55 protein-coding genes and 1 tRNA gene (1 of these 56 cut by a window edge) are annotated in these 56,491 nt (G+C 67.7%); 30 read left to right on the top strand and 26 right to left on the bottom strand.

What is annotated here, in order from left to right; translation table 11 throughout:
- From hemP to BFF94_RS34610, 3 genes are all read right to left on the bottom strand, one after another.
- A protein-coding gene (gene hemP / locus BFF94_RS34620) for a hemin uptake protein HemP (RefSeq protein ID WP_128846657.1) crosses the window boundary here: on the bottom strand, positions 1-224 show its 5' portion. The gene continues 22 nt to the left of window position 1, outside the view; only the first 224 of its 246 coding nucleotides appear in the window; it begins with the start codon at positions 222-224; the stop codon falls past the left edge of the window.
- A 138-nt stretch (positions 225-362) separates the two neighbouring features.
- Positions 363-845 carry an SRPBCC family protein gene (locus BFF94_RS34615; RefSeq protein ID WP_128846654.1) on the bottom strand — a complete coding sequence of 161 codons (483 nt, stop codon included), beginning with the start codon at positions 843-845 and terminating at the stop codon, positions 363-365.
- A gap of 99 nt (positions 846-944) precedes the next feature.
- Entirely contained in the window at positions 945-1,817 is an 873-nt protein-coding gene (locus tag BFF94_RS34610) for a pirin family protein (protein ID WP_128846651.1), read from the bottom strand.
- 122 nt (positions 1,818-1,939) lie between these two features.
- Between BFF94_RS34610 and BFF94_RS34605 the strand changes: the two genes are divergently transcribed.
- Positions 1,940-2,914: a LysR family transcriptional regulator gene (locus tag BFF94_RS34605; RefSeq protein WP_219140364.1), complete on the top strand. Its 975-nt coding sequence runs from the start codon at positions 1,940-1,942 to the stop codon at positions 2,912-2,914.
- Positions 2,915-3,269: 355 nt separating this feature from the next.
- Here BFF94_RS34605 and BFF94_RS34600 read toward each other — a convergent pair whose 3' ends face one another.
- From BFF94_RS34600 to BFF94_RS34560, 9 genes are all read right to left on the bottom strand, one after another.
- A complete protein-coding gene (locus tag BFF94_RS34600; protein ID WP_128846648.1) occupies positions 3,270-3,698 on the bottom strand; it encodes an ExbD/TolR family protein in 429 nt (142 codons plus the stop codon).
- A gap of 12 nt (positions 3,699-3,710) precedes the next feature.
- Positions 3,711-4,442, bottom strand: coding sequence for a MotA/TolQ/ExbB proton channel family protein (locus tag BFF94_RS34595; RefSeq protein ID WP_128846645.1), 732 nt, complete (start codon positions 4,440-4,442; stop codon positions 3,711-3,713).
- Positions 4,443-4,477: 35 nt separating this feature from the next.
- Complete coding sequence (locus BFF94_RS34590) at positions 4,478-5,209, bottom strand: energy transducer TonB (RefSeq protein WP_219140363.1); 732 nt, start codon at positions 5,207-5,209, stop codon at positions 4,478-4,480.
- A gap of 218 nt (positions 5,210-5,427) precedes the next feature.
- Positions 5,428-5,664 carry a (2Fe-2S)-binding protein gene (locus BFF94_RS34585; protein WP_039370093.1) on the bottom strand — a complete coding sequence of 79 codons (237 nt, stop codon included), beginning with the start codon at positions 5,662-5,664 and terminating at the stop codon, positions 5,428-5,430.
- Between the two features lie 150 nt (positions 5,665-5,814).
- Positions 5,815-6,678, bottom strand: coding sequence for a glutamate racemase (gene murI, locus BFF94_RS34580; protein ID WP_372454364.1), 864 nt, complete (start codon positions 6,676-6,678; stop codon positions 5,815-5,817).
- 28 nt (positions 6,679-6,706) lie between these two features.
- The gene (gene bfr, locus BFF94_RS34575; RefSeq protein ID WP_128841970.1) at positions 6,707-7,183 is read right to left on the bottom strand and encodes a bacterioferritin; all 477 of its coding nucleotides are present in this window, start codon (positions 7,181-7,183) and stop codon (positions 6,707-6,709) included.
- Positions 7,184-7,376: 193 nt separating this feature from the next.
- Positions 7,377-8,900, bottom strand: coding sequence for a fumarate hydratase (locus BFF94_RS34570; RefSeq protein WP_039322317.1), 1,524 nt, complete (start codon positions 8,898-8,900; stop codon positions 7,377-7,379).
- A 34-nt stretch (positions 8,901-8,934) separates the two neighbouring features.
- Positions 8,935-9,543 (bottom strand): TIGR00645 family protein, encoded by a 609-nt coding sequence (locus tag BFF94_RS34565; protein ID WP_128841969.1) that lies wholly within the window; start codon positions 9,541-9,543, stop codon positions 8,935-8,937.
- A 112-nt stretch (positions 9,544-9,655) separates the two neighbouring features.
- Positions 9,656-10,555 carry a DMT family transporter gene (locus tag BFF94_RS34560; protein WP_128841968.1) on the bottom strand — a complete coding sequence of 300 codons (900 nt, stop codon included), beginning with the start codon at positions 10,553-10,555 and terminating at the stop codon, positions 9,656-9,658.
- Positions 10,556-10,883: 328 nt separating this feature from the next.
- Here BFF94_RS34560 and acs point away from each other — a divergent pair, with 328 nt between their 5' ends.
- From acs to BFF94_RS34545, 3 genes are all read left to right on the top strand, one after another.
- Positions 10,884-12,866 carry an acetate--CoA ligase gene (gene acs, locus BFF94_RS34555; RefSeq protein ID WP_128841967.1) on the top strand — a complete coding sequence of 661 codons (1,983 nt, stop codon included), beginning with the start codon at positions 10,884-10,886 and terminating at the stop codon, positions 12,864-12,866.
- 85 nt (positions 12,867-12,951) lie between these two features.
- Complete coding sequence (locus tag BFF94_RS34550; RefSeq protein ID WP_128841966.1) at positions 12,952-13,305, top strand: DUF4212 domain-containing protein; 354 nt, start codon at positions 12,952-12,954, stop codon at positions 13,303-13,305.
- On the top strand, positions 13,299-15,314 hold the full coding sequence (locus BFF94_RS34545; RefSeq protein ID WP_219140362.1) for a sodium:solute symporter family protein: 2,016 nt from the start codon (positions 13,299-13,301) through the stop codon (positions 15,312-15,314). Before BFF94_RS34550 ends, BFF94_RS34545 begins: the two co-directional genes overlap by 7 nt.
- An 87-nt stretch (positions 15,315-15,401) precedes the next feature.
- Here BFF94_RS34545 and BFF94_RS34540 read toward each other — a convergent pair.
- Positions 15,402-15,492 (bottom strand) — tRNA-Ser (locus BFF94_RS34540).
- Between the two features lie 186 nt (positions 15,493-15,678).
- Between BFF94_RS34540 and BFF94_RS34535 the strand changes: the two genes are divergently transcribed.
- From BFF94_RS34535 to BFF94_RS34500, 8 genes are all read left to right on the top strand, one after another.
- Positions 15,679-16,308: a LysE family translocator gene (locus BFF94_RS34535; protein WP_128841965.1), complete on the top strand. Its 630-nt coding sequence runs from the start codon at positions 15,679-15,681 to the stop codon at positions 16,306-16,308.
- A 46-nt stretch (positions 16,309-16,354) separates the two neighbouring features.
- Positions 16,355-16,771, top strand: coding sequence for a hypothetical protein (locus BFF94_RS34530; protein WP_128841964.1), 417 nt, complete (start codon positions 16,355-16,357; stop codon positions 16,769-16,771).
- A 353-nt stretch (positions 16,772-17,124) separates the two neighbouring features.
- Positions 17,125-18,219, top strand: a complete 1,095-nt coding sequence (locus BFF94_RS34525) for a toxic anion resistance protein (RefSeq protein WP_128841963.1) — start codon at positions 17,125-17,127, stop codon at positions 18,217-18,219.
- A gap of 11 nt (positions 18,220-18,230) precedes the next feature.
- Positions 18,231-18,977: a VWA domain-containing protein gene (locus tag BFF94_RS34520; RefSeq protein ID WP_128841962.1), complete on the top strand. Its 747-nt coding sequence runs from the start codon at positions 18,231-18,233 to the stop codon at positions 18,975-18,977.
- Positions 18,978-19,022: 45 nt separating this feature from the next.
- Positions 19,023-20,039 (top strand): DUF475 domain-containing protein, encoded by a 1,017-nt coding sequence (locus BFF94_RS34515; RefSeq protein ID WP_128841961.1) that lies wholly within the window; start codon positions 19,023-19,025, stop codon positions 20,037-20,039.
- 100 nt (positions 20,040-20,139) lie between these two features.
- On the top strand, positions 20,140-20,796 hold the full coding sequence (locus BFF94_RS34510; protein ID WP_128841960.1) for a TerD family protein: 657 nt from the start codon (positions 20,140-20,142) through the stop codon (positions 20,794-20,796).
- 51 nt (positions 20,797-20,847) lie between these two features.
- Entirely contained in the window at positions 20,848-21,720 is an 873-nt protein-coding gene (locus BFF94_RS34505) for a hypothetical protein (RefSeq protein ID WP_219140361.1), read from the top strand.
- Between the two features lie 133 nt (positions 21,721-21,853).
- Entirely contained in the window at positions 21,854-22,474 is a 621-nt protein-coding gene (locus tag BFF94_RS34500; RefSeq protein ID WP_128842211.1) for an HAD family hydrolase, read from the top strand.
- Between the two features lie 15 nt (positions 22,475-22,489).
- Here BFF94_RS34500 and BFF94_RS34495 read toward each other — a convergent pair whose 3' ends face one another.
- The gene (locus BFF94_RS34495) at positions 22,490-23,608 is read right to left on the bottom strand and encodes a fatty acid desaturase (protein ID WP_128842210.1); all 1,119 of its coding nucleotides are present in this window, start codon (positions 23,606-23,608) and stop codon (positions 22,490-22,492) included.
- Positions 23,609-23,834: 226 nt separating this feature from the next.
- On the opposite strand from BFF94_RS34495, the gene BFF94_RS34490 reads away from it, so the two are divergent.
- Positions 23,835-24,872 (top strand): AraC family transcriptional regulator, encoded by a 1,038-nt coding sequence (locus BFF94_RS34490; protein ID WP_128842209.1) that lies wholly within the window; start codon positions 23,835-23,837, stop codon positions 24,870-24,872.
- Positions 24,873-24,920: 48 nt separating this feature from the next.
- On the opposite strand, the gene BFF94_RS34485 is transcribed toward BFF94_RS34490, so the two are convergent.
- The 5 genes from BFF94_RS34485 to cysD form a co-directional block, all read right to left on the bottom strand.
- Positions 24,921-25,970 (bottom strand): lactonase family protein, encoded by a 1,050-nt coding sequence (locus BFF94_RS34485; protein WP_128842208.1) that lies wholly within the window; start codon positions 25,968-25,970, stop codon positions 24,921-24,923.
- Entirely contained in the window at positions 25,957-27,324 is a 1,368-nt protein-coding gene (locus BFF94_RS34480; protein WP_128842207.1) for an MFS transporter, read from the bottom strand. The genes BFF94_RS34485 and BFF94_RS34480 overlap by 14 nt, the downstream gene beginning before the upstream one ends.
- A gap of 246 nt (positions 27,325-27,570) precedes the next feature.
- The gene (locus BFF94_RS34475) at positions 27,571-28,758 is read right to left on the bottom strand and encodes a helix-turn-helix transcriptional regulator (protein ID WP_128842205.1); all 1,188 of its coding nucleotides are present in this window, start codon (positions 28,756-28,758) and stop codon (positions 27,571-27,573) included.
- Positions 28,759-28,896: 138 nt separating this feature from the next.
- Positions 28,897-30,795, bottom strand: coding sequence for a sulfate adenylyltransferase subunit CysN (gene cysN, locus BFF94_RS34470; RefSeq protein WP_128842204.1), 1,899 nt, complete (start codon positions 30,793-30,795; stop codon positions 28,897-28,899).
- Positions 30,795-31,691, bottom strand: coding sequence for a sulfate adenylyltransferase subunit CysD (cysD, locus tag BFF94_RS34465; protein ID WP_128842203.1), 897 nt, complete (start codon positions 31,689-31,691; stop codon positions 30,795-30,797). The genes cysN and cysD overlap by 1 nt, the downstream gene beginning before the upstream one ends.
- Positions 31,692-31,905: 214 nt before the next feature.
- Here cysD and BFF94_RS34460 point away from each other — a divergent pair, with 214 nt between their 5' ends.
- The 4 genes from BFF94_RS34460 to BFF94_RS34445 are packed head-to-tail and all read left to right on the top strand — an operon-like array spanning position 31,906 to position 36,037.
- Positions 31,906-33,015, top strand: a complete 1,110-nt coding sequence (locus tag BFF94_RS34460) for a DUF1214 domain-containing protein (RefSeq protein WP_128842202.1) — start codon at positions 31,906-31,908, stop codon at positions 33,013-33,015.
- Positions 33,012-34,205 carry a sulfotransferase family protein gene (locus BFF94_RS34455; RefSeq protein ID WP_128842201.1) on the top strand — a complete coding sequence of 398 codons (1,194 nt, stop codon included), beginning with the start codon at positions 33,012-33,014 and terminating at the stop codon, positions 34,203-34,205. Before BFF94_RS34460 ends, BFF94_RS34455 begins: the two co-directional genes overlap by 4 nt.
- 42 nt (positions 34,206-34,247) lie before the next feature.
- Positions 34,248-35,039: an SDR family oxidoreductase gene (locus tag BFF94_RS34450; protein WP_128842200.1), complete on the top strand. Its 792-nt coding sequence runs from the start codon at positions 34,248-34,250 to the stop codon at positions 35,037-35,039.
- 17 nt (positions 35,040-35,056) lie between these two features.
- Complete coding sequence (locus tag BFF94_RS34445) at positions 35,057-36,037, top strand: acetyltransferase (RefSeq protein ID WP_219140360.1); 981 nt, start codon at positions 35,057-35,059, stop codon at positions 36,035-36,037.
- Positions 36,038-36,100: 63 nt separating this feature from the next.
- Here the strand turns inward: BFF94_RS34445 and BFF94_RS34440 are convergent, their stop codons facing one another.
- The 3 genes from BFF94_RS34440 to BFF94_RS34430 all read right to left on the bottom strand — a co-directional run bounded on the left by BFF94_RS34440 (position 36,101) and on the right by BFF94_RS34430 (position 37,403).
- Positions 36,101-36,553 (bottom strand): nuclear transport factor 2 family protein, encoded by a 453-nt coding sequence (locus BFF94_RS34440; protein ID WP_128849840.1) that lies wholly within the window; start codon positions 36,551-36,553, stop codon positions 36,101-36,103.
- Between the two features lie 13 nt (positions 36,554-36,566).
- On the bottom strand, positions 36,567-37,046 hold the full coding sequence (locus BFF94_RS34435; protein ID WP_128849838.1) for an SRPBCC domain-containing protein: 480 nt from the start codon (positions 37,044-37,046) through the stop codon (positions 36,567-36,569).
- A 207-nt stretch (positions 37,047-37,253) separates the two neighbouring features.
- Complete coding sequence (locus BFF94_RS34430; protein WP_162285591.1) at positions 37,254-37,403, bottom strand: hypothetical protein; 150 nt, start codon at positions 37,401-37,403, stop codon at positions 37,254-37,256.
- A gap of 36 nt (positions 37,404-37,439) precedes the next feature.
- Here BFF94_RS34430 and BFF94_RS34425 point away from each other — a divergent pair, with 36 nt between their 5' ends.
- On the top strand, positions 37,440-38,909 hold the full coding sequence (locus BFF94_RS34425; RefSeq protein WP_219140365.1) for a cryptochrome/photolyase family protein: 1,470 nt from the start codon (positions 37,440-37,442) through the stop codon (positions 38,907-38,909).
- Between the two features lie 28 nt (positions 38,910-38,937).
- Here BFF94_RS34425 and BFF94_RS38260 read toward each other — a convergent pair whose 3' ends face one another.
- From BFF94_RS38260 to BFF94_RS34415, 3 genes are all read right to left on the bottom strand, one after another.
- A complete protein-coding gene (locus BFF94_RS38260; protein WP_281426431.1) occupies positions 38,938-39,060 on the bottom strand; it encodes a hypothetical protein in 123 nt (40 codons plus the stop codon).
- A complete protein-coding gene (locus BFF94_RS34420; protein WP_219140359.1) occupies positions 39,051-40,283 on the bottom strand; it encodes an MFS transporter in 1,233 nt (410 codons plus the stop codon). The genes BFF94_RS38260 and BFF94_RS34420 overlap by 10 nt, the downstream gene beginning before the upstream one ends.
- A 183-nt stretch (positions 40,284-40,466) precedes the next feature.
- Positions 40,467-41,408, bottom strand: a complete 942-nt coding sequence (locus BFF94_RS34415) for a LysR substrate-binding domain-containing protein (RefSeq protein ID WP_219140358.1) — start codon at positions 41,406-41,408, stop codon at positions 40,467-40,469.
- 537 nt (positions 41,409-41,945) lie between these two features.
- On the opposite strand from BFF94_RS34415, the gene BFF94_RS34410 reads away from it, so the two are divergent.
- Positions 41,946-42,986 (top strand): alpha/beta hydrolase family protein, encoded by a 1,041-nt coding sequence (locus BFF94_RS34410; protein ID WP_128847475.1) that lies wholly within the window; start codon positions 41,946-41,948, stop codon positions 42,984-42,986.
- 124 nt (positions 42,987-43,110) lie between these two features.
- Positions 43,111-43,866: a 4'-phosphopantetheinyl transferase family protein gene (locus BFF94_RS34405; protein ID WP_219140357.1), complete on the top strand. Its 756-nt coding sequence runs from the start codon at positions 43,111-43,113 to the stop codon at positions 43,864-43,866.
- 21 nt (positions 43,867-43,887) lie between these two features.
- Here BFF94_RS34405 and BFF94_RS34400 read toward each other — a convergent pair whose 3' ends face one another.
- The gene (locus tag BFF94_RS34400; protein WP_128843070.1) at positions 43,888-44,808 is read right to left on the bottom strand and encodes a glutamate/aspartate ABC transporter substrate-binding protein; all 921 of its coding nucleotides are present in this window, start codon (positions 44,806-44,808) and stop codon (positions 43,888-43,890) included.
- Positions 44,809-45,022: 214 nt separating this feature from the next.
- Here BFF94_RS34400 and hutH point away from each other — a divergent pair, with 214 nt between their 5' ends.
- The 10 genes from hutH to BFF94_RS34350 all read left to right on the top strand — a co-directional run.
- Positions 45,023-46,546, top strand: a complete 1,524-nt coding sequence (gene hutH / locus BFF94_RS34395; RefSeq protein WP_128843069.1) for a histidine ammonia-lyase — start codon at positions 45,023-45,025, stop codon at positions 46,544-46,546.
- Between the two features lie 4 nt (positions 46,547-46,550).
- Positions 46,551-47,246: a histidine utilization transcriptional repressor HutC gene (gene hutC, locus BFF94_RS34390; RefSeq protein WP_128843068.1), complete on the top strand. Its 696-nt coding sequence runs from the start codon at positions 46,551-46,553 to the stop codon at positions 47,244-47,246.
- Positions 47,247-47,285: 39 nt separating this feature from the next.
- Positions 47,286-48,974, top strand: a complete 1,689-nt coding sequence (gene hutU, locus BFF94_RS34385) for a urocanate hydratase (protein ID WP_128843067.1) — start codon at positions 47,286-47,288, stop codon at positions 48,972-48,974.
- Positions 48,975-48,976: 2 nt separating this feature from the next.
- Positions 48,977-49,600, top strand: coding sequence for a HutD/Ves family protein (locus BFF94_RS34380; protein ID WP_128843066.1), 624 nt, complete (start codon positions 48,977-48,979; stop codon positions 49,598-49,600).
- A 4-nt stretch (positions 49,601-49,604) separates the two neighbouring features.
- Positions 49,605-50,828, top strand: coding sequence for an imidazolonepropionase (gene hutI, locus BFF94_RS34375; RefSeq protein WP_128843065.1), 1,224 nt, complete (start codon positions 49,605-49,607; stop codon positions 50,826-50,828).
- Between the two features lie 62 nt (positions 50,829-50,890).
- Complete coding sequence (locus BFF94_RS34370; protein ID WP_219140356.1) at positions 50,891-52,267, top strand: formimidoylglutamate deiminase; 1,377 nt, start codon at positions 50,891-50,893, stop codon at positions 52,265-52,267.
- Positions 52,268-52,326: 59 nt separating this feature from the next.
- On the top strand, positions 52,327-53,130 hold the full coding sequence (gene hutG / locus BFF94_RS34365) for an N-formylglutamate deformylase (RefSeq protein ID WP_128843063.1): 804 nt from the start codon (positions 52,327-52,329) through the stop codon (positions 53,128-53,130).
- A 744-nt stretch (positions 53,131-53,874) separates the two neighbouring features.
- Positions 53,875-54,681, top strand: coding sequence for a gamma-glutamyl-gamma-aminobutyrate hydrolase family protein (locus BFF94_RS34360; RefSeq protein ID WP_128843062.1), 807 nt, complete (start codon positions 53,875-53,877; stop codon positions 54,679-54,681).
- Between the two features lie 12 nt (positions 54,682-54,693).
- A complete protein-coding gene (locus BFF94_RS34355; protein WP_128843061.1) occupies positions 54,694-56,031 on the top strand; it encodes a glutamine synthetase family protein in 1,338 nt (445 codons plus the stop codon).
- Positions 56,032-56,059: 28 nt separating this feature from the next.
- Positions 56,060-56,491 (top strand): aminotransferase class III-fold pyridoxal phosphate-dependent enzyme (locus tag BFF94_RS34350; protein ID WP_219140355.1); only part of this gene is annotated, 432 nt, incomplete at its 3' end.

Raw genomic sequence — 56,491 nt, 5'->3', positions numbered from 1 at the left:
CCGAGCCGTGTGGCACGCAACTGATAAGTCTCTCCGTTATGCGCGATGCTGATGTGGCTGTGGCCTTGCAGCAGCGCATCGCTGCTGACGACTCGCGTGCCTGCATCGCGGCTGCCGGCGGGTTTCGCCGGCGTGGTGACCGCTGCCGTCTTCTGACGGCTGCTGGCTGCGGTGCCGGTCGTATGGCGCAAGGTCAGCGTGGTCGGGCGCGTGGTGTCGGTCATTCGGTTGATCGGTGACTGTCGATACGATGGAATGAATTCTAAATGATAATTATTCCCATTCGCAAAAACTCTTTATCGATCGAAATGGACGGTTTGATAGCTTGAATCAAAGGGGCGGCCCGCAGGCCGCCACCGGGTTCAGTGCAGCGGATCGGGGGCCTGGCGGCCCTGCGTGTATTCGCGGATCAGGCGGACCGTGTCGATATCCGATGTGCGGTACGCTTCCTTGACGATCCCGTGCGTCTGCCGCGCGTCTTCGCTGTCGTCCGTGACGACCAGCGTCGTGCGGTATTCGAAACGCAGGAACAGTTGGCTGTCGTCGCGCTCCTCGATCGTCATCGTCAGCGAGCCGCCGATCTCGCCATCGGCCGCGAGGATGTCGTAGCGGACCTGCTGGTTCGGCGTGAACGTGACGCGGTCGCGCACGGTCGCGTGACCGTAGTGCAGTTCACGCTCGAGCGTCGTGTCCGTCCGTTCGTGGACGACGCAGCTATCGAGGCCGAGCACGAACAGCTGCGGCTGTTCGGCGCGCAGCACGAGACCTTCCCAGAGCTGGTCGCGGGTGAGGGGCGGCACGGCCGGATCGTCGGAGTTGATCTGGATCAGATGTTCGAAGTTCAAGGGTGCGGGTTCCTTCTGGTGGCGGGCGACCACATGGTTCAAGAAGTCATTGTGACGCAAAACGGGCGGTTTCGCGGCACCTGCGCCCCCGTCCGGGCGTCATGCTTCGATGCACCCCATGCGGCCGGTCTGGTAGTCGACGACGGCCTGCCGGATCTCTTCTTCGGTATTCATCACGAACGGGCCGTAGCGGACGATCGGCTCGTTGAGCGGCACGCCGCCGATCAGCAACAGGTCGAGCGGCGTGTCGCCCGCGGCGAACGCGACCGTGTCGCCATCGTCGCCGTACACGATCATGTGCCGTGCGTCGACAGCCTGCCTGTCGGGCCCGTAGAGGCCCGTTCCGTCGATCGGATAGGCAAACACGCGATAGCCGGCCGGCACGGGCTGCGTGACCGCCGCGCCGGGTTCCAGCGAGAAATGCTGGTAGAGGATCGGTGTCCGCGTTTCGATCGCGGCCCGGACGCCGAACGCTTCGCCGGCGATGACGCGCACGCGCGCGCGACCGTCAGGCGACGTTGCGGTCGGGATGCGATCGGTCGGAATCTCCTGGTAGCGCGGCGCGATCAGCTTGTCGCGGCGCGGCAGGTTGACCCACAGCTGGAAGCCGTGGGAGCGGCCGCCCGCCTGCGCGAACGCCGGATCCGGCATCTCGCTGTGCACGACGCCGGCGCCGGCCGTCATCCACTGCACGTCGCCGGGGCCGAGCGTGCCGGCATGGCCGGACGAGTCGCGATGGCGGAAGCGCCCGTGGAGAACGTAGGTCACGGTCTCGAAGCCGCGATGCGGATGGTCGGGCGCGCCCTTGGCTTCGCCGGGGGCGTAGTCGACGGGGCCCATTTCGTCGAGCAGCAGGAACGGATCGAAATCCATCAGCAGCCGGGTCGGGAACGGGCGGTGAACCACGAAGCCGCCACCTTCGGTGGTGCGAAGCGCGGGGTACGTGCGGTCAAGCGAGCGAGCGGTCGTCATGGGGAGGCCCTCGAAATCATCGGAATAGCGTTATTTTTGAAACATAGCGCTATTATATTGGGCGTTTTGCCGTTCGATTTGCGACGCTTCGCAATGGATTGTTCTGAAATTGGAACGATGAGATGAGTATCGATGCACATAACCTGAACGACCTCATGTACTTTTCGCAGGTCGTCGAACATGGCGGTTTCTCGGCTGCGGAGCGCGTGCTGGGCATCTCGAAATCGCGCCTGTCGCGGCGCCTGACCGAGCTCGAGGCGGCGCTCGGCGTGCGGCTGCTGCAGCGCTCGACGCGCAAGCTTGCGCTGACCGAGGCGGGGGAGCTGTTCTATCAGCATTGCCAGGCGATGCTCGCCGAAGCGCAGGCCGCGATGAACGCGGTGCAGCAGCTGCGCGCGTCGCCGCGCGGCTCGGTGCGTGTCAGCGTGCCCGTCACGCTGTCGCAGACGATGCTGTCGCGCATCCTGCCCGAATTCCTGCGCCGCTATCCCGAGGTGAAGGTGCATGTCCGCGTGACGAATCGCGTGATCGACCTGTTCGAGGATTCGATCGACGTCGCGCTGCGCGTGCGTTCGGAGCCGCCGCAGAACGCGAACATCGTCGTGCGGCCGCTGTGGCGCACCGAACAGATGCTGGTCGGCGCGCCGAGCCTGCTGAGCCAGAATGCGCCGCCACTGGTGCCGGATGACCTGACCGGCTTCGAGACGCTCGATACGCCGAGCGTCGACGGGCGGCACGTGTTCAACCTGATCGCGCCGGACGGTACGCGTCACGTGCACGAGCACGACCCGCGGCTCGTGACGGCCGACCTGATGACGATCCGCGAGGCCGTGCTCGACGGCCTCGGCATCGCGGCGCTGCCGGAGATGATGTACGGCAACGCGCTGCGCGCGGGGCAACTGTCGCCCGTGATGCCGGGCTGGACGCTGCCGGTGCCGCAACTGTATGCGGTGTTCGTGTCGCGGCAGGGGATGCCGCCCGCGGTGCGTGCGTTCGTCGACTACCTGGTCGAGAAGCTCGATCACGGCGCCTATACGGATCCGGGGTGCCCGGAGCGCGCCAAGAAGGAAGCGGCGGCCGATGCTTCGGCGACCTGAACACGGCATGCGCGCCGACGCAAATTTGTTTTGTCATTGAAGCGTCGCCTGCAATCGCAAGTTTCAATCGCCGGAACCTTGAATGCGCGGGCGGGCGGGCCTATATTGAAATCCCATTTCGTGAAGGAAGTTCTGAGCGAAATCAGGTGGCCGCATATCTTGCGAGCCAGATAGGGCAGAACGCGCAGTCCGTGCAGACCACGGCAGAGTCGCATTTGCGTTGCTTGAGGCGCAACCGATACCGCCAAAGAGCCCGCAGCCCGAAGGCGCCCGTGTGCGCATGAAAAAAGGCCTTCATCTGGCGATGAAGGCCTTTTACTTTCTGCGCGACTGCGAGGGGCGGGGCGTGCGCGCGTTACTTCGCTTTCGCGCTCGGCTCCGTTACGAAGCCGAGCTTCGTCAGGCCGCCTGCCTGTGCATCCGACATCACTTCCGCGACGTGCTCGTATGCAACCTTGCGGTCCGCGCGCAGGTGCAACTCCGGCTGCGGCGTGCGTTTCGCCGCTTCCGCGATGCGCGCCTGCAGCTGTTCGCGCGTGACCGTATGGTCGTCCCACAGGATCGTGCCGTCGCCCTGGATCGCGACGTCGACCGTCTGCGGCTTTTCGTCGACGGGCTGGCTGCTGGCGTGCGGCAGGTCGATCTTCACCGCATGCTGCATCGCCGGGATCGTGACGAGGAAAATGATCAGGAGTACGAGCATGACGTCGACGAGCGGCGTCATGTTGATCTCGCTCATCACGGCATCGTCGTCATCGTCGCTGAAACCTGTGTTCATTGCCATGGTTCACCTCGCTCAGCTGGCGCGCGTCGCGAGACGCAGGCCGTCGCGCGTCGACGACGATGCGAGGCGCGCACCCGTCACGAAGTACGCGTGCAGGCCGTGCGCGAAGCGCCGCAGCTTGCTGACGACGCCCTTGTTCGCGCGGGTCAGTGCGTTGTAGCCGAGCACGGCGGGAATTGCGACGAACAGGCCGAAGGCCGTCATGATCAGCGATTCGCCGACCGGTCCCGCGACCTGATCGATCGATGTCTGGCCGGTTGCGCCGATCACGAGCAGCGCATGGTAGATCCCCCAGACGGTACCGAACAGGCCGACGAACGGCGCCGTGCTGCCGATCGACGCGAGGATCGCGAGACCGCTCTGCATGCGCGAGATGCCTTCGTCCATCGTGTCCTTCAGGCAGCGCGTGACCCAGTCCGACACGTCCATGCGATCGTGCAGGTGCGGTTGCGTCTGGTGGTGGTGATCGGCGGCTTCCTTGCCCGACAGCGCGAGCGCGAGGAACGGGTTGTCGTTCGGCGTCGAGGCGGCGAGCCCGAGCTTCTTGATGCCGTCGTCGAAATCGTCCGAATGCCAGAACGCCTGTTCGGCGTTCTTCGTGAGGCGGTTCAGGCGGATCACATTCCAGCCCTTGATGACGATCACGACCCACGACAGGACCGACATCACGAGCAGCGTGATCGCAATGGCGCGCGTGACGAAATCACCTTGCGCCCAGACGTGCGCGATACCGTAGCTTTGCATTTTTTGTTTCCTTTGAATCTTCCGGATGAGGCAGGTTAGTCAGTGAGCCCGAAGCTGTAGGGCTGTGTGCGGGCGGCGCGGATCGCCTGGCCGTTCTCGATGTACGGACGGCAGGTGGTCGAACGCATCGCGTCGAGTGCGGCATCGTCGAGGCGCGGGTAGCCGCTGCTCTTCTGCAGATTGATGCTTTCGATCTTGCCGGTCACGCCGACGACGAAATGAACATAGGCCGTGCCCGACTCGCCGCGGCGGCGCGACATCGACGGGTAGTCGGGCTTCACGAAGTTGCACTGCAGCGTCGGCACGTTCTTCGGCGCGCTGACCTGCATCGTTTCGCGAGCGGGGCCGGGCGTGGCGGCCGGTGCCGCAGGTGCGGGGGCGGCGGGAGCAGGCGTCGGATCGGCGGCCGGCGCGGGCGTTGGCGACGGGGCCGGCGATTGTGCAACCGGCTGGGGCGTCGGCTTCGCGGCTTTCGGCACCGGCTTCGGCTCGACCTTCGGCTTTACGCGCGGTACGGGCTTCGGCGGTGCGGGCTGCGGGATCGATTCGGCCGCGACCTGCCGGGCGATCGGCGCAGGCGCGATGAGCTGCGCGGTGATCGACTGGACTTCGACCGATTTCGGCGGCGGCGCGTTGCGATGGAGCCAGGCGGCCGTCAGCATGATCGCGTGTGCGGCAAGCACACCGACCGCGACGACGATCACTCGGGGATTCATACGTGGTGCAGCCGGCAAGGCGCCGGCAGGAGCGAGATGCGAAGCCTGCATGTTAGCTTGAAAGAACGATGTCGCACCCGGGGCGCGGCGGGTGAATCGGCATCACTTGCGGAAGATCAGCAGCGAGATGCAAACGGTGGTCACAAATCCGATCAGCAATTCCATGACAGGCTCCTTGGCAGGTAAGCCGCTGGCTCGCGCAGACGATGGCTTGCTGACGGTTAAAACAAAAAATGCGGCCTGGGCCGCATGCGCGCACTCGGCGCCGGTCAGGCCGCCTTGCGTTCGTAGAACGTGACCGGGATCGGGTGAGCGTGATGCTCGACACCGCACCGGCTCGCGCAGACGCCCTGCTCGGCCATGAGGTCGCGTACGGATTCCTCGCACTTGCCGCAGCACGTGGCTACGCCGAGTTCGAACTGGAGTTCGTCGAAAGAATTCACGCCCTCTGCGAGGGACGCGCGAATCTTGCGATCGGAAACAGACTTGCACACGCAGACGATCATGATGAGTTGCGATAGCTAACGTTAATGCGAATTATTATCATTAATTTTGCGGGCGTTGACAAGCCTGGGTCGGGCTTTTTTTAAGGTCATCAGACCCTTGAAGCGGCAGAAGCGGCAGAGCCGAGGCGGGAGGGGGTGCGCCGGCCCGCGTCAGGCGGTCGCGCAGGCGCGTGCGTTCGGCGAGGAAATGGTGACGGATTCGACCGGTGCATCGAGGCCGAGCAGCGTCGAGGCGAGCACCTGCAATGGCCGGCCGTCGCCGGTCGAGCAGAAGCGGGGGGGCGCCGCGCGCGTGCCGTCCGGTGCACGCAGCGCGCGTTCGTCGAGCACCCGCGCGAGCTGGCGGGCGATGGCGTCGCTCGTGTCGACGATCGTCAGGCGGTCGCCGATAAGGTTACGAATCGTTTCTATGAGAAACGGGTAATGCGTGCAGCCGAGCACCAGCGTATCGGCGCCGCCGTCGAGCATCGGTTGCAGGTAACGGTCGAGCAACGCACGCAAGGCGGGCGAGTTCGTGTCGCCGCGTTCGATCGCTTCGACGAGCCCGTGGCCGGGCTGGCAGATGAAGCGGCGGCCCGCGCCGTAGCGGTCGAGCAGCGCCTGGAAGCGTGGGCTGTTCAGCGTCGATTGCGTGGCGAGGACGCCCGCGATGCCGCTCGCGGACAAGGCTGCGGCCGGTTTGATACCCGGCTCGACGCCGACGAGCGGCATCGGCAGGTGTTCGCGGATGGCCGCGATCGCCCGCGCCGTTGCGGTGTTGCAGGCGACGACGAGCGCTTTCGCGCCTTCGCGAGCGAGCCATTCGCCGATTGCCAGCGTGCGTTCCGTAATGAACGCCTCGTCGCGCGGACCATACGGCGCATGGTGCGAATCGGCGACGTAGATGCATGATTCGCCGGGCAGCTGCGCGCGCACGGCGCGCAGCACCGACAGGCCGCCCAGCCCGGAATCGAAGATGCCGACGGGGGCGGCGGCACGCATCGCGGCAGCGGCAGGCTGGTTCGTCATCGTCATGCTGGCGGCTCGGCGGCGGGTGACGCGATTACTCGGCCGAACCCATCATCGATTGCTGGTAGTTCTGGATGCCGACCTTGCCGATCAGGTCGATCTGCGTTTCCAGCCAGTCGATGTGCTCTTCGGTGTCGTCGAGGATCTTTTCGAAGATCTCGCGCGACACGTAGTCGCGAACCGATTCGCAGTAGGCGATCGCTTCCTTGCAGGTGGACTGCGAGATCTGCTCGAGCTTCAGGTCGCACTTCAGGATCTCTTCGGTTTCCTCGCCGACGAGCAGCTTGTGCAGATCCTGCAGGTTCGGCAGGCCGTCGAGCATGAACACGCGCTCGATCAGCCAGTCGGCATGCTTCATTTCGCCGATCGACTCGTCGTATTCGTGCTTGCCGAGCTTGTCGAGGCCCCAGTGCTTGTACATGCGGGCATGCAGGAAGTACTGGTTGATCGCCGTGAGTTCGTTCTTCAGTTGGGCGTTCAGATATTCGATGACTTTCTTGTCGCCTTGCATGGCTGTTCCTTGTTCAGTGGGGCTTCAGAAACCGAACGATAATCGCTCGAACGAGAAAAGCCAAGCCTCGAAGCCTTGTCTGGCCTGCCTTTTGCATGTAATGAGAATCAGCCTCGAGTAACCGGCCGCGCACGATAATGAGAACGAGAAGTAGAAAGGCCGGACTCCCGTCCGGCCTTTCGCTCGATCGCGCTTAAGCGGTTGCGACCGGGATCTTGCCGATCTTCGCCTGCCACTCCTTGGGACCGGTCTGGTGCACCGACGTGCCCGACGAATCGACGGCGACCGTCACCGGCATGTCCTGCACGTCGAACTCGTAGATCGCTTCCATGCCGAGGTCTTCGAATGCGAGCACCTTCGCGCCGCGGATCGCCTTCGACACGAGGTAAGCTGCACCGCCGACCGCCATCAGGTAAGCAGCCTTGTGCTTCTTGATCGCGTCGATCGCGACCGGGCCGCGTTCGGCCTTGCCGACCATCGAGATCAGGCCCGTCTGCGCGAGCATCGTCTCGGTGAACTTGTCCATGCGGGTGGCCGTCGTCGGGCCGGCCGGGCCGACCACTTCGTCGCGCACCGGATCGACCGGGCCGACGTAGTAGATCACGCGGTTCGTGAAGTCGACCGGCAGCTTCTCGCCCTTCGCGAGCATGTCGGCGATGCGCTTGTGCGCGGCGTCGCGGCCGGTGAGCATCTTGCCCGACAGCAGCAGCGTCTGGCCCGGTGCCCAGCTCGCGACTTCTTCCGGCGTCAGCGTGTTCAGGTCGACGCGCTTGCTGGTTTCCGTGTTCGGTTCCCATTGGACCTTCGGCCAGGCGTCGAGCGACGGCGCTTCAAGCTTGGCCGGGCCCGAACCGTCGAGCACGAAGTGCGCGTGGCGCGTCGCCGCGCAGTTCGGGATCAGCGCGACCGGCTTCGAGGCCGCGTGCGTCGGTGCCGCCATGATCTTCACGTCGAGCACGGTCGCCAGGCCGCCAAGGCCCTGCGCGCCGATGCCGAGCGCGTTGACCTTCTCGTGCAGCTCGACGCGCAGTTCCTCGACCCAGTCCTGCGGGCCGCGCGCGATGATTTCCTGGATGTCGATCGGCTCCATCAGCGATTCCTTCGCCATCAGCATCGCCTTTTCGGCGGTGCCGCCGATGCCGATCCCGAGCATGCCGGGCGGGCACCAGCCCGCGCCCATCGTCGGGACCGTCTTCAGCACCCAGTCGACGATCGAGTCGGACGGGTTCAGCATCACGAACTTCGACTTGTTCTCCGAGCCGCCGCCCTTCGCCGCGACCTGCACGTCGACCTTGTCGCCCGGCACGATCTCGTAGTGGATCACGGCCGGCGTGTTGTCCTTCGTGTTCTTGCGGGCGCCTTCCGGCGGATTGACGATCGACGCACGCAGCACGTTGTCCGGGTGCGTGTAACCGCGGCGCACGCCTTCGTTGATCATGTCGGTGAGGCCCATCGTCGCGCCGTCCCAGCGCACGTCCATGCCGACCTTCACGAAGATCGTGACGATGCCGGTGTCCTGGCAGATCGGGCGCTTGCCTTCCGCGCACATGCGGCTGTTCGTGAGGATCTGCGCGATCGCATCCTTCGCGGCCGGGCTCTCTTCCAACTCGTACGCGCGGCCGAGCGCCTGGATGTAGTCGAGCGGGTGGTAGTAGCTGATGTACTGCAGCGAATCCGCGATGCTCTGGATCAGGTCTTCCTGTTTGATGACGGTCATGGCTGAGACTCTGTGGGGACTGTGGGGAATGCGTTTATGCGTTGACGGCTGCTTCGGCCGGCTTGCGGGACGCGGCCGCTGCTGGCGCATGCGTCTCGTGGAAGTGGGCCGGGTGCGTGTGCGTCGTCAGGCGGTCGACCCACGCCATCACGAGCGCCGACACGAGGAACGACACGTGGATGATCACCTGCCACATGATCGCGTGCATCGTGTGCTGGTCGGGGTTGATGAAGGTCTTCAGCAGGTGGATCGACGAAATGCTGATCAATGCCATCGACAGCTTGACCTTCAGCACGCCCGCGTTCACGTGGTCGAGCCACTCGGGCTCGTCGGGGTGGCCCTCGATGCCGAGGCGCGACACGAACGTTTCGTAACCGCCGACGATCACCATGATCAGCAGGTTCGAGATCATCACCACGTCGATCAGGCCGAGCACCGCGAGCATCACGCTGATTTCGTCGAGGCTGGTCGCATGCGACAGCAGGTGCCAGACTTCCTTCAGGAACAGGAACACATAGACGGCTTGCGCAACGATCAGGCCGAGGTAAAGCGGAACCTGGAGCCAGCGGCTCATGAAAATCAGCGCGGGAAGGGGGCGAAGCGGGCGACGCGCGGGGCGGCCGGGCGAATGCGGGGCGGACATGTCGGAAGTGCGGGCGCGGTGCGCAGGTATCGGGGTGATTTTGAAAAGGCGCGCTATTGTAACGCGTCGGCCGGCGCGACTGCAGCGACGCGCCGGTACTGCCGGGGACCGATCAGGAGGCGGCCGCCGGCACGCGTTTCACGCGCAGGCTCGCGAGCACGATGCCGGCAACGACGCACGCGAGCGCGATGCCGTGCGCGAGCGTCGGTCGCTCGCCGAGGAACGCGATGCCGTACGCGGCCGCGGCGATCGGCAGTACCGCGCTGAACACGCCGGCAAGGCTGCCCGGCACGTGCCGGATGCCTTTCATCCACAGCCAGAACGAGAAGATGCTGGCCGACAGGCCATACCAGACGACGAGCGCCCAGGTGCCGGCCGGCACGCTCGCGTAATCGAAGTGCCACAGCGCCGTCACGCCGAGCGGCAGCATCAGGAACAGGCCGAACAGGTGTGTATACGCGCAGATGTCGATCGGCGCGAGCGTCTGCGTGAGCCGGCGCGACAGGATCACGTAGATCGATTCGCAGCACACCGCGCCGAGGATCAGCAGGTTGCCGGCCAGCGAACCGGACGCTTCGCCGTGCCCGGCCGCGCCGCCGTTGGCGAGGTTGATCGTCACGACGCCGACGATCGCGAGCCCGATCGACACGAGCGCACGGCCGTTCGGTTTTTCACGCAGGATCAGCCATGCGAACAGCGCGACGATCGCCGGGATCGTGCTCGTGATGACGCCGGCCGCCACCGCGCTCGTGCGCTGCACGCCGTTGAGCATCAGCAGCGTGAACATGAAGGTGCCGAAGAACGCCTGCAGGAACAGGTTCAGCCATTCGCCGCGCTTGACCGCGCGCATCTTCACGGGGCTGAACAGCGGCCACAGCACGGCGATCGCGATCACGAAGCGCAGCGTGGCGAGGATGGCGACGGGGACGAATGCAACGATGGATTTACCGATACCGACGTTGCTGCCGACGAACAGCATCGACAGGATGAGGAAGAGGGCGTAGCGATTCAAGCTGGAATCCGGGAGGCGAGTTCAGTTAGGATTGTAGGGTCGCGGTTGTAACAGCGTAAAGCGGACTGTAATGCGGCGGACCGTAATGCAAGCCGCCCGGCGTGCGAAACGGCCATGCCGCGTAAGTGACGGGTAAGTTGGAGCGCTTATCGTGGAAACCGCCGGGCCGCACGTTCACCGTTGCGTGATGTGCTGCGGTGCAGCATCGCGCGCAGCCTTCGTGGCCGTGCGCAGGTGGGTGGGAGACAGCGGCGCGCATGCGCCGGCCAAGACACGCGGCGCGCACGATCGCGCCGCCAGAGGATTCATGTTCACCAAGGGGTAGTCGATGTCTGCGATTGAATCGGTTCTTCACGAAACCCGCCAGTTCGCGCCGCCCGCGGCGCTCGAACTGGCGGCGACCATTTCCGGCATGCCGGCCTATCGCGCGCTCGTCGCCGAGGCCGAGCAGGATTACGAAGGCTTCTGGGCGCGTCTCGCGCGCGAGGGCCTCGCGTGGCACAAGCCGTTTTCGACGGTGCTCGACGAGAGCAACGCGCCGTTCTACAAGTGGTTCGACGACGGCGAGCTGAACGCGTCGTACAACTGCCTCGACCGTCACGTCGAAGCCGGCAACGGCGAGCGCGTCGCGGTGATCTTCGAGGCCGACGACGGCACCGTCACGCGCGTCACCTATGCGGATCTGCTGGCACGCGTGTCGCGTTTCGCGAATGCGCTGAAGAAACGCGGGATCGCCAAGGGCGACCGCGTCGTCATCTACATGCCGATGTCGATCGAAGGCATCGTCGCGATGCAGGCCTGCGCGCGGATCGGCGCCACGCACTCGGTCGTATTCGGCGGCTTCTCCGCGAAGTCGCTGAACGAGCGGCTCGTCGACGTCGGCGCGGTCGCGCTGATCACGGCCGACGAGCAGGCGCGCGGCGGCAAGACGCTGCCGCTCAAGAGCATCGCCGACGAGGCGATCGCGATGGGCGGCTGCGAAGCGGTGAAGAGCGTGATCGTCTATCGCCGCACCGGCGGCAAGATCGACTGGCATGCGGACCGCGACCTGTGGATGCATGAGCTGACGGACGGCGAAGCCGACCGCTGCGAGCCGGAATGGGTCGGCGCCGAGCATCCGCTGTTCATCCTGTATACGTCGGGCTCGACCGGCAAGCCGAAGGGTGTGCAGCACAGCACCGGCGGCTACCTGCTGTGGGCCGCGCAGACGATGAAGTGGACCTTCGACTGGAAACCCGACGACGTATTCTGGTGCACGGCCGACATCGGCTGGGTGACCGGCCACACGTACATCACGTACGGCCCGCTCGCATGCGGCGGCACGCAGGTCGTGTTCGAAGGCGTGCCGACCTACCCGGACGCCGGCCGCTTCTGGAAGATGATCGGCGATCACAAGGTCACCGTGTTCTACACCGCGCCGACCGCGATCCGTTCGCTGATCAAGGCCGCCGATGCCGACGACAAGGTGCACCCGAAGAGCTATGACCTGTCGAGCCTACGCATCATCGGCACGGTCGGCGAGCCGATCAATCCGGAAGCATGGATGTGGTATCACAAGCACGTCGGCCACGAGCGCTGCCCGATCGTCGACACGTGGTGGCAGACCGAGACGGGCGGCCACATGATCACGCCGCTGCCGGGCGCGACGCCGACCGTGCCCGGTTCGTGCACGCTGCCGCTGCCGGGCATCATGGCCGCGGTGGTCGACGAGACGGGCCAGGACGTGGCGGACGGGCAAGGCGGCATCCTGGTCGTCAAGCGCCCGTGGCCCGCGATGATCCGCACGATCTGGGGCGACCCGGAGCGCTTCAAGAAGAGCTACTACCCCGAGGAACTCGGCGGCCGGCTGTATCTCGCCGGCGACGGCACCGTGCGCGACAAGGACACCGGCTACTTCACGATCATGGGCCGGATCGACGACGTGCTGAACGTGTCGGGCCACCGGCTCGGCACGATGGAGATCGAGTCGGCGCTGGTGTCGCACGAGCTCGTTGCCGAGGCGGCCGTGGTCGGCCGTCCGGACGACACGACGGGCGAGGCGGTCGTGGCGTTCGTGGTGCTGAAGCGTTCGCGTCCGGAAGGCGAGGAAGCCGCGGCACTCGCGAAGACGTTGCGCGACTGGGTCGGCAAGCAGATCGGGCCGATTGCGAAGCCGAAGGACATCCGCTTCGGCGACAACCTGCCGAAGACGCGTTCGGGCAAGATCATGCGGCGCCTGCTGCGCTCGCTCGCGAAGGGCGAGGCGATCACGCAGGACACGTCCACGCTCGAGAATCCGGCCATCCTCGATCAGCTCACCGAAGTGCGCTGATCGCCCCGGTTGTGCGCATCACGCGCATGAGCCCCTGCGCGGCAATCCCGATTGCCCGCGCAGGGGCTTTTTGCTACATAACGGCATGACCGTTCCGACCCGTCCGGCGCCTGCTGCGCCACCGCCTGTTCCCGAGCCGCTCGCGCGTGCCCACGCGCGCTACTGGCGCTTCAACGTCGCGCTGATCGCGGTGCTGATGGCGATCGGCTTCGCGGTGTCGTTCGTCGTGCCGTTCTTCGCGCCCGCGCTCGCGGGAATCCGCTTCGCCGGTTTCAGCCTGCCGTTCTATGTCGGCGCGCAGGGTGCGATTCTCGTGTACCTCGTGCTGATCGTCGTGTACATCGGGCTGATGCAACGCGCGGACCGAACGCTGCGCCGCGCGTACGACGACCATGCGGCGCGTGCCGGCAACGCCACGGCGGGCGCTGATTCATGCTGACGCATCGACTGATACGCGCGTACGCGCTCTACACGCTGGGTTTTCTCGGGTTCGTGCTGCTGATGTGGCGGATCGAGCGCGCGACCGGCTCGGGTGTCTGGATCGGCTACGTGTTCCTGTTCGTGCCGATCGCCGTGTATGCGGTGATCGGGCTGCTGTCGCGCACGTCCGATCTCGTCGAGTACTACGTGGCCGGGCGGCGTGTGCCGTCCGCGTTCAACGGGATGGCGACGGCGGCCGACTGGCTGTCGGCCGCGTCGTTCATCGGCCTGGCCGGATCGCTCTACTCAACCGGCTACGACGCGCTTGCGTACGTGATGGGCTGGACGGGCGGGTTCTGCCTCGTCGCGTTCCTGCTCGCGCCTTATGTGCGCAAGCTTGCGCGCTACACGATTCCCGATTTTCTCGGCACGCGCTTTTCGAGCACCGCCGTACGCGCGCTGGCGGCCGGCGCGGCGATCCTGTGTTCGTTCGTGTATCTGGTCGCGCAGATCCAGGGGATCGGCCTGATCGCGACGCGCTTCATCGGCGTCGATTTCGCGATCGGAATCTTCTGCGGGCTCGCGGGCATTCTCGTGTGCTCGTTTCTCGGCGGGATGCGCGCGGTCACGTGGACGCAGGTCGCGCAGTACATCATCCTGATCAGCGCGATCCTGATTCCGGTGTCGCTGATCGCGATGAAGAACGGGCTCGGCCCCGTGCCGCAGCTCTACTACGGCAAGCTGATGGAGCGCGTCGCGGCGCGCGAGGCGCAGGTGCGCGATGCGTCCGGGGAGCAGCAGGTGCGCGACGCATACCGCCGGCAGGCCGCGGACATCCAGACGCGGCTCGACCGGCTGCCGGCATCCTATGCGGACGCACGCCGGCATCTCGCCGACCAGCTTGCCGACCTGCGGCGCCACAACGGGCCGCTGCGCGAGATCAGCCAGCGCGAGCGCGAGCTGGCCGACTTCCCGCGCGATCCGGCGGCGGCGCGCGTCGCGTGGACGCAGGCGCGCGACGACCTGCTGGCCCGTGCCGAGCCGCCCGTGCCGATGCACGAACCGTTTCCCGCCGCGAGCGACGACGAACGCAAGCCGCGCGAGCGGAATTTCCTCGCGCTGCTGCTGTGCCTGTCGCTCGGCACCGCGAGCCTGCCGCACATCCTGACGCGCTACAACACGACCACGTCGGTCGCGTCGGCGCGCCGCTCGGTCGGCTGGACGCTGTTCTTCATCGCACTGTTCTACCTGAGCGTGCCGGTGCTCGCGGTGCTGATCAAGTACGAGATCCTCGCGAACCTCGTCGGGCGGCCGTTCGCCGAATTGCCGGCGTGGGTCACGCAATGGCATCACTTCGAACCCGACCTGATCAGCGTCGTCGAGGTGATTCGCGACGGCATCGTGCACTGGTCGGAAATCCAGATGCAGCCGGACATGGTCGTGCTGGCCGCGCCGGAGATCGCGGGGCTGCCGTATGTCGTGTCGGGACTGATCGCGGCCGGAGCGCTTGCCGCGGCGCTGTCGACCGCGGACGGGCTGCTGCTGACGATCGCGAACGCGCTGTCGCACGACGTCTATTACTGCATGGTCGCGCCCGATGCATCGAGCCAGCGGCGCGTGACGATCTCGAAGGTGCTGCTGCTCGGCGTCGCGCTGTTCGCGTCGTATGTCGCGTCGCTCAATACGGGGAAGATCCTGTTTCTGGTCGGCGCCGCGTTCTCGCTGGCCGCATCGAGCTTCTTTCCGGTGCTCGTGCTCGGCGTGTTCTGGAAGCGCACGACGACGCGCGGCGCGATCGCCGGGATGGTGACGGGGCTCGCGGTGTGCGTGTACTACATCGTGTCGACTTATCCGTACTTCACGCAGCTGACGGGGTTCGCCGGGCGGACGTGGTTCGGGATCGAGCCGATCAGTTCGGGGGTGTTCGGCGTGCCGGCGGGGTTTGCGGTGGCGATCGCGGTGAGTCTGTGCGATCGAAGGCCGGATGAATATACGCGGGCGCTGGTGGATTACATTCGGCATCCGTGACGCGGGGGCGAGTGGATGTGGGGTGTGGCGGCGCCCCAAATGAAACGCCCCCTGATTTCTCGGGAAATCAGGGGGCGTCATGCATTCTGGCGGAGAGAGGGGGATTCGAACCCCCGATAGGCGATTAACCTATACACGCTTTCCAGGCGTGCGACTTAAACCACTCATCCATCTCTCCGGAAGACCGAGAGTATAGCAAACTCTGGCGGCAGCCCGCCACTCCCTCCGACGATCCGTGCAAACCGGACGGGCCGCGGGTTCCGCCGCCTGTCAGAGAACCGTCGAGCGAGCGGTCGCGCTACCGTGCGATCATTCCCCGTCCGCCTGCATTTTCCGGCTCAGTCATCAGAAGGAACGCCACGCCATGTCGCTCTCCGCCTTGCTCGCCTTTGCCCTGATCCTGTCCGTCGGCGTCGCCACGCCCGGCCCGACGGTGCTGCTCGCAATGAGCAACGGTTCGCGATACGGATTGCGTCACGCGATGGTCGGCATGCTCGGCGCCGTCACGGCCGACGTCGTGCTCGTCGCGCTGGTCGGGTTCGGCCTCGGCGTGCTCCTCGACGCGTCGGAAACGGCGTTCGTGACGCTGAAGCTGCTCGGTGCGGCGTGGCTCACGTATGTGGGCATCCGGATGCTGATGTCGAGCGGTCGCTCCACGGCCGCGCAGGAATGCGTGCCCGCCACGCCCGATCGCAGGACCGCCTTTCTGAAGAGCTTCTTCGTCGCGATGAGCAACCCGAAGTACTACCTGTTCATGTCCGCGTTGCTGCCGCAGTTCGTCGACCGGTCGCAGGCAATCGCGCCGCAGTACGCGATCCTGGCGGCGACGATCGTCGCGATCGACGTGATCGGGATGACCGGTTACGCGCTGCTCGGCGTGCATTCGGTGCGCGTGTGGAAAGCGGCCGGGGAGAAGTGGCTGAACCGCGTGAGCGGGTCGCTGCTGCTGATGCTCGCGGGGTACATTGCGCTGTATCGCAAGGCCGAGCACTGAAGCAGCGATGTATCGGGAAAGCGGCATAACGGCAGCCGGCGCGACGATGAAGCCGGTCGATCGCTTTACGCTCGCAACGCACGACGGACCGTACGAAGCTTGGCCGTCGCGCACGCATGTGCTCGTGGACGGCGTGCGTTCCGATCTCGCCGTTTCCGGCTACGTGCTGCTCCGCCAGTTCGAGACGCCGGCCGCGTATCTGCTCGTGACCGACTACGACTGCCCGTTCGAGGAGGCCGTCACGTTCACGCTCGTGTCGAAGAATCCGTTAAAGGAACTCGCGCGGCGCACGGTCGGCGCGATGGTCGCGTCGTGCCATCTGGACGGCATGACATGGGCCGACGACCGGCATTTCAGCGCGACGTTCGTCGATATCGACGGACGATGGGATTTCACGATTCGTGACCGATCGGTGCCGTTCGTCCTGCCTCGGCTCGGCATGAATCGCGTGCAGGATCGGTGACGCGCGATCGGCGCTCGCGAGCGTCTCGTCCGCGCAAGCGCGCCGTTTGAAATCCGCCAATACCGGCGATTTCAATTTTCTTTCGCATTGATCAGACATGTAAGCCTGAATGTGCCCGAATCCCGCGCGGCCAAGACGCATGGCGGCAGGGCCGGCGACGGCCGGGCATCGCGTCAGCACGCCGCATTACAAAATGAATGGAAATTGAAAGAATTCCTTCCCTTGACGCAATGCGCCCGTGCCATTTATTGTCCGTCTGCCGCCCGTGAGAGAGCACGACGGCAATCGCGGATGCGCGCCTAGCGCGCACGACAACACGTAGCAAAAAAGCAGAAAAGGAACGTGGTAGCCACATGAAGCCGCTATTCGACGACAACAAATCCGATGCGGTCAGCGCTCGTCCTTCCGCCCCGTCTTTGTCACCCGTCGCCGTGCCTGCCGCCGCCAACATCGTCGTGCCGGCAGCGCAGCCGACGGAGCACGCGCGCCTGATCACCGTCGACGAGATCGACCAGCTCGGCGCGACGCAGGGCACGCGGATCGCCGCCTTCTCCCAGCAGATTCTCGCGAGCGTTCGCGCGTCGGACGCCGACCAGTTCGGCGACAAGCTCAACGAGCTGATCGCGACCGCGAAGGGGCTCGACCCGCGCGGTGCCGACAAGGGCGGGCTGCTCACGCAGGTCACGCGGCTGTTCCGCTCGACGAAGGAAAAGCTGCTGTCGCAATACGAGTCGGTGAGTAAGCGGATGGACACGCTCGTCGTCGAGCTCGAGAACCATGCGCAGCGCCAGAAGGCCGGCATCGACGAGCTCGAGCGGATGTACAACGACAACTACGCGCTGCACCAGGAGCTTGCGCAGTCGAAGGCGCATGGCGAAACGGCGCTCGCGACGCTGCGCGCGCATCTCGCGGCCGGCCCGCAGCCGGTGGACGACGCGTTCGGCGCGCAACGCCTGCTCGACGTGAAGCGCAAGGTCGACGCGCTCGAAAGCAAGCTCGACGACCTCGATCGCGCGATGCTGATGTCGAAGCAGCTCGCGCCGCAGATCCGGATGGAGCAGGACCAGAAACGCACGCTGACGTCGAAGTTCATGACGATCAAGACCGTGCTGATCCCCGCGTGGACCAATGCGTTCGCGCTCTACCTCGAGCAGCTCAGCACGAAGCGCGCGGCGGCGCTCGCGAACGCGACGTACGACGCGGCCGACGAGGCGATCCGCGCACAGGCCGATCTGAACCGCCAGAACGCGCAGGAAGTCGCGAAGCTCGGCCAGCGCCCGGTGATCTCGACCGACACGTTCGAATATGCGCAGCAGCAGCTGTTCGGCGCATTCGACGACATCACGCAGATCATCGCCGACGGCAAGCGCCAGCGCGAGCAGGACGCACCGCGCCTGCGCCAGCTCGAACAGGACCTGATCACCCGATTCGCTCCGAAGCACAACTGAGAGAACACCGCATGATTACGCTTGAGAAACGCGCGGCGAAGGTCGCGATCGTCCTCGAAAAACGCCAGATCCTGAAGCCGCCCGTCGTGCGCGTCGGCGCGGCGCTCGACATCTCGGGCTCCGCGAAGCCGCTGTACCAGTCGGGCGTGATCCAGGAGACGCACGACCGGATCCTCGGCATCGCGCTGAAGTTCGACGACAACGGCGAAGTCGACACGTGGACCTTCACCGAAGGCTACGACCGCCTGCCGACCGCGACGCCGGACAACTACGGCTCGTATATCTCCGATCACGTGCTCGAAGCGCGGATCGACAAGTGGGGCGGCACGCAGTACGCGCCGGTGATGAACGACATCGTCGACTTCTTCTTCCGCGCGCCGGAGCCGGAGCCGAAGCGCGAAGAGAAACGCGGCTTCCTGAGCCGGCTGTTCGGCGGCGCGGACGAGACGCCCGCGCCGGCTGCATCCGCGCCGGTGAACGGCCACTTGCCCGCCTGGGTGCTGTTCGTCACCGACGGCCAGAATCCGAAGAACGACCGCAAGCGCGTGCGCCAGTTGCTGGCCGAGTCGCAGCACTTTCCGCTGTACTGGTCGCTCGTCGGCGTCGGCGATCCGGACGAATTCGGCTTCCTCGCGGAAATCGCGGACGAGATGCCGAACGTCGGCTTCCTGCATCTCGAATCGCTCGACGTCAGCGACGAGCAGATCTACGAACAGTTGATCACGCAGGAATTCTGCAACTGGGTGCGCGCGAAGTAAGCACGCCCCGCACGCCTTTTTTTCCAGAACTCGATTACTCACATCATGTTGAAAGACTTCAAGATCCCGCTGTCGCTCACGGTGCTCGCGCTGGTCGCAGCCTATCTCCTCGGCGGCGTGAAGGACATGCTGATCGTCGCGGTCCTGTCGGTGCTCGAAATCTCGCTGTCGCTCGACAACGCGGTCGTCAATGCATCGGTGCTCAAGAACTGGTCGGAGAAGTGGCGCAACCGCTTCATGGTGTTCGGCCTGCCGGTCGCGGTGTTCGGCATGCGGCTCGTGTTCCCGCTGCTGATCGTCGCGGTGATCGGCCATATCGGCCTGTGGGACGCGCTGACGCTCGCGATCGAATCGCCGGAGAAGTACGCGGCGGTGCTGACGTCCGCGCATCACGAGGTGTCGGCGTTCGGTGGCGCGTTTCTGCTGATGGTGTTCTTCAAGTTCATGCTCGACACCGAGAAGGACGAGCACTGGATCGGCTTCCTCGAAGGCCCGATGCGCCATCTCGGCCGCATCACGGCGCTGGAAGTGGCGCTGACGCTCGCGATCGTGATCGTCGCGTCGTTCTACGTGCCGGCGGCCGAGCAGGTCAGCTTCCTGCTCGCGGGCGCGTTCGGCGTGATCGGCTTCGTGATCGCGCACGGGGTGGGCGACCTGGTCGGCGGCGGTGAGACGGGCACGCGCGTGGTGCGTGAAGGCGTCGCGGGTTTCATGTATCTCGAAGTGCTCGATTCGTCGTTCAGCTTCGACGGCGTGATCGGTGCGTTCGCGCTGTCGAACAACATCTTCCTGATCGCGCTCGGCCTTGGTGTCGGCGCGGCCTATATCCGGGAGATGACGCTCGTGCTGCTGAAGAAGGGCACGCTCGCGCAGTACCGCTATCTCGAACACGGCGCGTTCTGGGCGATCGGCGCGCTTGCGACGATCATGTTCGTCGGCGTGAAGTTCGACGTGCCCGAGGTCGTCACAGGCCTGATCGGCGCGGCGATGATCGCCGCGGCCGTGTGGTCGTCGATCGTCGTGCAGCGCCGGGAAGACCGGACCGCGGTGGCGAGCGAATAAGCACGAGTCGCGTGCGGCACGGACACCATCAACGAGGGGCCGCGCGGGGCGGCCCGGCATAGCCGCCGGCGCAACGGCGGTTCCAGCAGAAGAGGTTCAGATGATCAATTTGTCGAAAGGCGGTCGCGTCAACCTGTCGAAGGAAGCGCCCGGCACGCAGAAATTCCGCATCGGTCTCGGTTGGGACGCGAACGCGACGGACACGGGCACGGATTTCGATCTCGACGTGTCGGTGTTCCTGTGCAAGTACGACGCGCAGAGCAATCCGAAGCTGATCTCGGATCAGCACTTCGTGTTCTACAACAGCGAAGTGCGCACGATGGAGCGCAAGGAAACCTTCATCCAGCCGGGCGACGATTTCCCGAAGCGCGGGATGCCCGCGTCGAAGTGCCTGGGCGTCGTGCATAGCGGCGACAACCGCACGGGCAGCGGCGGCGGCGACGACGAGGTGATCTTCATCGACGTGACGAAGCTCGCGGCCGACGTCGAGGAAATCTCGGTGGTCGTGACGATCGACCAGGCCGAAGCGCGCCGCCAGAATTTCGGGCAGGTTCGCAACAGCTACATCCAGATCGCCGACGAGGTGTCGGGCGCGGTGATCGCAAAGTACGCGCTCGAGGAAGACTTCTCGATGGAGACGTCGGTGCAGGTCGGCAGCTTCTATCGCCGCGACGGCCATTTCATGTTCAAGGCGGTCGGCGCCGGCTACAACCGTGGCTTGGGCGATTTCGTCCGCGCCTACGGTGGCGCGGTCTGACTGGCGGCAGCCCGGCGTGCGCGTGAGCGCCGCGCCGGGCAGGATGCAGCGATGACGAATCCGTCCGACGAGCCGAAGCGGCTCGAGTTCGATGCGACGCCCGAGCGCACGCCCGGGCGTCTTGCGTTCGACGCACCGCCCGCGGCCGGTGCGCCGGCCGCGCGTGCGTCCGAGCCCGAGCGGCCGGCGCCGCAGGCGCTCGACTTCGGGCCGGCGCCCGACAAGGCCGTGCGAGCGGCGCCCGCCGATGCGCTCGGCCGCGCGCTGTTCGGCGAATCGAACCACCCGCAGCTCGAAGCGTGCTTCCGCGCCGCACAGGCCGGCTTCCCGAATCTCTATCCCGACTATGCGCCGCGCATCGAGCGGCACATCCGGCAACTGGTGCCGCTCAAGCTCGCGACGATCGCGACGATCGGCGACGGCGCGCTGGAGACGGCGGGCAACCTCGTCGAAGCCGTCGCGGCGACGACGCGCGAATTCAACGAACTCGGCGCGGCCGACATGATGGCCGGCATGCTCGCGCAGGCGACGCGCAAGGCCGGCATGTTCGAACGCTGGTTCGGCGCGGCGTCGGGCCATGTCGATTACCGCGCGGCGCTCGGCGCGCTCAAGCAGTCGCTCGGCTTCTTCCCGCGCCGCACCGAGGATCTCGCCGCGAAGGTCCGCCACGCGGAAGAAAACCTCGTGGTCGTGCTCGCGGCATTGAGCGCGGTGTCGGACGTCGTGCGCGCGCCGGACGATGCGGGCGTCGAGCGCACGCTGTTCGACCGCCGCAACATCGTCGGGCAGGCCGTCCAGCAGATCCGGATGCAACCGGCGCAACTGCGCGGGCTCGACGAGCGCGTGACCGATCTGCTGTCGCGCGCCGATCATCTGATGAACGTCGTGCTGCCGGCGGCGCTGGCCGCGCGGCCGCAGCGCTGAGCAAACGGCACGAGCACGCGGGCTTCGGCGCGCATGTTCGCTGCGCGGGCCACGCTGCGTCACGCCATTTCGCGTTTGACGGCGCGAGTCTGCTATCTTCCCGGGCATCTCATCGCTTTCCAGCCGATTCTCCATGACTGACCGCATCGTCGCCGCATTCGATTTCGACGGCACCATCACGACTACCGACAGCTTCCGCCATTTCGTCCGCTATGCGGTCGGCACGCCGCGCTTCGCATGGGCCGGGCTGCGCGCGCTGCCGTGGATCGTCGCGATGAAGGCCGGGCTGCTGTCGCGCGGCGACGCGAAGGCGAAGTTCGCATCGTTCGCGTTCGGGGCGGTTCGCAAGGACGCACTCGACACGCTGGCGGGCACGTTCGTCGACACGTACCTGCCGCGCTTTGTGCGTCCGGAAATGCTCGAACGCATTCGCGAGCACCAGGCACGCGGGCACGAGGTCGTGCTGGTCAGCGCGTCGCCGTCGCTGTATCTGGAGAAGTGGGCGAAGACGGCCGGCTTCAATGCGGTGCTCGCGACGCGGCTTGCGTTCGAACGCGGCGCATTTGCCGGGCGGCTCGACGGCGAGAACTGCTGGGGGCCGCAGAAGGTCGTGCGATTGCGCGGGTGGTGGGGCAACCGGCCGCCGAAGCAGTTGTTCGCGTACGGCGACAGCCGCGGCGACAAGGAAATGGCGGAGCTCGCGAACTGGTCGTGGATCCGCGGGCAGGGGCCGATGCCGCCGATCGGCGGCTGATGCGGCGCGCCGGCGTTACGCGTCGGCCTGCGCGTTGCGCGTGCCGCGAGACGGGCGATAAGGGCGATAAGCGCCCCAGCGATTCGCGCGCGCGAACGTGCCGACGTCGTTGAAGCGCACGCCGACTTCGCGCAGCGCCGCATGCGCGGTTCGCGCGGTCAGTTGCCGGATGTAGAACGGATCGCGCACCACGAAGTGATGGATCGCGTGCGTGCTGCCGAAATTGAAGCAGAACAGCTGGAACGGCAGCATCCACCACGGGTTGAGCACCTGTGTCTGCTGGATCACGTTGCGCGAATCGATATCGCCGAAGTAATGCATGTTCGAGCTGACGAAGTTGATGCAGAAGCTGCGCACGAAGTTCGGCCCGAGCCACACCACCGCGAGGAAATCGACGACGCCCATCGCGCGCTCGACGACGGCCGGCACCGTTACCGCATGGCCGAACGCATGCAGCGCGAACAGGCTGACGTGATAGACGATGAACGCGTGCCACAGCGCGTAGTACAGGTGACCGACCGGCATGTACGACGACACCTGCTCGGCACGCAACTGCATGCGCTCGGCCGCATCCTGCACCGGCTGCGCGGCGACATACTGCTTCACCTTGCGCCGCATCGCGGCCGGCCGCAGCACGACGGCGAGCATGCCGTCGGCGATCATCAGCAGGCGCTTCACGCCCCAGCGTTCGCCGTTGGTGATGCCGAATTCCTCGAGATCCGATTCGCCGCCCGACACCTTGTGGTGATGCAGGTGCATGCGCCGCCGCGTCCACGGGTTGATCGTGCCGGGCCGCGTGAGCCAGCACAGCGCCATCATCAGGTGATAGGCCCACGGCGTCTTCTTGAAGTACATCAGGTGGATCAGGTCGTGCTCGAGCTCGTGGATCAGCGACGTGACGAATGCGGCGAGCGGCAGCGCGACGTACCACGCGATCGCGCCGTGTGCATACAGCCACGCGATCGCGAGCATCGCGCTCACCGACGCGGCCATCACGGTCGCGCCGACGAGGTTCTGGTGGTCGAGCAGCGGAAAGCGCGCGCGGATCGCATCGCTCGCGGCGTTGACCTCGCGGCGGACGTACGCGACCTTGTCCGCATCGTGGCGAAAGACGGTTCGTGCGGGTTGGCTCATCGACCGGAATTCCTGCGGAAAGAGTGGGGCGCAATGCCGATGTGACAAGCATAGGCGCGCGCCGGACCGCACGCGAGGGCCGCCGGTGCCAATGGTGGTGTCATTTCGGGCCAGGATGGCGGTTGGGCAGAAGCCGGATCGCATGTCGCACGGCTAGAGTGCCGCCGCGGTGTCATTGCGGGCCAGCGACGCTACAATCCGCCGAAACCGCTCCGGAGTCCGCCGCATGGTCCTGTCCGCCCCGGATGCCGCGCGCCCGCTGAACAAGGCGACGGTGTCGTCCGCGTATGCGCTGTTCATGCTGATGCTGGCCGAGGAGCGCGGCATCGACGGCGGCCGCATCCTTGCCGGCTCGGGCGTCGAGCGCGGCCGGCTCGCGCAGCCCGATGCGCGCATCACGCCGCTGCAACAGGCGGCGATCGTGTTCAACCTGCTCGACGCGACGGACGACCCGTCGATTGCGATCGAGATCGGCCTGCGCAGCAGCCTGACGAAAGCGGGACTGATCGGCTTCGGGCTGATGAGCTGCGCGACGCTCGGCGAGGCGATCGCGCTCGGCATCCGCTACCTGCCAACGCGCGTGCCGTTCTTCTCGGTGCGGCTCGCGCAGCTCGACGGAATCGTCGACATCGACGTGCTCGAAGCGTTTCCGCTTGGCCGGCTGCGCCAGTTCGCGGTCGAGAACTTCCTGGTCGAGACTGCGATCCTGTTCAATTCACTGCTGTATCCGGCGCCGGGGCGCACGCTGCAGTCGCGCGCCGAACTCCATTTCGAATGGCCCGAGCCGCCGTGGTTCGAGCGTTATCGCGCCCGGCTGCCGCGCTGCCATTTCGATGCGAGCGCGAACCGCATCCGCTGCGACGCCGCGCTGCTCGACGAGCCGATCGGCACCGCGAACGCGCAGACCGCGCAGATGATCGTCCAGCAGTGCGAGGCCGAACTCGCGCGGCTCGGCTATGCGGAAAGCATCGTCGAGCGTGTGCGCAACCTGCTGATCTGCGGCGAGGGCGGTTATCCGTCGGTCGACGATGTCGCGCGCGAGCTGCATGTATCGGCGCGCACGCTCAAGCGCAAGCTCGCGGAGTACGGCGCGACCTATACGGCGCTGCTCGACGAGATCCGGCTGCGCGATGCGCTGCGGCTGCTCGAGGGCACGCGGCTGCCGGTCGACGAAATCGCCGCGCGCGTCGGCTATACGGACCGCGCCAATTTCACGCGCGCGTTCAAGCGCTGGACGGGCGTCGCGCCGAGCGAGCGGCGCTGAACGCGGTGATGCACCGGCCGGCGCGGATCCTGCGCAGGCTTTGCCTCGTCAGACGATCGCGATCCAGTTCGCACCGCGCCCGCCCGGCACGCGCGCGTGCGGCGACAGCGCGCCGTCGTGCGGCGCGATCGCGTACACCGACACGTGTTCCGACTGTTCGCCGCATGAGACGAGCCAGCGTCCCGACGGGTCGATCGCGAACCCGCGCGGCTGCGTCTCGGTGGTGGTCGCGTGCGCGGGCTCGAACGTGCCGTCGTCGGTGCGGCGATAGCAGAGCAATTGGCTCGACGTGCGTTCGCTGACATACGCGAAACGCTCGTCGGGCGTCAGGTGCAGGTCGGCGGCCCAGACGGACGGTTCGGCGGGCGCGGGCGGCCGCGCATGGCCTTGCGCGAGTTCGGCGACGGCCGGGTGGCGCGCGCTCACGTGCGCGTCGCCGAGCCGGCCGGTATCGGGATCGCGCACGAAGGTCGCGAGCGTGGCCTGGAATTCGCTGACGACGACGAGCGCGCGGCCGTCGCGCGCGAATTGCAGGTGACGCGGGCCGAAGCCGGCCGGCACGCGCGTTTCGCCGTGTTCGAGCGCGCGCAGGCCGGCTGCGTCCTCGACGAGCGCGAAGCTGAACACGCGGTCCGAGCCGAGCGAGCTGACATACGCGAAGCGATTGTCCGGCGACACGACGACGGCGTGCGCGTTCGCGATGCCGCCCGCGACCTGCAGCGGCGTGCCGTCGCCGTCGCGCATGCGCGCGGCGTCGTAGAGGCTCAGCGAATTCCCGCCGTACGATGCGCCGAGCATCCAGCGGCCGCTGCGGTCGAGCGACAGGTACGCGTGGCTCGCGTCGATCGCGGTCGTGCCGATGCGCGCGAGTGCGCCGGTGGCCGGTGCGACACGGAACGCGACGATCGTCGGCTGTTCGCCGCGCGTCGCGACGTAGAGCCGCGCGCGATCGGGCTGCACGGCGATCGGCATTGCGAGGTCGGCGGCGGGGTAGCGGGCGAGCGGCGCGAGCGCGCCGTCGTCGGCGAGGGAGAACGTGGCGAGGTTGCCGTCGACGGCATTCGAGACGACGACGGTCAGGCGATCAGTGTTCGGCATGGCGGAGCATCGAAGCGTTTGTGAAGGACTCGTCGGCCGGCAGGCCGCGCGGCGGATCGCTGCGCCGGTGCGTGCGGGCGAACAGCGCGGCGACCGCGGCGACGAGGGAGGCGATCGCGAGCGCATACAGCCCGCCCGTGATCGAACCCGTATGTTGCTTCAGATAGCCGAATGCCGTCGGCGCGACGAAGCCGCCGAGGTTGCCGACCGAGTTGATCAGTGCGATCACGGCCGCGGCCACGCGCGTGTCGAGATAGCCCTGCGGGATCGGCCAGAACAGCGACGACGCGGCCTTGAAGCCCAGCGCGGCGAAGCAGATCGACGCGAACGACCACACGGGATCGTGCGACGTCGACGCGAACAGCCCGCACGCGGCGAGCACGAGCGCGAACGCGAGCCAGCGCTGCGGGTGCTTCCACTTCGACGACAGCACCGCGAAGCCGTACATCGCGCCGATCGCGATCATCCACGGAATCGTGTTGTACAGGCCGACCTGGAAATCGGTGAGGCCGCCCATCTTGCGGATGATCGTCGGCAGCCAGAACGTGGCCGCGTAGATCGTCAGTTGGATCGAGAAATACAGGAAGCAGAACAGCATGATCTGCGGATCGCGCAGCAGCGCGGTGGCGCGCACCGGCACGTTCGAACGCATGTCGCGCGTCGCGCGCTCCTCGTCGAGCGCCGTTTCGAGCGCTGCACGCTCGTCGGCCGTGAGCCACGTCGCGTCGCGGATGTGCGACTTCAGCAGCAGCCAGCTCGCGCCGCACAGTACGACCGAGAACAGCCCTTCGATCAGGAACATCCATTGCCAGCCTTCGAGGCCGAAGCCGCGGATCGACAGCAGCGCGCCGGTGACGGGCCCGGACAGCACCGACGCGAACGCGGAGCCGCCGAGGAAGATCGCCATCGCCTTGCCGCGCTCCTGCGGCGGCAGCCATTGCGACAGGTACAGCACGACGCCGGGGAAGAAGCCGGCCTCGGCCACGCCGAGCAGGAAGCGCAGCGCGTAGAACGACGTGTCGTTCCACACGAACGCCATCGCGGCCGCGACGATGCCCCACGTCGCCATGATCCGCGCGAGCCACACGCGTGCGCCGTAGCGCTGCATCAGCAGGTTCGACGGCACTTCGAACAGCGCGTAGCCGACGAAGAACAGCCCGGCGCCGAGCCCGTACGCGGCCGCACCAATGCCGATCGATGCTTCGAGGTGGCGATCGACGAAGCCGACGTTCACGCGGTCGATGTAGTTCGCGATGAACATGATCAGCACGAGCGGCAGCACATGCCACTTCACTTTCGAGACGGCGGACGCGAGCGGGTCGCGTCCGGACAGGGCGGGCGAGGGCGGGTTCAAGGGTGTCTCCGGTCGGTCGGCGGCGGACGGGGCGGCGGCCCGCGTCGGCATCCGGGTGGCGGTCGATGTAGTATGTCGTCGTATGACATGGTACGCCTGCGCGTCGGTGAAGACGTCGCGGGTTTACCCGGAAATTTCTTGGATATTGGGGAATGTCATGAGATCGGCTGTCATTCGACAATGTCTGATGACGTATGACATAGAATGAGATAGCGCAGGTCGGCCGGTGTGTCCGGTCGCGGCCCGCTACGCCATCGACACGACGCTGTTGAGCAGCGTCTTCACGAGCACGGCCTGCCGCGTCGCACCCGTTTTCGCGAAGATGCCGCGCAGGTGGGCGCGTGCGGTGTTCTTCGTGATGCCCGTCGCGGCGGCGGCCTCGTCGAGCGTCAGCCCGTCGACGAGCAGCAGCGCGATTTCGGTTTCCATCGGCGTGAGCCGGAACAGCCGGTGCAGCATGTCGCGCGACGTCTGCGGCGACGACGCCGGATCGCGGACGAAGACCGCGACGGCCGGCCGGTGCTGGCGGTCCTCGGCGCCGCGGTAGGGCGCGAGCGGGCGCAGCAGCACGCTCAACGGCATCGCGCCGCCGGGGCGCGACAGCGTGGTGGCTTCGATGCGCGCGAGCGCGCCCGCGCGGAAATGCTCGAGCGCGGCCTGCAGCGCCTTCTGCAGCCGGCGCTCGTCGAGCGGGCACGACGCGTGGAGCCGCTCCTGGCGCACGCACAGCCCGTCCTGCTGCTCGATCAGCCGCTCGGCGATGCGGTTGCGCTTGATCACGCGGCCGTCCTCGTCGACGATCGCGGTGCCGACATCGAGCCGGTCGACGGTGCCCGCGTACAGCGCGCGTTCGGCATCGAGCACGTCGAACGCCGCGTGCAGCTCGACCGCCCGCTGCAGGTGTGGCAGCAGCGTCGCGACCTGCGCGCGCTCGGCCGCGTCGAAATCGCGGCCGCCGTGCGCGCGGCTCACGAAGAACGCGCACTCGACGCCGCGCTCGCCGCGCAGGTTCGCACCGAGGATGTAGCGCAGGTCGAGCGGCTGCAGGTACTGCCGGTAGAAATCATGCGCGCGCCACGCGGTTTCGCCGAACAGCCGGTCGGCCGTGAAGACCTGGCCGGGCGGGTGGTCGAGAAACGGGCACAGCGCGTAGAACTGCTCGCTGTACGACGGCTCGCCGGGCAGCAGCGGGCCGTGCGCCGATGCGTTGATGATGAGCCCGTGCCGCGAGCCGCCCGGATTGCGCAGCACGAGTGTCGTGAAGCGCGCGTCGAGCCGCACGCGCACCGCTTCGAGAAAGCCGGCCCACGGGGTCGCTTCCGACGGGCCCTGATAAACGAGCCCGAGCCACGCGCTGAGTTCGCGCGCAGTCCACGCCGCGTCGTCGAAACCGTCGTGCGCGGCCGTGTCGCCGGGCGCCAGCGCGATCCGCATGCTCGTGTTCTCCTTGGTCGGGATGAGGTGTTCCCGAACCAGCATACCGGCCGGCCGGCGGCCCGCGTCATCCGAACGGAGTAGACGACGCGGGCATGCGGGCATCCGTGAAATCGCCGGGCCGCCCGCATGCGGCGCTTACGCCGCGCGCTCGCGCAGCAGGTACGCGACGATGCGGTCCGCCGCTTGTTCCGGCGACTCGGCTACCGTGTCGACGCGCAGCTCGGGCTGCGCGGGTGGCTCGTACGGCGAGTCGATGCCCGTGAAGTGCTTCAGCTCGCCGCGCCGCGCCTTCTTGTACAGGCCCTTCGGATCGCGTTCCTCGGCGATCGCGAGCGGCGTGTCGACGAACACTTCGACGAACTCGCCGGGGCCGACGAGTGCACGCGCCATGTCGCGTTCCGCGCGGAACGGCGAGATGAACGACACGAGCGTGATGAGCCCCGCGTCGAGCATCAGCCGCGCGACTTCGGCCACGCGCCGGATGTTCTCGACGCGATCGGCCTCGGTGAAGCCGAGATCGCGATTGAGCCCGTGCCGCACGTTGTCGCCGTCGAGCAGGTACGTGTGCTTGCCGAGCGCGTGCAGCCGCTTCTCGACGAGGTTCGCGATCGTCGACTTGCCGGCGCCCGACAGCCCCGTCAGCCACACGATGCGCGGCGTCTGCGCCTTCTGCGCGGCCCGCGCGGCGCGATCGACGTCGACGGCCTGCCAGTGCACGTTGTGCGCGCGGCGCAGCGCGAAGTGCAGCATCCCGGCGCCGATCGTGTCGTTGGTGAAGCGGTCGATCACGATGAAGCCGCCGGTGTGGCGGTTCCGGTCGTACGGATCGAACGCGACGGGCCGGTCGAAGCTCAGGTTGCACACGCCGATCTCGTTGAGTGCGAGCGTGCGTGCGGCGAGATGCTCGCGCGTGTTCACGTCGACCTTGTACTTCGGCGTCGCGCAGGTCGCACCGACCGTCTGCGTGCCGAGCTTCACGAGATACGGGCGGCCGGGCAGCAGCGGCTCGTCGTGCATCCATACGAGCGTCGCCTCGAACTGGTCGGCCACCTCGGGCAGCGCGTCCGCGCGCGCGATCAGGTCGCCGCGGCTGATGTCGATCTCGTCGGCGAGCGTGAGCGTCACCGCGTCGCCGGCGCGCGCGATGTCGCTTTCGCCGCTTGGCGTGATCACCGACGCAACATGGCTCTCCTTGCCGGACGGCAGCACGCGCACGCGCTCGCCGACGCGGATCTCGCCCGACGCGATGCTGCCCGCGTAGCCGCGGAAGTTCAGGTGCGGGCGGTTGACCCACTGCACGGGCAGCCGGAACGGTTCGTCGCGCGTCACGCGCGCGGCGAGCGGCAGGCGGTCGAGATGCTGCATCAGCGTCGGGCCCGTGTACCACGGCATGCGCGCGCTCGGCACGATCACGTTGTCGCCGCGCAGCGCCGACATCGGGATGCTGACGATGTCCGACAGCCCGAGCTCCGCCGCGAACGCGCGATAGTCGGCGTCGATGCGCTCGAACACGGCCTGGTCGTAGTCGACGAGATCCATCTTGTTGATCGCGAGCACGACGCGCGTGATGCCGATCAGCGCGACGAGATGGCTGTGGCGGCGCGTCTGCGCAAGCACGCCCTTGCGCGCGTCGATCAGGATCACCGCGAGATCGGCGGTCGACGCGCCGGTGATCATGTTGCGCGTGTACTGCTCGTGGCCGGGCGTGTCGGCGACGATGAACTTGCGCCGCGCGGTCGCGAAGAAGCGGTATGCGACGTCGATCGTGATCCCTTGCTCGCGCTCGGCCGACAGGCCGTCGACGAGCAGTGCGAAATCGAGTTCGCCGCCTTGCGTGCCGATCTTCTTCGAATCGGCCTCGAGCTGCGTGAGCTGGTCGTCGAACAGCATGTTGGATTCGTAGAGCAGGCGGCCGATCAGCGTGCTCTTGCCGTCGTCGACGCTGCCGCACGTGATGAAGCGCAGCAGGTCCTTGTCTTGCGATTGCGCGTCGCCGGTCGCGGGCGCATCGGGTGCGACGAGTACGTGTGCCATCAGAAATATCCCTCCTGTTTCTTCTTCTCCATCGAACCGGCCGAATCGCTGTCGATCAGGCGCCCCTGGCGCTCGGACGTGCGCGTCTCGCGCATCTCCTGCAGGATGCCGTCGAGCGTCGTCGCGTCGCTGTCGATCGCACCCGTCAGCGGGTAGCAGCCGAGCGTGCGAAAGCGCACCTTGCGCATCCGCGGCACTTCGCCGTCGCGCAGCGGCAGCCGTTCGTCGTCGACCATGATCAGTGCGCCGTCGCGTTCGACGACGGGCCGCTCCTTCGCGAAGTAGAGCGGCACGATCGGGATGTCGTGAAGCTGGATGTACTGCCAGATGTCGAGCTCGGTCCAGTTCGAGATCGGGAATACGCGCAGGCTTTCGCCTTTGCGCTTGCGCGCGTTGTACAGCGACCAGAGTTCGGGACGCTGGCGCTTCGGGTCCCAGCGGTGCTGCTCCGAGCGCAGCGACACGATGCGCTCCTTCGCGCGCGATTTCTCCTCGTCGCGGCGCGCGCCGCCGAACGCGGCGTCGAAGCCGTAGTGATCGAGCGCTTGCTTGAGCCCCTGAGTCTTCCACACGTCGGTGTGCACGGCCGAGCCGTGCGTGAACGGGTTGATATCGTTCGCGACGCCGTCGGGGTTGATGTGTACGCGCAGGTCGAGGCCGAGGCGCTCGGCCGTCTCGTCGCGGAACGCGATCATCTCGCGGAATTTCCAGGTCGTATCGACATGCAGCAGCGGAAAGGGCGGCTTCGCCGGGTAGAACGCCTTCATCGCGAGATGGAGCATGACCGAGCTGTCCTTGCCGATCGAATACAGCATCACCGGGTTCTCGCTCTCCGCGACCACCTCGCGCATGATGTGGATGCTTTCGGCCTCCAGCCGCTCCAAGTGGGTCAACATCGTTCGTCTCCTTGTTTCATGCCGGCGCCGCGCGACATGTGCGGCGTTTCGTGCATGACGCCAACGGTATCGAGCGACAGGCGTACCGCTCTTCGTCCGGGTGGACTAACACGTCGCGTGGCGGCCCAGCGGATCTTTCCTTAGTCCACCCGGACGAAGTGGCGCGCGGCGCCGGCGCTTAAGGTGAGCGCTCGACCATCGGCGGAGACGACACATGACGGACGACACCCGTGCCACGCAATTGCTTTCGGGCCAGACCTGGGCCGATTTCTGCGACACCCTGAAACGCAGCGGACAACAGATCCTGCGCGCCGAGGCGCCGGACGATCCGCTGACGCGCGCGGAAGGGTTCCGCTACCTGAGCCGGCTGATGCGCATCGCGCTCGAAATGCACGTCGAATTCGCGGACGGCGCGTGGCCCGGCTTTTTCTCGCCGTCGCACGAGACCGCGAAGATCGGCGCCGACAATCCCGACAACCTGTACCAGTACGCGCGTCTCGACGGCCGCTGCGAATACCGCGTGACGGGCCGGCGCGGCACGGTCGCGTACTTGAGCTTCGGCACGCAGAAGGGCGGCTACGAGACCGACGGCAAGATGCTGCAGACGGGCTTTCTCGACGCGAAGCAGCTCGAGATCGCGCCGGACGGCAGCTTCGAGATCGTGCTGGGCGAAACTCCGCGCGCGGGCAACTGGGTGCGCATGGAGCCGGGTACCAACGCGCTGCTCGTGCGCCAGACCTTCCTCGACCGGCGCGCGGAGACGCCCGCGCAACTGAGGATCGAGCGCATCGGCGCGCAGGAGCGCCCGGCGCCGCTCGACCCGCTCGTGCTGCAGGGCGGCCTCACGCGCGCCGCGCAGTTCGTCGAGCAGACGTCGAAGCTGTTCGCGGACTGGGCCGCGAGCTACCGGTCGCACGTGAACGCGCTGCCACCCGCCGACCAGGCGCTGTGCCAGTCGGTCGGCGGCGACCCGAACATCTACTACTACCACTCGTGCTGGTCGCTGGACGATGACGAAGCGCTCGTGATCGACGTCGACACGGTGCCCGACTGCGATTTCTGGAACGTGCAGCTCAACAACTACTGGATGGAATCGCTCGACTACCGGCACTTCGACATCTGCGTGAACAAGCACGGCGCGCGGCTGAACGAGGACGGCGGCGTGACGGTGGTCGTCGCGGCAGCGCGGCCGGGCGATGCGAACTGGCTCGATACGGCCGGGCATCGCACCGGCACGATCTGCTGGCGCTGGGTGGGCGCCGCGCAACCCGTGCATCCGCGCACGCGCGTCGTGAAGCTCGCCACGCTGAAGGAGCCCGCATGAACGCGCCGCTCGACCGGATCCGCACGCTGCTCGCCGCCGACGGATTGATCGCCGAGGCCGTGTCGCGCACGGGCGGGCTCACCGCGTTCGGCGGCGGGCCGTATCGCGGGGCGCTCGACGTGATGTGCGCGTCGCTGATCGACGAAGCGACGCTGTCCGCGCGCGGCGCGGAGATGATGCGCGAGAAGCTCGTCGGCCAGCTCGTGAACCGGCTCGTCGTCGAGGATTACTTCCGGCGCCATCCGGAGATCGCGGACATCGCGATCGACGATCCGCTCGTGATCGTCGGCCTGCCGCGCACGGGCACGACGCTGCTGCAGCGGCTCCTGGCTGTCGACCCGCGGTTTTATTCAGCGGCGTGGTGGGAAACGCGCTACCCGGCGCCGCTCGCCGGCGAGACGCTCGACGCGCCGGCCGTGCGGATCGCGCGTGCGCAGGCCGAGGTCGCGACGATGATCGACTGCATTCCGCAGATCCTGACGATCCATCCGCTCGACGCGATGCTCGCCGACGAGGAGTTCATGCTGATGGAGCACTCGTTCGTGTGCGCGATGGATTCGTACGCGAACGTGCCGCGCTATACGGCGTGGCTCGCGAAGCAGGATCTCACGCCGGTCTACACGTACCTGAAGCGGATGCTGCAGTTCCTGCAATGGCAGAAGGCGCGGCGCGGCGTCGCACCGGCCGGGCGCTGGCTGCTGAAGACGCCGCAGCACCTGCACGCGCTCGACGTGCTGTGCCGCGTGTTCCCGCACGCGCAGGTCGTGCTCACGCACCGCGACCCGGCGCAGACGATTCCGTCGATGGCGAGCATGGCGCACACGCTGTGGCAGATGTATGCGGACGATCCGGATCCGCTCGCCGTCGGCGCGCAGTGGAACGCGGGGATGGCGCGCGCGATCGGCGCGGCGATGGCCGCGCGCGACGCACTGCCGGCCGACCGCTTTCTCGACGTGCGGTTCGAGGACACCGTATCGAATCCGCTCGGCGTCGCCGAGGCCGTGTACGGCTTCGCCGGCATGCCGCTCGATGCGCGGCAGCGCGCCGCGATGACGGACTGGATGGCGCGCAACGGCCGCGACAAGCGCGCCGCGCACGACTATTCGATCGCGCGTTTCGGCTTCACCGATGCGCAGCTCGCGCACGACTTCGCCGCGTATCGCGCGCGGCACCTGCGGGCGGTCGGCTGACGGCCACACCCGCGAGACGAACGACCAACCAGGAGACAAGCCATGTTGCTGAAAGATAGGATCGTCGTGATTTCCGGGATCGGGCCGGGGCTCGGTGTGAAGCTCGCGGTCGAGGCGGCGCGGGAGGGCGCGCGCGGCGTGGTCGTCGCGGCGCGCACGATGGAAAAGCTCGACGATGCCGAAGCGCGGATTCGCGCACTCGGTGTCGGCTGCGACGTGCTGAAGATCAGGACCGACATCACCGACCGTGCACAATGCCGGCAACTCGCGACGCAGGCCGTCGAGCGCTTCGGCCGGATCGATGCGCTCGTGAACAGCGCATTCGTGCACGGTGCGTTTCCGGAGCCGGTGGAGGAAGCCGACCTCGACGGCTGGCGCGCGGTGTTCGACACCAACGTGTTCGGCACGATGGCGCTCACGCAGGAAGTCGTGCCGCACATGAAGCGGCGCAAGCGCGGCGCGATCGTGATGATCAACACGCAGGCGACCCGCAAGCCATTTGCAGGGGAAGGCGGCTACGCTGTATCGAAGGGGGCGCTCGCGGTTGCGGCAAAATACCTGGCGCGCGAACTCGGCGTGCACGGCATTCGCGCGAACAGCATCCACATGGGCTGGATGTGGGGCGTGCCGACGCAGGCGTATTTCCGGCAGGCGGCCGCCGAATACGGGATGACGGAGGAGCAGATCGTCGCGCCGATCGCGTCCGGTATCGCGCTCGCGAAGCTGCCGACCGACGACGATTGCGCGCGCGCGGCGCTGTTCCTCGCGTCGGACTACGCGAACGCGGTGACGGGCGCGACGCTCGACGCGAACGGCGGCGATTTCATGCCCTGACGATGGAGCAACGGATCATGCAGGAAAAACAACATGCGCGGCATTTCTACGCGTTCAACGGCGACGCGGACGGCCTGTGCGCGCTCCAGCAACTGCGGCTTGCGGAGGGCGAGCGCGGCACGCTCGTGACCGGCGTGAAGCGCGACATCAAGCTGCTCGAGCGGATCGATGCACACGCGGGAGACATCGTCACCGTGCTCGACGTGTCGCACGACCAGAATCGCGACGCATGCGCGCGGCTGCTGCGCGGCGGCGCGACGGTCCGCTATTTCGACCATCACTTCGCGGGCGCGCTGCCCGACGATCCGCGCTTCGACGCACATATCGACACGGCGGCCGACGTCTGCACGAGCGAGATCGTGAACCGCCATCTCGGCGGCCGGCACGTGCGCTGGGCGATCGTCGCGGCATTCGGCGACGAATTGCCGGCGCTCGGCGACGCGCTTGCGCGCGAGCACGGGATCGACGAGGCCGAACGTTGCACGCTCGCCGAACTCGGGCTTTACCTGAACTACAACGCGTACGGCGAGTGCGTCGGCGATCTGCACTTCGATCCGGCTGCGCTCGCCGATGCGATGCTGCCGTGCGTCGATCCGCTCGATTTCGTGCGCGAGACCGCCGTGTTCGCCGCGCTGCGCGACGGCTACCGCGACGACATGGCGCGCGCATGCGCGCTCGTGCCGCTGCGCGAGGTGCCGGGCGCGACGCTGGTCCGGATGCCTGATCATCCGTGGGCGCGGCGCGCGACGGGGATGCTCGCGAACGAGCGGATGCGCAACGCGCCGCATGCGGCGCTCGCGGTGCTGTCGCCGCGCGCGGGCGGCGGGCTCGTTGTCAGCGTGCGCGTGCCCGACGGCCGGCCGCTCGGAGCCGACGAGTTCTGCCGCGGCTTCCCGACGGGCGGCGGGCGCAAGCGCGCGGGCGGCATCAACCATCTGCCGGAGACCGAATTCGACGCATTCGCCGAGCGTTTCGAGGCGGCGTTCCGGCTCGATTGACGCAGCGACCGGCGACGCGCGCGCCGTGCAGCCATCGCACGGCGCGCGCGTCGTGTGGCCGGATCAGCCGGTCGCGCCCGCGAGCACGGCCGGCACGTTGTGGCCATAGCAGCGCGCCTCGACGCGCTCGGCGATGCGCCAACCCTGCGCGGTGCGCACGAACCGGTCGACGTACCACAGCCCGAGAAACATCACCTGCGTGCCGCCGTCCGGCAGCGCGACTTCCATCGGATTGAAGCAGATCGTACGGCCGCGCGCGGTGTCGCCGTCGAGCCGGATCGACAGGTTGCCGACCATGTGCTGGTACTGCGGAAACTGCGGCAGCACGGTGCGCAGCCACGCCTTCACGACCGGATAGCGGCCGGCGATGCCGCCCATCGCGCGATAGTCGATCGCCGCGTCGGGCGTGAACACAGCGTCGAGCGCGTCGAAGTCGCGCGAGTCGATCGCGCTCGAATACGCGACGACCAGCTCGCGGATGTCGTGATGATCGGACAGTGCTTGCAGATCGGGCATCGGCCGCTCCCGGTCAGGCGTTTTGACGCCGGCGTGCCGCATGCAGTGCTTCGGCGCGCTGTTTCACGTCGCGCGCGCACTGGTCGAAACCCTGTTTCACCCACGCGCCGTGGTTCTGCATGATCGTGTCCGCGTTGACGCCGAGGAACTGGTCGGTCGTGAAATAGCGGCAGCGCTCCGCGCCGTCGGCGTCGATGTACTGGTCGCGGCGCGCCGCATCCTTGTTGTCGTCGGTCGGTCGCTGTTCCCACGACAGCAGGCGTTCGGGCTCGCAGGCGACGAGGGTCTCGCTGACGGGAATTACGGTCTCCGTGCCCGGAATGCGAATCTGCATGTGCACGAAATCGCCGAGCTTACCGGTCGTTTCGAAGCCGACGCAGAACGTGTTCCATTCGCCGTAGCGCGGGAAGTCGGTCAGCACCTCCCAGACGACGGAGGCCGGCGCGTCGATATCGACGGTGATCGAGGTGACGAGATTCGAGGGTTGGGTCATGGCGGCGTATCGGGTGAGGCTGCGTGCGCACCCGGCTGGCCGGGCGCCGCAGCGGTCGGAAAGGTCCGCGCCGGCAGCGGGCCGGCGCGCGTGGCGAGGGTGGGGCGGGACGCGCGGTGCCGGTAGCGGCCGGCACGTGACGCGCATCGCGGCGCACCCGACATCGAGCGTAGGCCGGCCGACGCGGCGAAGAATCGTCGGAATGGACTAAGGCGTTTCACCGGGCGTGCGAGGCAGTGCGATCATCGTCGGGATCGGGATCGGGATCGGGATCGGGATCGGGATCGGGATCGGGATCGGGATCGGCTCCGGCTCCGGCGCTTCGAGCGTCGACACCATGCGGCGCAGCCACGACAATACGTGTTCCGTTCCGTCTTCCGCATCGAGGTGCTCGTGCTTGCCAAGTCGTCCATTGCTCCCGCGATCGTCTGGTTCCGTGACGATCTGCGCGTGACCGACCAGCCCGCGCTGACGCGTGCGGCGGCGTCGGGCCGGCCGCTCGTATGCGTGTTCGTCGACGACACGGGCGACGGCGCGGGGCGTCCGCCAGGCGGCGCGGCGCGCTGGTGGCTGCACGGGTCGCTGGCCGGGCTCGACGCCGCGCTTGCGCGTCATGGCGGGCGCCTGCTGCTGTTGCGCGGCGACGCGCAGCGCGAGATCGAGCGTGTCGTGCACGACACGGGCGCGCAAGCCGTGTACTGGAACCGTCGCTATGCGCAGCCGCAGCGCGACGCCGATGCGGCGCTGAAGGCGTCGCTCAAGACGCGCGGCGTCACGGTCGAGAGCAGCAACGGCAGCCTGCTGAACGAGCCATGGGAGGTGCTGACGGGCAGCGGCGCGCCGTACCAGGTGTTCACCGCTTACTGGCGTGCGGCGCGCCGCGATCGCACGGTCGCCGCACCGTTGCCGGAACCGGAACGGATCGCGTTTCATCCATGGCCGGAAGCCGTGCGCAACCGTGCGCTGGCGCTCGACACGCTTGCGTTGCGCCCGCATGCGCCGGATTGGGCCGGCGGCCTGTGCGACGCGTGGCCCGCGCCCGACGAAGCCGGTGCGCACGAACGGCTCGACGCGTTCCTGACGGCATCGCTTGCCGGCTATGCGGATGCGCGCGACCGTCCCGACCGTCCCGCGACGAGCCGGCTGTCGCCGTTCCTGCGCTTCGGCAACGTGTCGCCGCGACAGGTGTGGCACGCGGTGCAGGGCGCCGCGCACGCGGGCGGCGCGGCGTGCGCCGACAAGTTTCTGAGCGAGCTCGGCTGGCGCGAATTCAGCTATGCGCTGCTGTACTACTTCCCGGCGCTCGCGACCGACAACTTCCGCGCGCAGTTCGACGCGATGCCGTGGCGCGACGATCCTGCCGCACTGCGCGCATGGCAGCGCGGGTTGACCGGCTATCCGCTCGTTGATGCGGGCCTGCGCGAGCTGTGGACGACCGGCTGGATGCACAACCGCGTGCGGATGGTCGTCGCGTCGTTCCTGGTCAAGCATCTGCTGGTCGACTGGCGCACGGGCGAAGCGTGGTTCTGGGATACGCTGGTCGATGCCGATCCCGCGAACAACGCGGCGAGCTGGCAGTGGGTGGCCGGTTGCGGCGCCGATGCCGCACCGTATTTCCGCATCTTCAATCCGGTCGCGCAGGGCCGGAAGTTCGACCCGGACGGCGCATACGTGCGACGCTGGGTGCCCGAACTCGCGGGCCTCGATACCGCGTCGATCCACGCGCCGTGGGAAGCGTCGCCGCTGCAACTCGACGCGGCCGGCGTGCGGCTCGGCATCGACTATCCGGTGCCGCTCGTCGATCACGCCGCCGCGCGCGGCCGCGCGCTCGATGCGCTGGCCGCGTTGCCGAAGCGTCGCTGACGGCCGGCCCTCGCGGCGCGGTGCGCAGTCAGTTGCAGAACGCGACGTGTTCGAGCAGTGCGTACGCGACGCCCGAATGGAAATAGGCCGCGCCGCACCACGCGACGAACGCGAGCGTGCAGGCGGCCAGCGCCGCGCGGATCATGCCCATGCCGGGTTGCCCGGCGCAGGCCGTGCGACGCGCGTGTCGTCGATCGGCAGGTGCAGGAGCGCCGCGAGCACGCCGAGCGCGATCGAGCCGATCCACAGCGGCAGGTACGAATGCGTCGCGTCGTACACGAGCGCGCCGAGCCAGACGCCAAAGAAGCTGCCGAGCTGGTGCCCGAAGAACACGAAGCCGAACAGCGTCGCGATGTAGCGCACGCCGAACACCTGCGAGATCACGCCGTTCGTCAGCGGCACCGTGCCGAGCCACGTGAACCCCATCACGGCCGCGAACACGTAGACGCTCGCGGGCGACAGCGGCGCGGCGACGAACGCGGCCATCGCGAGCGCGCGCACGAGATACAGCACCGACAGCACGTACTTGCGCCGCAGCAGCCCGCCGAGATGACCGCACGCATAGGTGCCGGCCACGTTGGTCAGCGCGATCAGCGCGAGCGCGACGCTCGCGTGGCGGGCCGGCAGCCCGTGGTCGAGCAGGTACGCGGGCAGGTGCGTCGCGATGAACGCAAGCTGGAAGCCGCACGCGAAGAAGCCCGCGTTCAGCAGCCGGAAACCGCGATGCGCGAACGCTTCGCGCACGGCTTCGCCGATCGACTGGTCGGGGCCGGCGGCGGTGCCGGCAGCCTGCGCGGGCCGGTCGCGCAGCAGCATGGCGAGCGGCGCGAGCAGCGCCGCGACGAGTGCCAGCGCGATGAACGCATGCCGCCAGCCGACGCCGCCGATCAGCTCCTGCGCGACGGGCACCATGCAGAACTGGCCGAGCCCGCCGATCGCGCCCGCGACGCCGAGCGCCCAGCCTCGCCGGTCGGGAGGGAACAGGCGGCTCAGCGCGCCGTAGATCGACGCGAACGCCGAGCCCGACAGCGCGATGCCGATCACGAGCCCGGCGCCGACCGTGAACATGCCGGTCGAGGCCGCATGCGCCATCGTGACGAGCCCGGCCGCGTACAGCAGCATCCCGGCGACGATCACGCGCGCCGAGCCGAAGCGGTCGGCGACCATCCCCGTGAACGGCTGCGCGACGCCCCAGATCAGGTTCTGCAGCGCCAGCGCGAGCCCGAACGCTTCGCGCGACCAGCCGTGGTCGAGCGACACGGGCGCGAGGAACAGGCCCTGCACGTGGCGGATGCCGAGTGCGGCGCCCATGATCAGGCCGCCCGCCAGCACGGGTAGCCAGCGTCGTCGGACTTCCTGCTCGATCGGGGTCATGCGTGTCTCCGGATGAAGGCGCGGCGAAACGGCCGCACTCGATCCGATTAGACGATCGGGCCCGTCGTCGCTCAAGCGATCATTCGGTCAGGTTGACATGCGTGCAAGGAATGCGAGGGGCGCGCACGGGCGGGGCGGCAGCGGCCGACCGCGGTCAGGGTTGTCCGGAAAGCCGGCGCCTGCTCATGCGGACGTCGTGTCGTGCGTGCGCATCGCCGCATCGCAATCGGCCGCTTCGGCGAGCATCCAGTCCCGCACGTCGGCGACTTCACGGCGCGGGGCCAGATCGTGCTGGAACAGCCAGTAGCCGTACGCATCCGACAGCGCCTGCGTGTGCGGTCCGAGCACCGCGAGCCGCCCGTCCTCGAGCATCGGCGCGACGAGCGCAAGCCGTCCGAGCGCGACGCCCTGTCCCGCGATCGCGGCCTGAATCACCTGGTCGTACTGGTTGAAGCGCAGCACGCCTTTCGGGCGCGTGTCGCCGAGCCCGGCCGCGTGCAGGTGCGCGTGCCACTGCAGTTGCGGTTGCGGCGGCCCGTCGAATTCGAGCAGCACGTGATCGGCGATCGCGGCCGCGCTCGTGACCGGCCGCGCAGCGAGCGCCGGATGCGCGACCGGCACGACGATCTCGTCGAACAGGCGCAGCGCGCCGGCCGGCGCGCGGTCGCGCGGGCAATAGCGGATGCCGAGGTCGATGCCTTCGGCGCGCAAATCGAGTACCTTGTCGTTCGCGGCGACGCGCAGGTCGATCCCGGGCAGGCGCGCCTGCAGCCGCCCGAGTCGCGGCAGCAGCCACAGCGCGGTGACGCCGATGCTTGCCGTGATCGTGACGGGCTGGCGCTCGCGCGCGGCGGCGAGCGATGCGACGGTGTCCTGCAGGCTGTGCAGCGCCGCATCCGCGACACGGAACAGCCGCTCGCCTTCCGGCGTGAACGCGATCTTCCGGTAGCCGCGCTGCAGCAACGCGACGCCGAGATGCGCCTCCAGTGCGTGTACCTGGCGGCTGACCGCCGACTGCGTGACGCACAGGTCCTGCGCGGCGAGCGTGATGCTCATGCGGCGGCCGACGGCGACGAAACCGCGGACGAGGTCGAGCGACGGGAGACGGACGAGCGGCGTTGACATGCGCGTGACTCATGCGAACGGAGCAGCAAGATTGGTTGAGAACGCGGGACGCGTCAAGTTCAATGGAGGCTGGCCGGTGGGCGCGGGCAGCGGTTCGCGCCGGCCGGGACCACGAAGCATGGGGACGGAGTAAGCGTTGAGGCGCTAACTCGGGGCGACCGCCGTGGGGATGGAATAAGCGCTGAAGCACTAACTCCCTCCAACCACGCCATGGGACCCGAGTAAGCGCTAAAGCACTAACTCTGGCCGACCGCCGTGGGGATGGAGTAAGCCCTGAAGCGCTAACTCCATCCAGCCACGCCATGGGACCGGAGTAAGTGCTAAAGCACTAACTCTGGCCGACCGCCGTGGGGATGGAGTAAGCGCTAAAGCGCTAACTCCATCCAGCCACGCCATGGGACCGGAGTAAGTGCTAAAGCACTAACTCGGGCCGACCGCCGTGGGGATGGAGTAAGCGCTGAAGCGCTAACTCCATCCAACCACGCCATGGGGTCAGAGTAGGCGCTAAAGCGCCAACTCTGACCGACAGGAGACAGGATGACGATTTCGAACGAAGCAAGCGGGACGACGCAGGGCAATCGCGCGGCAGGGGCATTGCCGCCCGAGCCCGTGACGCTGCGCGCGGCCGACGGCTATGAATTGCGCGGCCATGTGTGGCGCCATCGCGGCGGCGGCGCCGCGCGGCCCGTGACGGTCGTCAATTGCGCGACGTCGGTGCGCTGCGACTACTACTTCCGTTTCGCGGCCTGGCTGTTCGCGCAGGGGCGCGACGTGCTCGTCTACGACTATCGCGGCATCGGCGGGTCGCGCCCGGCGCAACTCGCGAAGCTGCGCGCGAACTGGCTCGACTGGGGGCGGCTCGATTGCGAAGCCGCGCTGCAATACGCGCGCGACGCGTTTCCGGGCCAGCCGCTCGACGTCGTCGCGCACAGCATCGGCGGTTGCGTGCTCGGGCTCGCGGCATCGAACGTGCACGTGCGGCATGCGGTGACCGTCGGTGCGCAATATGCGTACTGGCGCGACTATCGGCCGGAACAACGGCGGCGCATGTGGTGGAAGTGGCATGTCGCGATGCCGGCGCTCGCGGCCGTGTTCGGCTACGTGCCCGCGAAGCGGCTCGGCTGGATGGAAGATACGCCGCGCGGCGTTGCGCTGTCGTGGGTCCGTTCGCAGTCGCGCTTCGAGGACACTTTTACCCGAGGCCTGCTCGCGGAAAGCGCGGCGAGCCGCGCCGCGTTGCCCGCCCGCTTCGCGGGACTGGCGGCGCCGATGCTCGCGATCGGCGTCGACGACGACGGGTTCGGCACGGTCGCCGCGATCGAGCGGCTGGTCGGCTACTACACGGGCAGCGACGTCACGCACCTGCGGATCGCGCCGGCCGACATCGGCGTCGACGCGATCGGCCATTTCGCGTTTTTCCACAGCCGCTTTACCGACACGCTGTGGCCCGTCGCGCTGTACTGGCTGCAACACGGCGTGCTGCTGGCCGACGCGCCGGGCGTCGTGCACGCGCTTCACCCGGCGTCGCGCGGGCGGGCGACAGGTAGCGGCGTACCGGGCGTTGCGGCGACCGGGTGACCCGGCGCGAGCGAACGCGCGGCGTCGTACCCGTTCGTTTCATGTCCCCGCCGCGCCGGTCGCCCGCTGTCGCGATCGATTACCATCGGACGTTTCATTCCACAGCAGAGGCTGCCGCGTGCCGATGTCCATTCCGTCCGATTCCGCTTCCCCGGCCGAAACGCCCCGCGCGTGGCGCATGCAAGCGCTCGACGCGCCGGCCGCCGCATCCCGCGCCGGCGTGCGGATCGCACGCGTCGATTTCGACTGGCGGGTGCCGCTGGCATCGCCCGCGTATGCGGCGCTGAGCGATGGCGAGCGCGCGCGGGCCGCACGCTTCATGCGGCACGAGGATGCGGTGCGCAGCGCCGCGACGCGCGCTGCGCTGCGCGGCGTGCTTGGCGCGACGCTCGGTATCGCGCCGCACGCGGTCGCGATCGTCGTCGACGAAGCCGGGCGGCCATCGCTGGACCGCGCGCATCGCGCGTCGCTCGATTTCAATGTGTCGCACGCAGGCGATCATGCGCTGCTCGCGTGGGCGCCTGCGGGCCGCGTCGGCGTCGATATCGAATGCTGCAACCGCGCGGCCGACTGGCGCGGGCTGACGCGCGAGGTCTGCGCGCCCGCCGAGGCCGCGTATCTCGACGGCCTGCCGCCTGCCGCGCGCGCAGGCGAATTCATGCGGGTGTGGTCCGCGAAGGAGGCGCTGCTCAAGGCGCTCGGCACCGGCATCGTCGGCGGCCTGCGCGCTTTCGCGGTCGTGCCGCCGCGCGATGCGGCGACGCCCGCGACGACGATCGTCGAGCCGGCCGCGCCCTCCGCCGGCGTCGCGGCGTTCGACGCGGCGTGGCTCGACGCGGCGCCCGGCTACGCGGCGTGCGTTGCGTGGACGCGTGCGTGAGCCGGTGTCAGCGCGCGGCGCTCACTCGAGCGGCGCATCGTTCGGCGCCGCGTAGCGCGTCTTGATCACGTCGCTCATCGGGAAGTCGAACGACAGCCCCTTCGGCGGCACCGGCTTCATGAACCATTTGTCGTAGAGCGCGTTGATCTCGCCGCCCTTCATCAACTGCACGAGCACGCCGTCGACGAGCGCCTTGAACTGCGGATCGTCCTTGCGCAGCATGAACCCGTAGGCTTCCGACGATTGCGGCGTGCCGACGATCTGCCAGTCGGCCGGCTTCGCGGCGAGCTGGCGCACGCCCGCGAGCAGCACGTCGTCCATCATGTACGCCGCCGCGCGGCCCGATTCGAGCGTGAGGCGTCCTTCGCCGTAGTCCTTCGCGCTGATGATCTGCATGTTCATCTTCTTCTCCTCGTTCATCTTGCGCAGCAGGCGTTCGGACGTCGTGCCCTGGTTCGTCACGACCGTCTTGCCGGCGAGGTCGGGGAAGTCGCGGATGCCGGACGTCGTGCGCGTGAGCAGGCGCGTCGTCGCAACGAAGAAGGTGGTCGAGAACGCGACCTGCGCGTGACGCGCGGCGAGGTTCGTGGTCACGCCGCATTCGAGATCGACGGTGCCGTTCTGCACGAGCGGGATGCGGTTCTGCGACGTCACCGGGATGAAGCGCACCTGCAGGTCGGGCTTGCCGGTGCGCGCCTTCACGGCGGCGATCACGCGGTCGCACAGGTCCTGCGAGAAGCCGATCACCTTGCCGCTCGTGTCGACGTAGGAGAACGGCACCGAGGTTTCGCGGTGGCCGATCGAGATCAGGTTGCTCTGCCGGATCTTCTCGAGCGTGCCGGAGAGCGGTTCCGCGGCGAACGACGCGCCGCACGCGAGTGCGCACGCGGCGACGAGCAGGCGGCGGCCGAACAGCGCGGTGAAGCGTGACGGGAAGTGCATGGCGGGTCTCCGTGGCGAATGATGATCCGTATGTTGCCAAAGACAAAATAATTGCAACATCTGTTAATAACCTGATCCGGCGGGCCGATCCGGCGGGCTGCGCCGGATATCAGGGAAACTCCCGAGTCGAAATCGATGAAAAACGGGTTGTCTAGACAAGTTCGGCTAGCTACACTTCAATCCATTCCGAACTTGTCTAGACAGGATTGCTCACATGATTACGTTGACCCCCGGCCATCTGACCCTCCCGCAATTGCGCCAGATCGCACGCGAATCCGTGCAACTGGCGCTCGACCCGGCCAGCTTCGCGAAGATCGACGCCGGCGCGAAGGCCGTCGCCGACATCGCCGCGAAGGGTGAGCCGGCCTACGGCATCAACACGGGCTTCGGCCGCCTGGCCAGCACGCACATCCCGCACGACCAGCTCGAACTGCTGCAGAAGAACCTCGTGCTGTCGCACGCGGTCGGTGTCGGCGAGCCGATGGCGCGCTCGTCGGTGCGCCTGCTGATGGCGCTGAAGCTGTCGAGCCTCGGCCGCGGCCACTCGGGCATCCGCCGCGAAGTGATGGACGCGCTGATCAAGCTGTTCAACGCGGACGTGCTGCCGCTGATCCCGGTGAAGGGCTCGGTCGGCGCATCGGGCGACCTCGCGCCGCTCGCGCACATGTCGACCGTGCTGCTCGGCGTCGGCGAAGTGTTCATCCGCGGCGAGCGCGCGAGCGCGCTCGACGGTCTGCGCGTCGCGGGCCTCGCGCCGCTGACGCTGCAGGCGAAGGAAGGCCTCGCGCTGCTGAACGGCACGCAGGCATCCACCGCACTGGCGCTCGACAACATGTTCGCGATCGAAGACCTGTACCGCACCGCGCTCGTCGCCGGTGCGCTGTCGGTCGACGCGGCGGCCGGTTCGGTGAAGCCGTTCGACGCGCGCATCCACGAGCTGCGCGGCCATCAAGGCCAGATCGACGCGGCCGCGGCCTACCGCGACCTGCTCGAAGGCTCGCCGATCAACCAGTCGCACCGCGACTGCGACAAGGTGCAGGATCCGTACAGCCTGCGCTGCCAGCCGCAGGTGATGGGTGCGTGCCTGGACCAGATGCGCCACGCGGCCGATGTGCTGCTGATCGAGGCGAACGCCGTGTCGGACAACCCGCTGATCTTCCCGGATACCGGCGAAGTGCTGTCGGGCGGCAACTTCCACGCCGAGCCCGTTGCCTTCGCGGCAGACAACCTCGCGCTCGCCGCGGCGGAAATCGGCGCGCTGGCCGAGCGCCGCATCGCGCTGCTGATCGACGCGACGCTGTCGGGCCTGCCCCCGTTCCTCGTGAGGGATGGCGGCGTGAACTCGGGTTTCATGATCGCGCATGTGACGGCTGCCGCGCTCGCGTCGGAAAACAAGACGCTCGCGCACCCGGCGTCGGTCGACTCGCTGCCGACCTCGGCGAACCAGGAAGACCACGTGTCGATGGCGACGTTCGCCGCGCGCAAGCTCGCCGACATCGCGGACAACACGAAGCACATCCTCGCGATCGAACTGCTGGCCGCCGCGCAAGGCGTCGACCTGCGCGCGCCGTACCACACGAGCCCGAAGCTGGCGCCCGTGATGGAAACGATCCGCAGCAAGGTCGCGCACTACGAGCTCGACCATTACTTCGCGCCGGACATCGCGGCGACCGCGAAGCTGGTCGGCGAGCGCGCGTTCGCGAAGGTCGCTCCGTTCTCGTTCGCATCGGAACAGTAAGCCCATGAGCGCGCCGGTCTACCAGGAGATCAAGGATTTCATCCTGGCCCGCATCCACGCCGGCGAGTGGGAGGAGGGCGACCAGGTGCCGTCCGAGAACGAGCTGGCCCGCGACTTCAAGGTCGCGCGCATGACCGTCAACCGCGCGCTGCGCGAGTTGACGGCCGAGCAGGTGCTCACGCGCATGAAGGGCGCGGGCACCTACGTCGCGCGGCCGAAGTACGAGTCGACGCTGGTGGCGATCCGCAGCATCTCGGAGGAGGTCGGCGCACGCGGGCATGCGTATCACGCCAGCGTGCTCGGCCTCGACACGATCCGCGCCGACGAGGCGCTCGCCGACGAGATGCAGGTGGCCGTGCGCGCGCAGCTGTTTCATTCGCAGGTGCTGCACTTCGAGAACGACGAGCCCGTGCAGCTCGAAGAACGATGGGTGAATCCGGCGGTCGCGCCGGATTACGCCGAGCAGGATTTCACGAACACGACGCCGAACCTGTACCTGATGCGCGCGGCTCCGCTGCAGCGCGTCGAGTACCGGATCGAAGCGGCGGCCCCGGCGCCGGAGCGGCGCGAGCAGCTGCGGATGGACGACGTCGAGCCGTGTCTGGTTTTACATCGGCGCACCTGGTCGCAGGGCGTCGTCGCCTCGGTGGCGAATCTGTGGCATCCCGGCAGCCGTTATCGCTTCACCGGGCATTTCTGATTCCTATTTGATATTCATTTTCCTTCGGGAGCAGCCGTCATGAACCATCCGAAACACATCGATCCCCGTCTCGATCCGACGCGCACGATCCGCGCGCCGCGCGGCAGCGAAAAGACCTGCAAGACCTGGCTGGCCGAGGCGGCCTACCGGATGATCCAGAACAACCTCGACCCGGAAGTCGCCGAGCATCCGCATGCGCTCGTCGTGTACGGCGGCATCGGCCGCGCGGCGCGCAACTGGGAATGCTACGACCAGATCCTCGCGTCGCTGAAGGACCTCGAAGAGAACGAGACGCTGCTGATTCAATCGGGCAAGCCGGTCGGCGTGTTCCGCACGCACAAGGATGCACCGCGCGTGCTGCTCGCGAACTCGAACCTCGTGCCGCACTGGGCGAACTGGGACCACTTCCACGAGCTCGACCGCAAGGGCCTGATGATGTACGGCCAGATGACGGCCGGCAGCTGGATCTACATCGGCAGCCAGGGCATCGTGCAGGGCACCTATGAAACGTTCTTCTCGGTCGCGAACCAGCACTTCAACGGCGATCCGTCGGGCCGCTGGATCCTGACGGGCGGCCTCGGCGGGATGGGTGGCGCGCAGCCGCTCGCCGCGACGATGGCCGGCTTCTCGATGATCGCGGTCGAATGCGACGAGACGCGCATCGACTTCCGCCTGAAGACGCGCTACGTCGACAAGAAGGCGACGACGATCGACGAAGCGCTCGGCATGATCGAGGAAGCGAAGCGCACCGGCAAGCCGGTGTCGATCGGCCTGCTCGGCAACGCGGCCGACGTGTTCGCGGAATTCGTCGAGCGCGGCATCACGCCGGACTGCGTGACCGACCAGACGAGCGCGCACGACCCGATCAACGGCTACCTGCCGCAGGGCTGGACCGTCGCGCAATGGCGCGAAGCGCAGAAGGTCGATCCGCAGAGCATCGTGAAGGTCGCGAAGCAGTCGATGGCCGTCCAGGTGCGCGCGATGCTGGCGCTGCAGGACCGCGGCGCGGCGACGCTCGACTACGGCAACAACATCCGCCAGATGGCGCTGGAAATGGGCGTCGAGAACGCATTCGACTTCCCGGGCTTCGTGCCGGCGTACATCCGCCCGCTGTTCTGCGAAGGCAAGGGCCCGTTCCGCTGGGTCGCGCTGTCCGGCGATCCGGAAGACATCTACAAGACCGACCAGAAGGTGAAGGAGCTGATCCCCGACGATCCGCACCTGCACAACTGGCTCGACATGGCGCGTGAGCGCATCGCGTTCCAGGGCCTGCCGGCACGGATCTGCTGGGTCGGCGTGAAGGATCGCTACCGCCTCGGCCAGGCGTTCAACGAGATGGTCAAGAACGGCGAACTGAAGGCGCCGATCGTGATCGGCCGCGACCACCTCGACACGGGTTCGGTCGCAAGCCCGAACCGCGAGACGGAATCGATGAAGGACGGTTCGGATGCCGTCAGCGACTGGCCGCTGCTGAACGCACTGCTGAACACGGCAGGCGGCGCATCGTGGGTGTCGCTGCACCATGGCGGCGGTGTCGGCATGGGCTTCTCGCAGCACTCGGGCGTCGTGATCGTCGCCGACGGTACCGCCGAAGCGCACGAGCGCCTTGGCCGCGTGCTGCTGAACGACCCGGCGACGGGCGTGATGCGCCATGCGGATGCCGGCTACGAACTCGCGCAGCAGACGGCCCGCGAAGCCGGCCTGAAGCTGCCGATGCTCGGTCGCTGAGCATGACGGCGCTCGACCAGGCGCCGGTGAACGCGACGCTGGCCGCCGCGCTGATCCGCGCCGCGGATCTCGTCGCGTCGCCGTGGAAGAACGGCGGCGGCGTGACGCGCGAGATCGGCGCCTTTCCGCCCGGCGCCGCGCTCGACGCGTTCGCATGGCGCGTGAGCGTCGCGGACGTCGGCACGGCCGGGCCGTTCTCGCGTTTCGACGGGATCGACCGCACGCTCGTGCTGCTGTCCGGCGCGGGCATGACGCTCGCCGAAGCGGGCGGCACGCGCCACGTGCTCGACGTGCCGCTGGCCCGTGCGGATTTCGCGGGCGAGACGGCGATCGACGCGACGCTGCACGACGGCGCGACGCGCGACTTCAACCTGATGACGCGCCGTTCGGCCGCGCGCGGTGCGCTCGACGTGTGGCGCGCAGGCACGCACCGCATCGGGCGTGCCGATACCGTGCTGCTGTTCTGCGCGGCCGGAGCGGTCGGCGTTGAAATCGACGGCGCGCGCCATGCACTGGAAGAAATGGACACGTTGCGGCTCGACGGGCCGCGGCGTGCGTTTGACGTCGTCGTGAGCGGTAGCGGCGCGCTGCTTGCCGTATCGCTCGCCATCGGCGAACGAGACTGAACGCATGAAACCGACTGTCTGGCATCACCTGAGGCTGTGTCCGCACGGCCATCCCGACGAGACGATCGACGACGCGGCGATCGCCGTCGACGAAACCGGCACGATCGTCTGGCTCGGCGCGTTGTCCGCGCTGCCGCACGGCTATGCCCACTGGCAGCGCGAGGATCTGCACGGCGCGTGGGTGACGCCGGGCCTCGTCGATTGCCATACGCACCTCGTGTACGGCGGCACGCGTGCCGACGAATTCGCGCAGCGTCTCGCGGGCGTCAGCTACGAGGAAATCGCGCGGCAGGGCGGCGGGATCGTGTCGACGGTGCGCGCGACGCGCGCGGCCGACGAGACGACGCTGTTCGTGCAAGCCGCCGCGCGCCTGCAGCCGCTGCTCGCCGAAGGCGTGACCGCGATCGAGATCAAGTCGGGCTACGGGCTCGACCTCGCGAGCGAGCGCAAGATGCTGCGCGTCGCGCGCCAGCTCGGCGAGCGCTTCCCGGTCACCGTCTATACGACCTTCCTCGGCGCGCATGCGCTGCCGCCGGAATACGCGGGCCGTGCCGACGCGTACATCGACGAAGTGTGCGAACGGATGCTGCCGGCGCTGGCCGACGAGGGCCTCGTCGACGCGGTCGACGTGTTCTGCGAGCGCATCGGCTTTTCGCTCGCGCAGACCGAGCGCGTGTTCGAGGCCGCGACGCGGCGCGGGCTGCCCGTGAAGCTGCATGCGGAGCAACTGTCGAACGCGGGCGGCACGGCGCTCGCCGCGCGCTACCGCGCGCTGTCCGCCGACCACCTCGAATTTCTCGACGAAGCCGGCATCGAGGCGATGAAGGCGGCCGGTACGGTCGCCGTGCTGCTGCCCGGCGCGTACTACTTCATTCGCGAAACGCAACTGCCGCCGATCGAGCTGCTGCGCAAGCACGGCGTGCCGATCGCGCTTGCGACCGATCACAACCCCGGCACGTCGCCGCTCGAATCGCTGCTGCTGACGCTGAACCTCGGCTGCACGCTGTTCCGCATGACGGTGCCCGAGGTGCTGCAGGGCGTCACGCGCCATGCGGCCGCGGCGCTCGGCCGCGCGGATCGCCACGGCGCGCTCGAGGTAGGCCGCCAGGCCGACTTCGCCGCATGGTCGGTCGGCTCGCTGTCGGAGCTCGCGTACTGGATCGGCCGGCCGTTGTGCGAGCAGGTCGTACGCGGCGGCACGACCGTGTTTCGCCGGATGAACGGATAGGTTTGCTTGGGGCAGGGCCAGGCGCTGACGCTTGAGTTCACCCCGCACAGGACTCACAAACAATGACCGACACCATGTTGTTCGCGGACCATGCGTACTTGCCCGATGGCTGGCGCCGCAACGTGCTGCTGCGCTGGGACGCGGCCGGCACGCTGACCGGCGTGACGCCTGACACCGACGCGCCGGCAGGCGTCGCGCGCGCGGCCGGGCCGGTGCTGCCCGGCATGCCGAACCTGCATTCGCACGCGTTCCAGCGCGCGATGGCAGGGCTCACCGAATACCGCGCGAATCCCGCCGACAGCTTCTGGAGCTGGCGCGACCTGATGTACCGCTTCGCACTGAAGATCACGCCCGACGCGCTCGCGGCGATCGCGCGCTGGCTGTATGTCGAGATGCTCAAGTGCGGCTACACGTCGGTGTGCGAATTCCACTACGTGCATCACGCGCAGGACGGTTCGCGCTATCCGCTGATCGCGGAACTCGGCACGCGCGTGGTCGATGCCGCGCGCTCGGCCGGCATCGGCATCACGATGCTGCCCGTGTCGTACCAGTTCGCCGGCTTCGGCAACAAGCCGCCGCGCGACGACCAGCGCCGCTTCATCAACACGCCCGATGGCCTGCTCGAACTGCTCGACGCGATGCGTCGTGCCGCACCGGAGCACGGCGGGCTGCGCTACGGCGTCGCGCCGCACTCGTTGCGCGCGGTGTCCGAGAGCGGGCTGCGCGCGCTGCTCGACGGCTTGCCCGACGACGCGCCCGTGCATATCCATATCGCCGAGCAGACGGCCGAAGTCGACGATTGCGTTCGTGCATACGGCGCACGCCCCGTCCAATGGCTGCTCGATCGCTTCGACGTCGATGCGCGCTGGTGCCTCGTGCACGCGACGCACGTCGACGCGGCCGAAACGGCCGCGCTCGCGAAGCGTCGCGCGGTCGCCGGCCTGTGCCTGACGACCGAAGCGAACCTCGGTGACGGCGTGTTCCCGGCCGTCGACTATCTCGCGCAGGGTGGCGTGATCGGCGTCGGCTCGGACAGCCACGCGTCGGTCGACTGGCGCGCCGAGCTGCGCCTGCTCGAATACGGGCAACGGCTCGTGCACCGCGCGCGCAACGTGCTGGCAAGCGATACGCAGGCGCATGTCGCCGATCGCCTGTTCGACGCATCGCTCGCGGGCGGCGCGCAGGCCAGCGGGCGGCGCGTCGGTGCGCTGCGCGAAGGGTGCCGCGCCGACTGGCTCGTGCTCGATCCCGATCATCCGGCGATCGCCGAACACGGCAGCACGGCATGGCTGTCGGGCATCGTGTTCGCCGAGCACGGCGAGACGCCCGTGCTCGACGTCTACACGGGCGGCGAGCGCGTCGTGAGCGGCCGCCGCCATCGCGACGAAGCCGTCGCGTATGCCGACTACCGCGCCGCGCTGGCGCAACTGCTGCGCTGACGCGCGGCAACCGGCGCACGCCGCGCGCGTGTGCCGGCAGACTCCTACGGTGATGCGACATGACTGAACAACCGGCTGTATTCACGCTGAAGCAGGGCACGCTGCCGCTGCTGATCTCGATTCCGCACGCGGGCACGCACATCCCCGACGACATCGCCGCGACGATGACGGCCGACGCGCGCTTCGTCGACGATTGCGACTGGCATCTTGAACGGCTGTACGGATTCGCGGCGGATCTCGGTGCATCGATCCTCGTGCCGTCGCACGCGCGTTACGTCGTCGACCTGAACCGTCCGCCCGACAACGAGAACCTGTATCCGGGGCAGGACACGACGGGGCTCGTGCCGGTCGATACGTTCGACAAGGCGCCGCTCTATCCGGCGAACGCGCTGCCCGGCAACGACGAGATCATGCGTCGCCGCGACCGCTACTGGCTTCCGTATCACGACGCGCTGCAACGCGAGATCGCGCGCCTGAAGCGCGAGCACGGCCGCGTGCTCGTGTGGGAAGCGCACTCGATCCGCTCGCATGTGCCGCGCTTCTTCGAAGGCCGCCTGCCGGACTTCAACTTCGGCACGTCGAGCGGCGCGAGTGCCGCGCCCGGGCTCGCGGAGGCGCTTGCCGCGCGCGTGAACGCGCATGGCGGCTATACGGCTGCCGCGAACGGGCGTTTCAAGGGCGGCTACATCACGCGTCACTATGGCGTGCCCGACACCGGGGTCGAGGCCGTGCAGCTCGAGCTGTCGCAGATCACCTACATGGAGGAAACGCGTCCGTACGCCTATGACGAAGCGCTTGCAGCGCGGATTGTGCCGCTGCTGCAGACGCTCGTCGAAACCGCGCTCGCGCTCGCGCATCGCTGAGCGCGGGCCGCCCGCATGCGGCAGCGCGGCGGGGCAGGTGTGTCGCGGCCCGTCGACAAGCAGCAGGCGAGCCGACGCAATGCACAACACGGCATCGATTCCGGGGATCGATGCCGTTTTTTGTCTGATCAATGTCGTCATCGGCACCTGAAAATTTGACGCAATTTTTAGGTGATATAAGCTGAATGTCAGGAAGTCGTCACGCGCGCACCGGCGCCGGGGCCATCGATCGCGGCCGCACCGCGCCGGAATCCGTTGCGAGACACCTTGCCGACGTGTCGCCGCGCGGCATTGCCGCATGCGCTTTATCGCGACACGTGTCCTGCATCCATCAGTCAGTCGAGTACGATCGTGAAAGCCGCCAGCCCTTCGATACGCCGGACGCAAAGTCCGTCGGCGGGCGCGCCGCCTCAGGCCGGGCCGATCCGGCATGCTGATCGCGGCACCCGTGCCGCCCCTCTACGCGAGCGTCGTTTCTTCGCCATTTCCCATCGCGGCCTGCGCCGCTTCAACCTCGTGACCGCGCATGTATTCAGCGCGGTGCAGTGCGACGGCAGCGCATCCTTGTTGCCCTAGCGTCCTTTTCCGCCTCCGTCCCGGGCCGCATCGCCTGTTGCCGCATCGTCCGCGCGGCAGGATCGCGCATGGGCATGCGTCGCGTCGCGGTGTGCGCGTACGGCGCGACCGCGAACCTTCATCGTCCCGCGTGCGGGCGTGCCGCGCGCGACAACCGGAGAGACACCCATGCGTGTGCGCCCGATCGTAGCCGTCACCGCCGACCGCATCCTGCGCGGCGCGCATCCGAACCATACGGCGGGCGAGAAGTACCTGACCGCGCTCGTCGACGGCGCCGGCGCGCTGGCGTTCGTGCTGCCCGCGCTCGGCGTGCACCAGCCGGCGGACGCGATCGTCGCGGCGGTCGACGGGCTGCTGTTTGCCGGCAGCTATTCGAACGTCGAACCGCATCATTACGGCGGCGCCGCGAGCGCGCCCGACACGCTGCACGATCCCGCTCGCGACGCGACCGCGTTGCCGCTGATCCGTGCGGCGATCGAAGCGGGCGTGCCCGTGCTCGCGATCTGCCGCGGCATGCAGGAGCTGAACGTCGCGTATGGCGGCACGCTGCATCAGCGGCTGCACGCGACGACCGGCTTCGATGACCATCGCGAGCGGCCGGCCGATCCGCTCGAACGGCAGTACGGCCCCGCGCACGTGGTGCAGTTCGCGCCGGGTGGCCTGCTGCAGCGAGTCGCGCGCGGCGCGTACGAGGCGACGGTCAATTCGCTGCACGACCAGGGTATCGCGCGTCTCGGCGCGGGGCTCGTCGTCGAAGCGAGCGCGCCCGACGGACTGGTCGAGGCCGTCAGCGTGCGCGGCGCGCGCGCGTTCGTGCTCGGCGTGCAGTGGCATCCCGAATGGCGCTACGCGGAACAGCCGCTGTCGCGCGACATCTTCGCGGCATTCGGCGCGGCGTGCCGCGCGCGCATGGCGCATCGCATTCATGCGGCTGGCGGCGCGATGCCGTCGCCGGCCGCATCCGACGTCGACTGAAAGAGGCCGATCATGCAACCCGAACTGAGCGAATTCCTGCGACAGCACCGCATCACCGAGGTCGAGGCGATCATTCCCGACATGGCCGGCATCGCGCGCGGCAAGATCATTCCGCGCAACAAATTCGAATCCGGCGAATCGATGCGCCTGCCGCAGGCGGTGATGGTGCAGACCGTCACCGGCGACTATCCGGAGGACGGCACGCTGACCGGCGTGACCGATCCCGACATGGTGTGCGTGCCCGATCCGTCGACGATCTGCCTGATCCCGTGGGCCGTGGATCCGACCGCGCAAGTGATCCACGACTGCGTGCATTTCGACGGCTCGCCGGTCGAGATCTCGCCGCGCTACGTGCTGCGCCGCGTGCTCGACCTGTACAAGGCCGAGGGCTGGAAGCCCGTCGTCGCACCCGAGCTCGAGTTCTATCTCGTCGACATGAATGCCGATCCCGACCTGCCGCTGCGTCCGCCCGTCGGCCGCACGGGGCGTGCGGAGACCGGTCGGCAGTCGTATTCGATCGAAGCCGTGAACGAGTTCGATTCGCTGTTCGAGGACATCTATGAATACTGCGAGATGCAGGGCCTCGACATCGAGACGTTGATCCACGAGGTCGGCGCCGCGCAGATGGAGATCAACTTCGTGCACGGCGATGCGCTGCCGCTGGCCGACCAGGTGTTCCTGTTCAAGCGTACGGTGCGCGAGGCGGCGCTGCGCCACAACATGTACGCGACCTTCATGGCGAAGCCGATGCAGGACGAGCCGGGCTCCGCGATGCACATCCACCAGAGCCTGGCCGACGTGCGCACGGGGCGCAACCTGTTCGCCGACGAAGACGGTGCCGTGTCGCCGCTGTTCCACAGTTATCTCGCTGGCCTGCAGAAGTACACGCCGGCGCTGATGCCGATCTTCGCGCCGTACATCAACTCGTACCGCCGGCTGTCGCGTTTCATGGCCGCGCCGATCAACGTGCAGTGGGGCTACGACAACCGCACGGTCGGCTTCCGCATCCCGCAGTCGAGCCCCGAGGCGCGCCGCATCGAGAACCGCATCCCGGGTGTCGATTGCAACCCGTACCTCGCGTTCGCGGCGACGCTCGCCGCCGGCTATCTCGGGATAACGCAGCAGCTCGCGCCGACCGAGCCGATCGCATCGGACGGCTACGACCTGCCGTACCAGCTGCCGCGCAATCTCGAGGAGGGCATCTCGCTGATGGCCGCCTGCACGCCGCTGGCCGGCATTCTCGGCGACAAGTTCGTGAAGGCGTACCTGGCGCTGAAGGAAACCGAATACGAAGCGTTCTTCCGCGTGATCAGCTCGTGGGAACGCAGGCATCTGCTGCTGCACGTATGAATGTGCGGCGCTGTTTTACGGAGGAAACATGACCGATCGAAACGAAGCCTTCCCGCCGCACTCGACCGCCGAATACCGCGCGCTCGACGCCGCGCACCACATCCACCCGTTCTCGGACATGGGCGCGCTCAACCGCGCGGGCAGCCGCGTGATCGTGAAGGCCGACGGCGTCTACCTGTGGGACTCGGACGGCAACAAGGTGATCGACGGGATGGCCGGCCTGTGGTGCGTGAACGTCGGCTACGGCCGCAAGGAGCTCGCCGACGCCGCGTACCGCCAGTTGCAGGAACTGCCGTTCTACAACACGTTCTTCAAGACGACGCATCCGCCGGTGATCGAGCTGTCGGCCATGCTCGCGGAAGTGACGCCCGCCGGCTTCAACCACTTCTTCTACTGCAACAGCGGCTCGGAAGGCAACGACACCGTGCTGCGCCTCGTGCACCAGTACTGGGGCGTGCGG

The organism is Burkholderia catarinensis (assembly GCF_001883705.2).
Taxonomy (GTDB): Bacteria; Pseudomonadota; Gammaproteobacteria; order Burkholderiales; family Burkholderiaceae; genus Burkholderia; species Burkholderia catarinensis.
Note: the sequence above shows the minus strand (reverse complement) of the source record. Positions and strands in the feature narration are given on the sequence as shown.

Bases quoted from the DNA above. Each gene is read 5' to 3' on its own strand.
- BFF94_RS34595 (WP_128846645.1), bottom strand. From the start codon at position 4,442: ATGCAAAGCTACGGTATCGCGCACGTCTGGGCGCAAGGTGATTTCGTC.
- BFF94_RS34440 (WP_128849840.1), bottom strand. From the start codon at position 36,553: ATGCCCGATCTGCAAGCACTGTCCGATCATCACGACATCCGCGAGCTG.
- BFF94_RS34605 (WP_219140364.1), top strand. From the start codon at position 1,940: ATGAGTATCGATGCACATAACCTGAACGACCTCATGTACTTTTCGCAG.
- BFF94_RS34500 (WP_128842211.1), top strand. From the start codon at position 21,854: ATGACTGACCGCATCGTCGCCGCATTCGATTTCGACGGCACCATCACG.
- BFF94_RS34410 (WP_128847475.1), top strand. From the start codon at position 41,946: ATGACGATTTCGAACGAAGCAAGCGGGACGACGCAGGGCAATCGCGCG.
- BFF94_RS34370 (WP_219140356.1), top strand. From the start codon at position 50,891: ATGACCGACACCATGTTGTTCGCGGACCATGCGTACTTGCCCGATGGC.
- BFF94_RS34565 (WP_128841969.1), bottom strand. From the start codon at position 9,543: ATGTCCGCCCCGCATTCGCCCGGCCGCCCCGCGCGTCGCCCGCTTCGC.
- BFF94_RS34495 (WP_128842210.1), bottom strand. From the start codon at position 23,608: ATGAGCCAACCCGCACGAACCGTCTTTCGCCACGATGCGGACAAGGTC.
- hutH (WP_128843069.1), top strand. From the start codon at position 45,023: ATGATTACGTTGACCCCCGGCCATCTGACCCTCCCGCAATTGCGCCAG.
- BFF94_RS34420 (WP_219140359.1), bottom strand. From the start codon at position 40,283: ATGACCCCGATCGAGCAGGAAGTCCGACGACGCTGGCTACCCGTGCTG.
- BFF94_RS34535 (WP_128841965.1), top strand. From the start codon at position 15,679: ATGTCGCTCTCCGCCTTGCTCGCCTTTGCCCTGATCCTGTCCGTCGGC.
- BFF94_RS34380 (WP_128843066.1), top strand. From the start codon at position 48,977: ATGACGGCGCTCGACCAGGCGCCGGTGAACGCGACGCTGGCCGCCGCG.
- BFF94_RS34525 (WP_128841963.1), top strand. From the start codon at position 17,125: ATGAAGCCGCTATTCGACGACAACAAATCCGATGCGGTCAGCGCTCGT.
- BFF94_RS34530 (WP_128841964.1), top strand. From the start codon at position 16,355: ATGAAGCCGGTCGATCGCTTTACGCTCGCAACGCACGACGGACCGTAC.
- BFF94_RS34490 (WP_128842209.1), top strand. From the start codon at position 23,835: ATGGTCCTGTCCGCCCCGGATGCCGCGCGCCCGCTGAACAAGGCGACG.
- BFF94_RS34400 (WP_128843070.1), bottom strand. From the start codon at position 44,808: ATGCACTTCCCGTCACGCTTCACCGCGCTGTTCGGCCGCCGCCTGCTC.
- BFF94_RS34520 (WP_128841962.1), top strand. From the start codon at position 18,231: ATGATTACGCTTGAGAAACGCGCGGCGAAGGTCGCGATCGTCCTCGAA.
- BFF94_RS34550 (WP_128841966.1), top strand. From the start codon at position 12,952: ATGACCGTTCCGACCCGTCCGGCGCCTGCTGCGCCACCGCCTGTTCCC.
- BFF94_RS34435 (WP_128849838.1), bottom strand. From the start codon at position 37,046: ATGACCCAACCCTCGAATCTCGTCACCTCGATCACCGTCGATATCGAC.
- BFF94_RS34570 (WP_039322317.1), bottom strand. From the start codon at position 8,900: ATGACCGTCATCAAACAGGAAGACCTGATCCAGAGCATCGCGGATTCG.
- BFF94_RS38260 (WP_281426431.1), bottom strand. From the start codon at position 39,060: ATGGGCATGATCCGCGCGGCGCTGGCCGCCTGCACGCTCGCGTTCGTC.
- cysD (WP_128842203.1), bottom strand. From the start codon at position 31,691: ATGTTGACCCACTTGGAGCGGCTGGAGGCCGAAAGCATCCACATCATG.
- acs (WP_128841967.1), top strand. From the start codon at position 10,884: ATGTCTGCGATTGAATCGGTTCTTCACGAAACCCGCCAGTTCGCGCCG.
- hutC (WP_128843068.1), top strand. From the start codon at position 46,551: ATGAGCGCGCCGGTCTACCAGGAGATCAAGGATTTCATCCTGGCCCGC.
- bfr (WP_128841970.1), bottom strand. From the start codon at position 7,183: ATGCAAGGCGACAAGAAAGTCATCGAATATCTGAACGCCCAACTGAAG.
- BFF94_RS34485 (WP_128842208.1), bottom strand. From the start codon at position 25,970: ATGCCGAACACTGATCGCCTGACCGTCGTCGTCTCGAATGCCGTCGAC.
- BFF94_RS34515 (WP_128841961.1), top strand. From the start codon at position 19,023: ATGTTGAAAGACTTCAAGATCCCGCTGTCGCTCACGGTGCTCGCGCTG.
- BFF94_RS34505 (WP_219140361.1), top strand. From the start codon at position 20,848: ATGACGAATCCGTCCGACGAGCCGAAGCGGCTCGAGTTCGATGCGACG.
- BFF94_RS34360 (WP_128843062.1), top strand. From the start codon at position 53,875: ATGCGTGTGCGCCCGATCGTAGCCGTCACCGCCGACCGCATCCTGCGC.
- murI (WP_372454364.1), bottom strand. From the start codon at position 6,678: ATGACGATGACGAACCAGCCTGCCGCTGCCGCGATGCGTGCCGCCGCC.
- BFF94_RS34475 (WP_128842205.1), bottom strand. From the start codon at position 28,758: ATGCGGATCGCGCTGGCGCCCGGCGACACGGCCGCGCACGACGGTTTC.
- BFF94_RS34355 (WP_128843061.1), top strand. From the start codon at position 54,694: ATGCAACCCGAACTGAGCGAATTCCTGCGACAGCACCGCATCACCGAG.
- BFF94_RS34600 (WP_128846648.1), bottom strand. From the start codon at position 3,698: ATGGCAATGAACACAGGTTTCAGCGACGATGACGACGATGCCGTGATG.
- BFF94_RS34445 (WP_219140360.1), top strand. From the start codon at position 35,057: ATGCAGGAAAAACAACATGCGCGGCATTTCTACGCGTTCAACGGCGAC.
- BFF94_RS34415 (WP_219140358.1), bottom strand. From the start codon at position 41,408: ATGTCAACGCCGCTCGTCCGTCTCCCGTCGCTCGACCTCGTCCGCGGT.
- BFF94_RS34545 (WP_219140362.1), top strand. From the start codon at position 13,299: ATGCTGACGCATCGACTGATACGCGCGTACGCGCTCTACACGCTGGGT.
- BFF94_RS34590 (WP_219140363.1), bottom strand. From the start codon at position 5,209: ATGCAGGCTTCGCATCTCGCTCCTGCCGGCGCCTTGCCGGCTGCACCA.
- BFF94_RS34455 (WP_128842201.1), top strand. From the start codon at position 33,012: ATGAACGCGCCGCTCGACCGGATCCGCACGCTGCTCGCCGCCGACGGA.
- cysN (WP_128842204.1), bottom strand. From the start codon at position 30,795: ATGGCACACGTACTCGTCGCACCCGATGCGCCCGCGACCGGCGACGCG.
- BFF94_RS34610 (WP_128846651.1), bottom strand. From the start codon at position 1,817: ATGACGACCGCTCGCTCGCTTGACCGCACGTACCCCGCGCTTCGCACC.
- BFF94_RS34405 (WP_219140357.1), top strand. From the start codon at position 43,111: ATGTCCATTCCGTCCGATTCCGCTTCCCCGGCCGAAACGCCCCGCGCG.
- hutU (WP_128843067.1), top strand. From the start codon at position 47,286: ATGAACCATCCGAAACACATCGATCCCCGTCTCGATCCGACGCGCACG.
- BFF94_RS34510 (WP_128841960.1), top strand. From the start codon at position 20,140: ATGATCAATTTGTCGAAAGGCGGTCGCGTCAACCTGTCGAAGGAAGCG.
- hutI (WP_128843065.1), top strand. From the start codon at position 49,605: ATGAAACCGACTGTCTGGCATCACCTGAGGCTGTGTCCGCACGGCCAT.
- BFF94_RS34585 (WP_039370093.1), bottom strand. From the start codon at position 5,664: ATGATCGTCTGCGTGTGCAAGTCTGTTTCCGATCGCAAGATTCGCGCG.
- BFF94_RS34460 (WP_128842202.1), top strand. From the start codon at position 31,906: ATGACGGACGACACCCGTGCCACGCAATTGCTTTCGGGCCAGACCTGG.
- hutG (WP_128843063.1), top strand. From the start codon at position 52,327: ATGACTGAACAACCGGCTGTATTCACGCTGAAGCAGGGCACGCTGCCG.
- BFF94_RS34450 (WP_128842200.1), top strand. From the start codon at position 34,248: ATGTTGCTGAAAGATAGGATCGTCGTGATTTCCGGGATCGGGCCGGGG.